Here is a 57,671-nt window from a genome sequence, read left to right as displayed (position 1 = left end):
TTTTACTGCATCCATCATTATATTCTCTGTAGCCATAAAAGGCAATTCTGACATCAAATGTTTTTCTATAACTTTTGGATATACTACCAATCCGTCCACCACATTTAAATATAAATCAAGTATACCGTCTATGCTCAAAAAGCCTTCAGGTATTGAAAGTCTCTTATTTGCGGAATCGTCAAGTGTCCTTTCAAACCACTGAGTGGATGCCACCATCATAGGATTCATAACATCACTCATTACATAATTTGCCAAAGATGCAATCCTCTCGCTTCGCATCGGATTTCTCTTATATGCCATAGCTGATGAACCTATCTGCGACTTTTCAAAAGGCTCTTCAATCTCTTTTAAATGCTGTAAAAGTCTGATATCATTTGAGAACTTATGTGCCGAAGCGGCAATACCTGCAAGCACATTTAATACCTTGATATCCACTTTTCTTGAGTATGTCTGCCCTGAAACAGGATAACACTCCTTAAATCCCATCTTATTTGCAATCATAGGATCTATTTTATTTATCTTCTCATCATCTCCGTCAAAAAGTTCCACAAAAGAGGCTTGAGTACCCGTAGTACCCTTACATCCCAAAAGTTTCAAATTCTCAAGAGTATAATTTACATCCTCATAATCAAGCAAAAGCTCATTTATCCAAAGTGTAACCCTCTTTCCTACCGTGGTAGGCTGTGCCGGTTGAAAATGAGTAAATGCCAAAGTAGGCAGATCCTTATATTTTAAAGCAAACTTTGAAAGCTCATTGATTACATTTACAAGCTTTTCTTTTACCAGCTCCAGGGCTTCTTTCATGATAATAATATCTGTATTATCGCCCACATAACAGCTGGTTGCCCCAAGATGGATAATTCCCTTTGCCTTTGGACATTGTACTCCGTAAGCATATACATGACTCATAACATCATGTCTTACTTCCTTTTCCCTTTCCTTTGCCACATCAAAGTTTATATCATCCTGAAATTTCTTTAATTCTTCTATCTGTTCATCAGTAATATTAAGGCCGAGCTCTTTCTCCGTCTCTGCAAGAGCAATCCAAAGTTTTCTCCAGGTTTTAAACTTCTTGTCCTGCGAAAAAATATACTGCATTTTCGCACTTGCATATCTTTCTGAAAGCGGACTAATATATCTATCTTTCAAGCCTTCCTCCTATTGTATACCAAGTCTTTTAAATACTTCGGCGTAGGCATCTTCCACTCCGCCCAAATCTCTTCTGAATCTGTCCTTATCCAGTTTTTCATGGGTTTGTTTATCCCATAATCTGCAGGTATCAGGTGATATCTCATCAGCAAGGATAATATCTCCCTTATATCTGCCGAATTCTATTTTAAAATCTATCAGGTCTATTCCAAGTCCGTCAAAATAATCAATCAGTGTTTCATTTACTTTGAAAGCGTATGAGGCAATCTTGTCAATCTCATCCTGAGTTGCAAGATCAAGCGCCAATGCATAATAACCGTTTATAAAAGGATCTCCAAGATCGTCATCCTTATAGGAGAATTCCAAAGTAGGAGTTTTTAGCTTGATTCCCTCTTCCATACCGAGCTTTTTGGCAAAGCTTCCTGCAGAGTAATTTCTCACTATTACCTCAAGCGGTACTATCTTTACAGCTTTTACAGCAGTCTCTCTGTCGTTAAGCTCTTCGATATAATGAGTAGGAACTCCCTTCTTTTCCAATAGTTTAAACAAATGATTTGTCATACGATTATTAATCGCACCTTTTCCCACTATTGTTCCTTTTTTCTCTCCGTTAAATGCTGTGGCATCATCTTTATAAGAAACTATGAGCACATCAGGGTCCGCAGTCTTAAATACTTTCTTGGCTTTTCCTTCATACAGTTGCTCCAACTTCTCCATTGTACACCTCCATTTGCTTTCAAAATCTACAATATCCCTCTGTCCACCGATAAAACAAAGCGGGCAGACACCACGGTTGTATTATATACCACTATAAAGGATGTGGCAATATATTAGAAAAAAAAGGATATCTCTATTCACCCGAGAGCAAATAGAAATATCCTATAAAATGGAGTATGCTATTTTATTTTAAGGAATAATCCCGACTTAATAAGTACCGGTCTGAGTGCAGCATAAAGTATTACTATCAATACGGTACTTACTATTGCATTTATAAGAGTTGTACCTGCCGCCCATGTAGCCATGATCTTTGCGGCATCCGCCTGAACTCCCAAAATATATACCTTATACAAATATCCCACTATAGGATCGAATATAACATTAAATCCAAGTCCGCAGATTGAAGATATTGCAGTCCACTTCATAATGTATTTTGTATCATGATTTTCTGTAATATGAGCAATTTTATGTGCCACAAAGCCTGCGATAAGTCCGATGCAAAGCTTTAATATAAATGTTTTAGGTGCTGAAGTTATATATACCGGATCTAAAATATCGGCTATGGTCATTCCAAGGCTTCCCGCTATACCGCCATATACTCCTCCAAGCAATATCGCCGCAATAACACAAAAAGCGTTTCCGATATGTAATGCCGTCATATCGCCTGATATTGTAGGAATCGGTATCTTTAAATATGTGAAGCTCACATAACATAATGCCGCCATAAGTGCTGTTGCTACAAGTTTAAAAACCGTACTGTCTTTTGTTCTTTCCATGATCTTTCCTCCATCATTTTGGGCTGATATCAGTATATAAAAATAGTGGTATGATTAAAATATCCAGTTTGAATAGTTTTAATCATACCACTTATAATGGTTTAATATATTTTATCCTTTTTTATTTTAATTATTATTCCAAATTCAGTTTGTATCTGAGTATGCGATAGCTTATTAAATAGGCAATTACAGCTATTATTATATTCTTTGCACTAATTAAAATCATTGTAATAACACTATATATACTTGGACCATGTATAAAAGGCCCGTATACAAATGCTGTTGTTATCACTTCTATTATTGCGTCAACAGCATTAAATACTCTGTTCATAACTATAAATATTATTACACTCATCAGGATTTTATTTGAATTAAACAGCTGTCCGATTGAAACTGCTAAAAATAAAAGCAATGTATTGGAAACTGTTTGTATAATTGCAAATAAACCGGCAAAGACAATTCCAAGTATAATTCCCATACCGTTTAACATTGTAAAATTACCCAGTACTACGCCTTTAAACCTTGATATATAAAGCATCAAATCTCCAAATCCGTCTTTTGCCAATATAAAACCGCAGAATATAATACCTCCCGATACGATAACCATCAGCGTTACAATTGTTTGTGCTATTGCCGCAGGTATTATCTTGCTCAAAATAATCTCATGTTTCTTTAAAGGCAATGTATTTGTAAAATATCCTATACCTGAATACATGGTTTTATAAAACCTGACTCCTATATATATATTCATACCTATTCCTGTAACAATCAGTACAACTGCGTATAAAAGAGCAGATATATTTGCCAAAAAAATCGATAATATACCTGCAGTCGAGTCATTAATTCCGAAAACCAACATCGGAAGTATTCCTATACAGAAAACTATTACCGTAATAATCGCAATCGCTATTGCTGTGAGTAAAAGTGCAGATTTCATTTGCTTAAATTCATATTTTATCAATTTACGAGACATTAAATACCTCCTTGAAATATTCGTCTATAGAACAACCTTTTTCATTTCTTATCTTTTCCGCCGCATCATATAGTACGATTTCTCCGTCTTTTATAAATACGACTTCATCAATTATCCTTTCCACCTCCGGAGTAAGAATTGTAGATATCAAAACAGTAGCATTCCTGTTATAGTTGCTTAAAATTATTTTCAATATATAATCCCTTGCATCATTGTCTACATCGAAAAACGGTTCGTCCAAAACGTAGAGCTTTGCATTTCTACTCATAATAAGTATAGCTTGCAACTTTCTTCTGTTTTCTTTTGACAAAGCTTTTATCTTGAATTTATCCGGAATCTTTAAATCATTAAACATTTCGTAGGCTTTGTCTTTGGAGAAATCCTCATAAAAATCGGCATGCATAGATATTGTATCTTTTATAGTCATATTTTCCTCGAGAAAAATTTTATCCGGAAAATATGCAACATAGGATTTTGTTATTTCATTCGGTTCAACTCCGTCAATACTCACTACGCCCTCTGTCTGATTTAATACGCCTGTAATTATCTTTATTAGGGTAGTTCTGCCTCCACCCTTCGGACCGAACAGTCCGACAATTTTTCCGGCCGGTATATTCAGGTTTATATTATTCAGTGCCTGTTTAATTCCATACTTTTTACTGACAGCCTTTAAACTAAGTAAATCAAGCATTTTTATCTTCCTCCATCTTCTGTATATTCTTAAGTATTTCCTCTTTTGAAAATCCCATATTAACCATATTTAAAAAATATTCCACTGTATATTCTCTTGCCAGTTCCTCTTTACTTTGCTTAATTATTTCTAAATTAGTTGTAACTTCACGGCCTGTATTTCTTATAGTATCTACCAGTCCCTCTCTCTCAAGCTCCGCATACGCCCTTTGGACAGTATTTGGATTTACATTCAATACATTTGAAAGCTCTCTTACGCTCAAAAGCTTATCTCCACATCCTATCTCACCTGAAAATATTTGCATTCTTATATAATCAATAATCTGCAAATACACGGCTCTGTCGGATTTCACCTTCCATTCCATATACTCCCCTTCCGTTTATTGTACTGTCTCTTTAATACACTATAAGAATAAACAAATTTTTAATATTTGTAAATGAACTTTTTATTAATAATGATTTACATTAATTCGTATCAAAAATCATAATAAAAAACAGACTTTCAAAATGAAAATCTGCTTTTATTATCTAATCTCTGCTCTCAACAACCAATAAGTCTCCGCTAAAAGCGGCTTCCAACTTATCATCTTTAATCTCATTACTTATATAAAGACTTGGCGTAGCTATATTGTCAATTATTCTGTTTTTTATGGGATACTTAACTCCCTCAAGTTTATCCATAAAGTTTTTTCCTTCAAGTGAAAAAAAGCTTATGTATTTTCCCCAAAGTTTCTCTCTTTCCAATTTGAAATGATTTGATATGACATATATTTTATTATATCTGTCATATATGGTTATATCCGCTCCAAGTTTTTTATACTTTTGTAGTATCAAAATATTGGCAAAAGCATGATCAAACCTCTTTCCGAGAGCCCCGAAAACTACTATGTTTCGGATACCGTCTTTTACAGCCCTGTCAACAGCAAGTTCGCTGTCTGAAAAATCCTTTATAGGGTCATGCTTTACTATCTCAACATTCAGGTTTTCATATTTTTTCAGCCTCTCCTCATCAGAGAGTGTATCAAAATCTCCGACCATTATATGGGGGGTTACATTTATTTTTTCAAGCTTTGTAATTGCCGCATCCACACTGATAATAACATCTTCTTTATTTTCGGCTATATAATTTTCCAATAATGATAAGTCAATATCTCCGCCGGTAACAATTATTGCATTCATTTACAATATCTATACCTCTCCAAGTGCATCATTTAAAGCTTTTATATTCTTTAAAATATCACCTTTAAACACTGAAGAACCTGCCACAAACTCATCAACTCCGGCATCTGAAAGAGCTTTTATATTATCTACACCTACTCCTCCGTCCACCTGTATCAAAAGTTTAGGATTTTTCTTTTCTCTCATTTTTGAGAGTTCTCTTATCTTATCCAAACTGTAGGGAATAAATTTTTGACCCCCGAATCCCGGATTTACACTCATTATAAGTACCATATCTACTTCGGAAACTATATTTTCAAGGAGTGAAACAGGGGTTGCGGGATTTATGGATATACCGCTTCTAAGCCCCAGTGACTTTATTTGTGATATAGTTCTGTCTATATGCTTGCAAGCCTCAAAATGTATAGTTATACCGTCGGCTCCGCTATTATAAAAATCTTCAATATATCTCTCTGGATTTTCTACCATCATATGTACATCAAAGAAAAAATCCACGGACTTTCTTAACGAACTTATAACAGGCATTCCGAATGAAATACTCGGTACAAACATTCCGTCCATTACATCAAGATGTAATACTTCTATATTTCCTTCTTTTAAAAGCTTCATCTGTGATGATAAATCAAAGAAATCGGCTGCAAGTAATGATGGTGCAATATTCTTTTTCAATACTTTCTCCTTTCAGAAAGCTCTTCATACATTTTTTTATAGCTTTGATATCTGGATTCACCTATCAGGTTTTCTTCTAAAGCCTGCTTTACGGCACAATCCGGTTCGTTTATATGCATACAACCTGCAAATCTGCATTTACCCTCATATTCTTCAAACTCATGGAAGTGAAACCTGAGCTCCTCCTTATCAAATGCAGGTGACTCCACACTTGTAAACCCCGGGGTATCAAATACAAAGGTATCACTGTCAATCATAAAAAGTTCGGAATGTCTGGTAGTATGTCTTCCTCTTTCTATTTTTTTGCTGACGGTATTTGTATCCATATTTGCTTTCGGTGCAAGTATATTTGTTATAGAGGACTTTCCCACTCCCGATGCTCCGGCAAGTACACTTACCTCTCCTTTAAGAGCCTCTTTTAAATCTTCAAGTCCGTTTTCTTCAAAGGTTGAAGCTATAATATTTTTAAATCCCGCATCAGTATATATTTTTGCATATTTTAAGGCTTTATCCATGTTAAGATCAGTCTTGTTCCAGCATATCTCCACCTTTATACCGGCATTTGACATATTTATCAGATATTTATCCAAATAGTAAAATGCAGGCGAAGGTGATTCCACCGCCAAAACAAGCACAACTTTATCTATATTGGCTACTGCAGGTCTTATCAGGGCATTTTTTCTTTTATGTATCTTCACAATATTCCCTTCAAAATCTTTTGTATCCGTGATTTCAAAGTCTACATTGTCACCTACCAAAGGCTTTACTCCTAATTTTCTGAAAATGCCCTTTGCCTTGCATTCAAAAATCTGACCTTTTCTTTCTCCTTCATCAAGGATTATACAATAATAAAAACCTGCAATACCCTTTATTATCTTTGCAAAATAAATTTTGCTCATATCTTCTTTACTCAACTCTAAAGAACTCCACTGTATATGATTTCATTACCTCACCACTGTCTACATTTACGATTTCCACCTGTCCCTGGTCTACACCGTTGGCTCCTACAATTGTTCTGAATCTTACCGGAAGTATGGTATCACCTGTAACGGTTCTTGCTTCCATCAATGTGGAATATACATCACTTCCGTTTACAGTCTGCTTAAGTCTTATCATAACCTTTACACTTGTAAATCCCGAACTCGGTCCTATAACATCCTGCAATGAGTAATTCGTATCTATTGATGCCACATATCTGTAGCTTGCGGCTGTGGTTGCAGGCGCAACCGTGGCCTTTGTAGTCTGTGCCTGCTCTGAACTCTCACTTTGTGATTCACTTGACTCGGCAACACCTGTACTTACAGCATAGTCGATACTTGTACCGCTGTCCACACTTGAACCTGCTGCTATCGACTGTCCTGCTATAATTCCGACCGCTATACTTTGGCTGTTTTGTTCAGCTCTTGTTCCAAGTACAAGTCCGTTGCTCTCAAGTAAAGCTTTTGCATCCGCTTCACTCATATTTATAATATTAGGCACAATAACCTTTGTCACCTTCTTACCGCTACTGACAATCAGAGTAATTCTGTCACCGTTTTTAGGCTTTGTCGGACTGTAGGATATTACCTTTCCCTTTTCAATAGTATCTGAATTCTCCTCTTTTGATTCTACTGAAAAACCGTTTTCCTTTAAAAGAGCTTCAGCCGCCTCCTTAGTCTTTCCTGCAATACCTAGCTTTGTTATATCCACCGTATCGGAACCGAGACTTATTACGACACTTACCTTTGAATACTTTGAAACCACCTCATCGGCCTTGGGATCCTGTGAAATAACATTTCCCTTTTCTACAGTATCCGAATATTCACTTGATTTTACCTGCATCTGAAGATTGTTGTCTGAAAGCTTCTTGTCGGCCATCTTCTCTGAAAGTCCCACTACATCAGGCATTACAGTCTGTGTGGAGTCAAGCATACTTTGAGAAGTATCACTCTTTTTACCTCCGAATACTCCGGTAAATCTTCCAACAAAGAATACTAAAAGTATAACTATAATTACAGCTACAATGACTCCGACAATGGACATGATTCTGTCCATCTTTTCATCTTCCTCATCATAATCATCGTCATCATTATCAACTTCATCATTGTCATATTCTTCATCTTCCATATCATCTATAGGCTCTACCTGATTTAAAACTGCAGTATCCTCAGACTTTATTACCTTTGTAGCTCCTGTAAGTGCATACGGCTCATCCGGATTTAGCAATACATTTTCCAAATCATCCAAAACTTCAGTGATATTTTGATATCTGTTTGCCGGATCCTTCTTTGTACACTTTAATATAACTCTTTCCAGATTTGCGGATATCTGATTATTATATATATGCGGAGGTGTTATAGCCTGCTCAAGATGTGCCAGAGCTATTGAAACAGTGGAATCTCCTGTAAACGGGACTCTTCCTGTAAACATCTCATACATTGTGATACCCAAAGAATAGATATCACTCCTTGCATCGCATCTTCCGCCTCTGGCCTGTTCCGGCGAAATATAATGCACGGAACCTATAGCATTCGCATTTAATGTCTGCTCCGATACCGCTCTTGCTATACCGAAATCCGCAACCTTTATTTTGCTTTCATCCGTTATAAGTATATTTTGAGGCTTTATATCTCTATGCACTATATGCTGTGCATGAGCAGGCTTAAGGGCCTTTGCCACCTGTATGGCAATACTTACACCCTCTGTAATATCCAGCTTACCCTTTATTTTTATATATTCTTTCAGAGTTATACCGTCTACAAGCTCCATAACTATAAAATGATACTTGCCCTCATCCACAACATCGTAGATATTAACAATATTCTCTCCTAAAAGTCCTGCAGCCGCCTGAGCTTCTCTTTTAAACTTTTCTACGAACTCGGCATCCGAGCAAAATTCTTCCTTTAAAACTTTTATTGCTACAGCTCTGCCAAGCTTTAAATCCTTGGCTCTGAATACATTTGACATGCCTCCCGAGCCTATTTTTTCTATAATTTCATATCTTCCTTGCAAAACAACTGATTCAAGATTCATAATACTACCCCTCATTTATATCTATAAGCAAAATTGATATATTGTCACTTCCGCCTGATAGATTTGCCTCCTCTACTAGTCTTTTTGCACTTGACTTTACACCGGCACTTGAAGATATTATATTGAAAATCTTCCTGTCATCCACCATATTTGTAAGTCCGTCCGAACACAATAATACATACTCATTGCCGGCAAGATCCACCTCAAAGCTGTCTATCAGTACCCTTTCTTCCGCACCTACAGCTCTGGTTATCTTACTCTTATTCTCTTTATATTCAGCACTCTCTCTCGTTATTTCACCTTTTGAAACAAGCATTTCCACAAGGGAATGATCCTTTGTTATCTGTGAAATACTGTTCTCATCAAGTACATAGCATCTGGAATCGCCTACATTGAATACATGCAAAGTATTATCTATAATGCTTGCCGCCACAACGGTTGTTCCCATTCCCGACAGATTGGGATTTTTACTCCCCTCCGCAAACAGATTTGCATTTGCATATTCTATGGCTCCTTGTATTGCCGTCACCGGCATTTTTATTGTATGTTCAATATATGTAAGCATATAGCCTATCAAAGACTTTGACGCATAGTCTCCGGCCTTTTCTCCTCCCATGCCGTCAGCCACAATATATAAATTCGGCAATACTCCTACCGGCGTATCACTTATATATACCGTATCCTGATTTACAAGTCTTTTTCTGCCTACATCGGTCAAAGCAACCGAATACATATTACACCTCCAATTTTTAAGAATTCGTTTCTGATTGAATAAATCTCCTTCTTAATTGTCCACAGGCACCGTCTATATCTCTACCCATCTCTCTTCTAACTGTTGCATTTACCCTATGTTTCTCCAGGAAATCCCTAAAAGCTTTTATCTTAAGCTTGTCGGACTGTTTAAAATCTCTCTCCTTTATAGGATTTACCGGAATCAGATTGATGTGAATATTTCTTCCGTTTACAAGTTTTACAAGATTCATCGCCTCTTTTATATTATCATTTACACCTGCCACAAGTGAATACTCATATGATACTCTTCTTCCGGTCTTTTTAAAATAATAATCACAGGCTGAAATAACATCTTTTAATGCATATTTATTCGCAACAGGCATTATAGTCTTTCTTATTTCATCATTCGGTGCATGTAGGGAAAGCGCCAAAGTAATACTCAGACCTTCATCTGCCAAAGCTCTTATTTTCGGTACAATACCGCAAGTTGATACGGTAATATTTCTCTGGCTTATATTAAGCCCCATTTCACTGCTTATAATTTTTACAAATTTTACTATATTATCGTAATTGTCCATAGGCTCTCCCGAACCCATTACAACAATATTTGATATTCTCTCTCCGAGAAGTTTTTGTATGCTGTATATCTGATCAAGCATTTCCGAAGCCGAAAGATTTCGTACAAGTCCGTCAAGAGTGGAAGCACAAAACTTACATCCCATTCTGCACCCCACCTGAGATGATATACATACCGAGTTTCCATGCTCATATTTCATTCTTACACTCTCTATGATATTTCCATCTTCAAGTGCAAAAAGATATTTTTGTGTACCGTCAAGTTTTGACTTAAATACCTCTACAGCCTTAAGATTTGTCAGGCTTGTACTTTCCTTCAGCTTTTCTCTGAATGCCTTTGACAGGTTTGTACATTCATCAAAGGAGGATATAAGTGATTTATGCATCCACTCAAACAATTGCTTTGCCCTAAACTCAGGCTCATTCATCTCCTTTACAAATGTCTTTAATTCATCTAAATCCATTGACTTAATATCAGTCATTATCTCTCCTAAATACTGCAATAAAAAATCCGTCGCAGTTGTCTCTTCCGGGTATCAGTTTCATATACCCGTTTTTCAGTTCGCTCTCTTCAAGCATTTTTATCGTTTCTTTGTCCATTCTCTCAGTAAGATCCACAGCTTTAAAATCAGTGTGATTTTTCAGAAACAAAAGCATATTGTCTTCATTTTCCGCTTTATTCAGTGTACAGGTGGAAAATATCAACTCACCGTTTTTCTTAACATACCTGGACACATTATCAAGTATCTCTTTTTGCAGATCTGAAAGTGATTTTAAGTCTTCCTCTTCAAGTCGATACTTTATATCAGGCTTTTTCCCTATAATACCTATTCCGCTGCATGGTAAATCAGCCAAAATCAAATCGGCATCACAAAATCTCTCATCAAAAATTCTTGCATCCGCAACAGCCGGAATAATATTTGAAAATCCCTGTACTTTTGCATTTTCTCTTATCAATTCAACCTTATTTTCACTTACATCACAGGAATATATCTTTGAGCTTTTATCAAGCTTATCTGCCAGTAAAAATGACTTTCCTCCCGGTGCGGCACATACATCCACACATTTTTTAATATCTCGGGCTCCAAGTACCTTTGATATCATAGATGATGATGTATCTGTGATATAGCATTTTCCGGACCTTATCGCTTCAATATCGTCCACTCTGTCAAATCCTGTAATATATAATATATCCGGATTAAGCCCGGATCTTTGGGTCTTAATATTCTTAGCTTCCAGCTCTTTTATTACATCTTCAACACTTGATTTTGAAGTATTTACTCTTACCGACAAATGCCCGTTCTTAAGAAAGTATTCCAAAGTTTCATTGAAATACTTACCGGTATTATCTCTTACTATATTTAAAATGAGTTCAGGCATTGAGTACCTGATACTTAAATCATCAAATTTCAGTTCTTCTTTTTCACTGCTTATTTTTCTGAGTATTCCGTTTACAAAGCCTGTAAGTCCCTGCAATCTTCTCATCTTTACAAGATTGACCGCCTCATTTATTACGGCTCTGTCAGGAACTCTGTCCATATAAAGCATTTGATATACAGACATTCTCAGTATTTCTCTGATTACAGGTTTTACACGCTTTCCGTTGTTGTATTTTTTTATAATATCATCCAGCTGCAGTCTGTACTCAACCACTCCATGGACCACTTTTGAAAAAAATCCTCTGTCAGCCTTTGATAAGTATGAATATTTTTCAAGAGCCATATCAATTACCTTATGACTGTACTCTTTTTCAACATCTATCAATAACAGAGCTTCCAAAGCTAAAGCCCTTATATTTGTTTTTTCCATTATCAGTTCCTTCTTCTGCTTCTACCGCCAAATAAAAGCATAAGTCTAAGCATTTGCAATACTCCTGCAGCCGCTGCCGCAACATATGTCATAGCCGCCGCAAAAAGCACCTTTCTTGCACTCTTATCTTCCTTATCAAGCAGAATTTCGTTGTTTTCAAGCTCAATTAAAGCCCTTCTTGAAGCATCAAACTCTACAGGCAGAGTAATAATCTGGAAAATTACTGCAAGTAAAAACATCGCTATACCTATCTGAATAAGTATATTTGATATATTTCCATATCCAAGTATAAAGCCTATACATATAAGAGGCCATGAAAGTCTGCTTCCAAAGTTTGCCACCGGTACAAATGCACTTCTTAAGTTTAAAGGTACATATCCGACATTATCCTGTATTGCATGTCCGCATTCATGTGCCGCAACTGCAATTGCCGCTACAGATGTCGATCCGTAAATCGCTTCGCTTAAACTTACAGTCTTATCTCTCGGATCATAGTGATCTGTAAGTCTGCCTGAAACCGGTCTTACGGAAACATCGTATATTCCGTTTGCTCTTAAGATTCTCTCGGCAACTTCTCTTCCTGTAAGTCTTGACTGTGATGCCACTCTTTCATATTTTGCAAATGTTGCCTTCATTCTCCATGAGGCAATAAGTGTTATAAGCATACCTATAATCACAAAAATATAGGTTATATCAAATCCGTAATACATAAGCTCCTCCTCTTATATCAGGTCTGTTATCCCAGCTTATATCCCTGCTCTATTTCTCTTCCCATCAGGAAGTCCTTAGCGGACATCCTTTTTTTACCTTCAAGCTGCAAAGATAAAACTTCCAGGATACTTTGATTACATATTATAAAAATCCTGCTGTTAAAGCTATATATTTTGCCGTAATTTTCACTTAAGTTTATATTTGGTAATTCAGATATATTCTCTGCCACCTCGGCTTCCCATATCTTAAGCACCTTGCCCTGATACCTTGTATATGCACTTGGCCACGGATTCATTCCTCTTATCAATCTCTCTATCTCAACTGCACTTTTATTAAAGTCTATCTCACCCATGCTCTTTGAGATCATCTTTGCATATTCGGTAGTCGCCTCTCCTTGAGGTGTAGGCACAATGCTGTCAAAATTTGCTATAGTATCCACTATAGCCTCGCCGCCAAGTACCGCCAGTTTGTCAAACAGTGAACCTCCGGTCTCCTTTTTGTCAATTTCTATTTCATACTGTTTTAAAATATCACCTGTATCCAGACCTTCATCCATCAACATGGTTGTAATACCTGTTTTTTCTTTTCCGTCTACAATTGACCACTGTATAGGAGCGGCGCCTCTGTATTCAGGCAAGAGTGAGGCATGAATATTTATACATCCGAATTTCGGTATATCAAGAACAGCCTTCGGTAAAATCTTTCCATATGCCACCACCACAAAAAAATCGGCATTCTCAGACTTAAGTCTATCAATAAGTGCTTCATCCTTCATCTTTGAAGGTGTAAGCACCGGAATATTAAGACTCAATGCCAATTCCTTTACAGGCGTAGGACTTAATTCTCCTCTGTTTCTTTTCTTATCTTCTCTTGTAAGCACAAGGCTTACCTCATGTCCTGCCTTTACAAGTGCTTTAAGCGGTTCAACCGAAAAGTCCGGTGTTCCCATAAAAACTATTTTCATTCTTCATCTTCCTCATCTTCGTACATTCTTTCAAGCTCTTCATTGTCTATAAGTTCGCCTTCTACAAGGTCCACATACAACTCACCCTCAAGATGTCCGCATTCATGACATATAGCTCTTGCAAGTAATCCTTCTCCTTCAAGAGTATATTCATTCATATCTATATCGAATGCTTTTACCACAACATGGTTGGGTCTTTTAACCACTCCGCTCTTTCCCGGAACACTAAGACACCCCTCATATCCTACCTGCTCACCGTCCTGTTCAAGTATAACGGGATTTATAAGTACATGTACATTTTCAGGCTCTGTCTCTATTACGACTATACGCTTTAAAACTCCTATCTGAGGTGCCGCAAGGCCTACACCGTTAGCCTCTCTCATAGTGTCTATCATATCATCTATCAAAACTTTTGTTCTGTCATTTACTTCTTTTACTTCTTTACATTTTTTGTTTAACACGCTGTCGCCCATTACTCGTATTGCTCTTATTGCCATTATCTATCTCCTCAATTAAAGTCATATATCGCACCGACATTTCTGTAAGTGCCAAGACTTTCTTCTATTTTTTTTTGTATATCTAAAAGTATATCATAATTAGCATTTTTTATGTATACCAGTTTTCTGTAATAGTCCTTGACCTTGCTTACGCTTGGATCTGTAGGTCCTATTATCATTGATTTTTTAAATGCGGCTTCCGACTTTATAACTTTTACAGTCTCACTTGCACATTTATTTAACTCTTCTTCCTTGATACTGCTAAACATTACCGTAAGCATATGACAGGCAGGCGGATATCCTCCAAGGCTTCTGTAAGCTATCTCATTGTCAAAATATCTTTTATAATCCTGTGCCGCTGCCGCCACAATTGCGTAGTTTTCAGGCTTGTAAGTCTGTATAACGGCCTCTCCGTCCTTTGCCCTTCCCGCTCTGCCTGCAGCCTGTGTCAAAAGTTCAAATGTCCTTTGTGCACTTGTATAATTGCTTACATAAAGCGAGGTATCCGCGGCCATTATTCCGACCAAGGTTACATTTGAAAAGTCATGACCTTTTACTATCATCTGAGTGCCTATCAAAATATCCGCATCACCGTTTGCAAAATCTCTTATCATATCATTGGCGCTGTTCTTTTTTGAAACACTGTCGGTATCCATTCTGAGTACCTTTGCATTCGGGAATTCCGCCCTTGTCATCGCTTCAAGCTTCTGTGTTCCGGTACCGAAATTTGCAATATACTTTGAACCGCAGCTTGGACAGGTTTTTGGCAGGTCTATTGAATATCCGCAGTAATGACATACCAGTTTGTTATTATTGTGCAATGTCATGGTAACATCACAGTGCTTACATTTTATAGCTTCACCGCAAGATCTGCATGATACAAAGCTTGAATAGCCTCTTCTGTTCATAAACAGCATAATCTGCTCATGCTTTTTTAATCTGTCCTCTATAAGAGTTCTAAGTTTTTCACTGAAAATACTTCTGTTGCCTCGCTTCAGCTCATCCCTCATATCAACGATGCTTACCTTCGGCAAAGATGTATTCTTAGCTCTCACTTTTAATTCCAAAAGCTTTATCTCTTTTTCCATTGCCCTGTTATATGTCTCCGGTGTTGGAGTCGCCGATGTCAAAACCAGGGATGCATTTGTGATTTCCGAAAGCTTTTGTGCCACATCTCTTACATTAAATGTAGGTACATTCTCATTTTTATAAGCCGAATCATGCTCCTCATCTATTACTATGAGTCCGAGTTTTTTTACCGGTGCAAATATTGCAGACCTTGGTCCTATTATTACATCCGCATCATTGTTTTTTATTCTTTCAAACTGATAGAATTTTTCATTCTTTGAAAGCTTGGAATTTATGATTGCAACTCTGTCGCCGAAATGCTCCGCCATCCTAAGTACTGTCTGATATGTCAATGATATCTCCGGTATAAGCACTATTGCCTTATATCCTTTTGATATTACATACTTTATCATATTTATAAAAACCAAAGTTTTTCCGCTACCGGTAATACCGTGTAAAAGATAGGTATTCCTGCTGCAAGTTTCAAAATCTGATTTAAAAGTATTTACAGCATCTTCCTGCTCGACATTTAAAGTATACTCCTTGGGCTTTATTACTTCATTAAAATCCTCTATTCCCAGAGAACGAAGTATTGGCAACAAGGGATTTGCCTTTCTTTTCTTGGAGCCTATTACAATATAGCCTTCCTCCTCCATTCTCTTTAATGTGGTTGAGTTTACTTTAAGTTCTTTATTTATAAAGCTTTGCGGCAGGCTCGTCCTTGATTTCAGCTCTTTTAAAACTCTTGCCTGTGCTGTTTTTCTTGAATTTATAAGTTCTTCTATTTTTATATCAAGACCGTCTGCATCAATACTTAAGAAAATCTCATTGCTGATTCTTTCCTCCGCCTCCGACTTTACAGGCATTACCGTTGCTATTGCCTTGTCAAAGCTTACACCATATCTGTGCTTTATCCATATGGCAAGACTTAAGAGATTTTCATCTGCACTGAGTTCTCTTTCAGGTATTGAAAGTATGGACTTTAATTTTGAAAGTTCTACATTTGTGCTTTCCCTTATATCTATCACATAGCCTTTTTTTATTGTTTTTCCGAATTCAATCAAAACAGGACAGCCCGGAATTATATTATCCCTTAAGTTTTCAGGGATAATATATGTAAATGGTCTGTCCACATTTGTATTTGCTATTATTATATCAGCGAATAAATCTTTCATAATTTTTTATTTTATCTACAACATCAAAAAGTCTCATACTGTTTGAGCCCTTTAAAAGACATACATCTCCCGCATCAAGATATCCGGAAATAAATTTCTCCAAACTCTCGTTGTCTTCAAAGCTCTTTGTATAAATATCTTTATTGATATCTTTTATAATTTCCTTTGCCAATTCTCCAACGGTAAATACAGCATCAAGCTTCAAATTCTCATTGATAAAATCACCGATTTCTCTGTGAAGTATTCTCTCATCAGTCCCCAATTCCTTCATATCCGCCAATATTGCAATTTTTCTTTGTGCATTAAAATCTTTAAGTATTGAAATAGAGGCTTTCATGGAATCAGGTGAGGCATTATAGGTATCATCTATAACAGTCAGCTCTTTTAATTTTATCAGCTCCTGTCTGTGAGAAAATCCCCTAAACTCCTCCAAATGTTTTGCCGCAGATTCTACCGAAAGATTGTAGTGATTAGCTACTGCAATTGCCGCCAAAGCATTTGAAATCTGATGCTCACCGAAAACATTCAAATGCACTCTTACCTTCTTCTCTCCTATATGAGCTGTGAACTCAGGCATTGCATTATTAAACACTATATCGGTTGCATAGTAATCACAGGAAGTATTTCCTTTTGCACTGAAATACTTATATACTATACCCTTTTCTTTTGGCGGATCAAAAAGCATATCATTATCGGCATTTAAAAATACCACACTGTCGCTCTTCATCCCGTCCATAATATGGAACTTCTCGGCTCTTATATTTTCTCTTGTATGCAAATTTTCAATATGTGCCGTACCTATATTGGTGACCAGAGCGCAGTCGCAGTTTACTATTTTTGCAATTCTTTCCATCTCGCCGAACTGACTCATTCCAAGCTCTATTACGCCTATCTCTTCGTCATTTATTCTGCTTAAGGTAATCGGAACACCCACCTGTGAATTGAAGTTATTAGGTGTCTTAAAGACTTTCAAATCTGAAAGGGCAAGTGCCACCATTTCTCTTGTTGTAGTCTTACCTACGCTTCCTGTAATACCTACCAAAGGCAATGTCAACTTATTTCTGATATACTTTCCAAGCTTTTGAAGTGCCTCGGTCGTATCATTTACAAGTACTATATTGAAATCGTCTTTAAGAAAAATATCTCTTTTTGAACTTATTGCCACTCTACAGCCCATGTCGTATACAGACTCCAAAAATTTATGGGCATCATTTTTCTCTCCGACTAACGGAACAAAAAGACTGTCTTTATCAGCCTGTCTGGAGTCGATGACTATATTTGAAAATACAGCATTTTCATTTCCCGAAATAATTTCTCCGCCTGTGGCAAATGCAAGTTCCTTTATTGTTGTGTCATTCATCTTTTTATCTTCTCCAAGCACTCATCCACCACTTCTCTGTCTAAGAAATGAGTTCTGACTCCGTTTATTTCCTGATAGTCCTCATGTCCTTTTCCGATTATAGCGATAAGATCTCCCTGCTTTGCATTCTCTATAGAATAATAAATAGCCTCTCTTCTGTCAGGGATTGTAATATAATCACCGCCTGTAGGCTTAAGTTTTGATATTATATCTGCGATTATATCCTCTGTTTTCTCATATCTGGAATTATCGGCAGTCACTATTGAAAAATCAGCCAGTTTTCCGCAGATTTCTCCCATTGAATATCTTCTGTCCTTTGATCTGTTTCCGCCGGAACCGAATACTATTACAAGTCTCTTAGGATTATAATGTCTCAAAGTATGTATAAGGCTTTCGGTACTGATTGCATTATGTGCATAGTCAATTACCACATTGAATTCATGTGAAGTATATGCCACTTCCATTCTTCCGTTCACTCTTGTATTCTTTAGTGCAGTCTTTAAATCATCAGCTTTTACTCCAAGTATAATGGCTGCAGCCAGCGCAGATATTGCATTATATACATTAAATTCTCCCGGAATTCCGATATAAATATCTGAGATGGTTTCATCTACATTATATTTTTCTCTGACAGTATTTGAACAGCTTATAGCTATCTTTGTTCCTAAAAAATCTTTATTTGATATATATTCAATATTTTTTGCTTCAAAATCTCCGCCTTTTCCGAATGTATACTTTTCGGCGGATTTAGACTGTTTTAAAACAAAATCCGAATGTTCGTCTTCTATATTTACAATTGTTTTATCACATTGTGTGAAGAAAAGTGATTTATACATCAAATACTCATCAAAATCTTTATGTTCATCAGGTCCTATATGATCATGTGAAATATTTGTAAATATTCCGGTGTCAAAGCGGATACCTTCTGTTCTTTTCATCTTTACCGCCTGTGAAGAAACTTCCATCACAACATATTCACAGCCTGCGTCAAGACACTCTTTAAAAGTTTTATGCAGCTCATATGACTCAGGTGTAGTATTTAATGTAGGTCTGTGTATATTTCCTATGGTAATTCCGTTTGTACCGATAAGTCCTACCTTGGCATTTTGCTCAAGAAGGTTCTTTAACATATGAGATGAAGTTGTCTTTCCCTTTGTACCTGTAATACCTATTATTTTCATTTTTTGTGCAGGATGTGAGAAAAATGCGGCTGAAAGTCTTGCAAGTGCCACTCTGGTATCTGCTACCTTTATAACACAAACATCATCTCTTTTTATATCTCTTTCTACCACTATCGCCTTTGCACCTTGCTTTACTATCTCATCAATCACATCATGAGTATCAAATCTTGCACCTTTTATACATACAAAGATACAGTCCTTCACTATTTTCTTTGTATTAAATACCAAATCAGAAAAATCATCCTGTAATTCTCCCGATATTATCTCTATATCAAGTCCCTTGGCGTTTTCAATCAGTTTCATCTTTTCTCCCTTTTACAGATGTTTACTTTAAGGTCTTTTAGAACAATCCTACTATATCTCCGTTATCATCTACATCTACCGCTTCTGCAGCAGGGACCTTTGGAAGTCCCGGCATGGTCATAATACTTCCTGTTATTGCAACTACAAAACCTGCTCCCGCATTTACATATACTTCTCTTACATTTATCTCAAAGTCCTCAGGTCTTCCAAGTTTCTTCGGATCGTCTGAAAGTGAATACTGATTCTTTGCCACACATATAGGAAATTTATCAAATCCAAGTGCTTTTGCCCTGTCAAGAGCCTTCTTTGCCGCAGGTGAATACACTACATTCTTTGCTCCGTATATTTTCGTTGCAATAGTATGAAGCTTATCTTCAAGACTCATATCATCAGGATAAAGCAAAGTGAAATGACTCTTTTTGTTTTCAAGTGTGTAAAGAATCTTTTCGGCAAGCTCTATGCCGCCCTTTCCTCCTTCTTCCCATACCTTTGAAACTGCAAACTCACAATTTCTGCTTTCACAAAACTCTCTGATAAAGCCCACTTCCGCCTCTGTATCACTGACAAAATTATTTAGAGTAACCACTACAGGTACTCCGAAGAGTTTGATATTTTCAATATGCTTTTCAAGATTTACTATGCCTTTTTTTAGGGCATCAAGATTTTCATTTGACAAATCTTCCTTGGCTACTCCTCCATTATATTTAAGAGCTCTTACTGTAGCTACTATTACCACACAATCAGGAGCAAGACCAGCCTTTCTGCATTTTATATCAAAGAACTTCTCCGCTCCGAGGTCCGCACCGAATCCTGCCTCTGTAAGCGCTATATCAGCCATTCCCATTGCAATCTTTGTAGCTCTTATTGAATTGCATCCATGTGCTATATTTGCAAAAGGACCGCCGTGAACAAGTGCAAGTGAATGATTCAAAGTCTGTACAATATTCGGCTTTATTGCATCTTTTAAGAGTGCGGCCATAGCTCCCACGGCTTTTAAATCTTTGGCAAATACCGGCTCCCCTTTAAAATTGTATGCAACAATAATGTTGGAAAGTCTTTCCTTCAAATCATTCATATCCTTTGACAAACATAGTATTGCCATTATCTCTGAAGCCACCGAGATTACAAAATGATCTTCTCTGACAACTCCGTCGGTCTTATTCCCAAGGCCTACAACTATATTTCTCAGCACTCTGTCATTCATATCTATACATCTTTTATGAATGATTGCTCCTGTATCTATTCCAAGTGTATTTCCCTGCTGAATATGATTGTCCAACATGGCGGCCAAAAGATTATTTGCAGAGGTTATAGCATGAAAATCACCCGTGAAGTGAAGATTTAACTCATCCATAGGCACTACCTGTGCATATCCGCCTCCGGCAGCTCCACCCTTTACACCGAAACATGGTCCCAGAGAAGGCTCTCTAAGCGCTATTACCGCACTCTTTCCCATCTCTTTAAATGCCTGTCCAAGACCCACAAGAGTTGTAGTCTTACCCTCTCCCGCAGGAGTAGGATTTATTGCCGTTACAAGTACAAGCTTACCTCTTTTTTTATCTTCATGAGCTTTTAAAAAATCCTCGCTAAGCTTTGCCTTGTATTTACCGTACATTTCCAGGTCATCAGCATCTATCCCGTATTCTTTTGCCACTTCGGCAATATTTTTCATTTCTATACTTCTTGCAATCTCGATATCGCTACGCATATATCCTCCTAAAGATAAGTTCCCGGATACTTATAAAATATCCAAGAACTCGTCCATATTCATCAATATTTCTCTTTTCTTTGTTCCGGCTTCACCACCTACAACCCCCGCACTTGCAAGCTGATCCATAATTCTTGCGGCTCTGTTAAAGCCTATTTTAAAGTTTCTTTGAAGATTACCTATAGAAGATTTATCCTTTTCTATTATATATCTTCCTGCGGCCTCAAACAGCTCATCTCTTTCAGAAATATCATTTCCGGCACTTGCCGCATTCTGTGTTTCTTCTATCTGTTTGATTGTATTCTCATCATATTTTGCCTGCATTCCCTGATTTTTTAAGAAATCAACTACTGCAGACACCTCTTCATCAGATACAAACGCACCTTGTACTCTCATAGGTGTTGCCGATCCATATGGTGCAAACAGCATATCACCCTTTCCAAGAAGCTTCTCAGCACCGTTGCTGTCAAGTATCGTTCTGGAATCCGTACCTGAAGATACCGCAAATGCAATTCTTGAAGGTATATTTGCCTTTATTATACCTGTGATAACATTTACACTAGGTCTTTGTGTAGCTATAACAAGGTGAATTCCACATGCTCGGGCAAGCTGTGCAAGTCTTACTATTGCATCTTCAACCTCATTGTTTGCAACCATCATAAGATCTGCCAACTCGTCTATAATTATAACTATCTTCGGCAATTTCTCAGGTAAGCCTTCAATATTGCCTCTTCTTCTCGCATCTTCTATTCTCTTATTATATGCTGTAAGATCTCTTACACCTGTAGCCGCAAACTTCTTATATCTTTCACCCATTTCAGCCACAGCCCAGTTAAGTGCCGAAGCCGCCTTCTTAGGCTCTGTTACAACAGGTATCAAAAGATGAGGTATTCCGTTGTATACTGAAAGCTCTACAACCTTCGGGTCTACCATGATAAGTTTTACATCTTCAGGTGAATACTTGTATATAATACTCATTATCAAAGTATTGATACATACCGATTTACCTGAACCTGTAGCACCTGCAATAAGTACATGAGGCATCTTTGCAATATCTGAAACTATTACTTTACCGGAAATATCCTTACCTACCGTAAAACCGATACTTTCATTTCCGTTTTTAAAAGCTCTGCTCTCGAAAAGATCTCTTAAGAATACCGTCTGCTTTTTCTTATTCGGTACTTCTATACCTATGGCGGATTTACCCGGTATAGGTGCCTCAATTCTTATATCACTTGCCGCCAAAGCGAGTTTAATATCATTTGCAAGTGAGAGTACTTTGGATACCTTTACCCCCTGCTCAGGCTTTAACTCATAAAGTGTTACAGAAGGCCCTACACTTATATCTTCCACCGTTACATTTACATCAAAGCTTGCCAATGTCTCCTGCAATGTAATTGCAGTATTTCTATATTCACTATCTGATATTGCCTCTCCCGCTTCAGTATTCTTATTCAGTAAAAATGTACCCGGATATATATAAGGTCTTTGAACTTTCTTGGCAATTTCATTTCTTATCTTACCCTGTGGCGAGTTTGCTCTTTGCTCCTCCATCTTCTTTTGCAATGCCGAGGTGTCTGAAACTATAACTTTTCCACCTGCAGTTACCAAGGTTCTCACACCGTCATTACTTACCAGAGTATTTTCATTTCTATTCTCGGTGCGAATCTCTTCTTTTTTTACATATTCATTATTTACAGGCTCATTTTGCTCCGCCCTGTTATATGTGTAAGCATTATTATAAGAATTATCACTGATAGGCTCATCATATATATCGTCATAAGCTTTTATAAACTCAATACTGCTTTCAGAGTTTTCTGTTTTTCCGTCTATACCGGATAAACTGTTTGCATCATCAATATATCTGAAGTCTTCATGTGTATCATCATCTGTGATTCTGATAGTGGACATCGGCTGCTCATAGATATCTATCTCATCTTTTCTTGCCAGTATCTCATTAGCTCTTCTCAATGTCTCTTCATCAATATCATTTTCAAATTTTGACTCTTCTTTTCCTCTGTTTATATTTCCATAGAAGGTATCAGGTCTTTTATTTACAATGATTGACGACTGTGTATTGGATTTTTTCGGCTCATAACTTGCCTCGTATTTACTGTTAATTGCAATGTCGTTTGAAGCACCTACATCCGAAGCGTTTTTTTCAAAGTTTTCATCATTTTTAGCATCAAAGATCCCTCCTATCGGCTCATGCATTTCTGCATTTGCAGTTGGGAGATCCACTACATGCTTCTTTTTCTTCTTTGAAAAATCTATGGCACCGAGATTAATATTTCCCCTATTCGGACGGTAATTATATCCTAAAAGTTCTTCAATATACCCTTCACTTTTATTTTCAAGGTCAAGTTCTTCAAACTCCTCCTCATACTCAGGATCTTCTTCATATTCGAATTCTTCAACAGCCTGCTGTTCTCTTCTTTGTTTTCTTTGCTCCATTACCCTTGCCATATCTGTCTTAGCTCTTGATATGGTCATCTGTCCCCCGGTTTTTATTATGGAAACAAATGATTTTCCGGTTAATATTACGATTGATATTATAAGTACGGCAATAAAGAAGATAATAGCACCGATTTTTCCAAGTACGGTTGATATAAGAAGTCCTAATCCTCCGCCGATAAATCCGCCGTACCATCCTTCAGTGTAAAATCTCATAAGTCCGAATTCTTTAAGATTTGGTATTCCGAAAAGTGATATAAGTGCATCAACAGCAAGCACGGCCATCAAAACACCCGCAAATTTAATTTTTGCAAGACTTGATCCGATATTTGACAGTAAAAATGCTCCACCTACAAATACAAACATAGGCACTGCAAATCCCAGTATGCCGAATACTCCTAACTGAAATATTCTAAGATATTTCCCCACTACTCCCATAAGCCCGAAATGACTTAAAAAAAGTACCAATGATATACAAACCAGCGCAATCATCAGAATTTCCGAATTAAGGAAATCCAGCTGCTCATTATTATCTATTTTTTTCTTAGCCCTGCTGCGGCTACTTGTTTTACCTGTTTTTTTTGTTGTTTGTTTTCGACCTGCCACTTCAATTCTCCACTTCCATAAAGTCTACTCTTAAGTATACATAATATGGAAATCATTTGCAATATTTTGCATTATTTATCTTCTATTACTATACCTATATCCATATTTACAAGTTCACCTATATGTTTTGAAGCTTCATTCGTAATAAGCCCTTTCTTTAAAAAGCCTATACTTACCGTAATATCCGAGTTCACACATATATCAGCCTCCCCCGTATCACCGTTCATTCCGGAGTTTATATCGGCACTTACCACACTTGCATTTGAATCATTTATTGCTTTTATAAGGGAATATACCGGTTCTTTTACCTCACCGCTAAAACCTGTACCGTATATACAGTCAAGAATATAATCATATGAATTAAATTTTTCAAGCAAAGCGGCATAGTCCATACTTTCATCCAGAACAGTGTACTTTATACCGTTTTGCTTACAAATATCGAAATAATACTGCCCGTCCTCCGAGAACTTATCCTTTATCAAGAGTATCTCCACATCTATTTCTTCCGTATTCAACAAATCCGCAACCACATATCCGTCACCTGCATTATTTCCGCTTCCGGCAACTACAAGTACCTTATCACCTATATTCCAGTTTCCGACATAGAATATTGCCTCTCCTGCCCTGTACATCAGCTCCTTACTGTCTATAAAATTTGCAATTGTATAGCTGTCGGCATCTCTCATCTCTTTTACAGACAGCACTTTTTTTTGCTCAAAAGAATCAAAGAACTTTTTTACAAGTTTTCTGTAATCTCTCTCCTTTATTTCCATTCCCTTGGCACCCATAAGTTCAAACTCCACACCCATTTCCACAACTCTTGTGTCAAGTGTTTCAAAACCGTTTTTTCTGTAAAAATCCAATCTTTTCTTTCTCTGTTTAAAATTATCGCTTTCTTCTTCAACCGGTTCTATCGCCAGCGAAAGCCTCGGATGCATCTTCTTGTACTCACGCAATATTTTACTTCCGTATCCGCTCTGCCTCAATGAATTTTCTATAGCAAAATAGAAAATATATGAAAGCTCATCCCCCACCAATGTATGTATAAACCCGAGCCATTTATCATCATCATAAATTGACAAAAACTCCACACCTCTGTCATTGCCGACCAACACCATGATATAAAAAGGTATTCTCTCTTCAAAAGGGAAGGCATCAAAGTAAAGTTGTTTTATTTCTTCCAAGTTTTTTGTATTCTCATCTATTATCTCAAATCTGATCATTATTCTCCTATCCGAAAACATGGCTTTTATTCGCTACCATATCTTTTCTTTATTACTCCACATACCGACATAATGAGTCGTAAATGTTTCATTTAAGAATTTTAATTCAATCTTTCGAAACTATTTTTCTTTTTTTTAGATATAAAATGCTATTTTGTTTGACATTTTTGATAAATAGGTATAAAATCGTTTCTTGTTAAACTTAAGGCTGATTACTCAGTCTATTTTGGGAGGTATTTAAAATGTTAAAATTAAAATTATTTTCAATCGCTGCAATAGCTATGCTTGCTTTCACTGCTTGCGGTTCAAGCTCACAAAAGGCTGATGCTTCATCTGCTGTAGAGTCAGCTGCAAACGAAGTTTCTTCAGCTATGGAATCAGCTGCATCAGAGGCTTCTTCAGGTGTTGAGGCAGGTGAGGCTGATGCTTCTTCTGCTATCGAGTCTGCAAACAGCGAGGCTTCTTCAGCTTTAGAGTCAGGTTTGTCAGAGGCTGCTTCAGCTTTGGAGTCTGCAGGTGTTGATGTTTCAAGCATTAATGACGCTGCAAACGAGATGGCTTCAAGCCTTGCTAATGATGCTGCAAATATTGCTTCATCTGCTGCAGAAGCTGCTACAAAGGGTAACTAATATAAGAATAAATCGAGTAAAAAAGTCAGGCTGCATTATGCAGCCGGCTTTTTTTATTTCTTCGATTTTAATGTGGCTGCACTTATCGCTTCTATTACTCCTGCTCTGAAGCTGTAATCTTCAAGTGCTTTTACACCTTCTATTGTAGTGCCTGCAGGTGAGCAAACCATATCCTTTAATACCGCCGGATGGATGCCTGTCTCAAGCAATTGTGTCGCACTTCCAAGTACCGTTTTTGCAGCCATCTTTATTGCCACATCTCTTTTTAAACCGTGAAGTACACCTGCATCGGCCAATGCCTCTATAAACATTGCAACATATGCCGGACCTCCGCCTGAAAGACCTGTAACAACAGGGAAAAGTCTCTCTTCTACCCATTCCACAAGTCCTATTGCCGAAAACATGTCTTCAACAGTTTTCTTTTCCTCATCAAGTGCATTGCTGTCACTGTCAAGAGCAAATACTCCTTCTCCAACTATGGCCGGAGTATTCGGCATTATTCTAAGTACTCTTTTATCACTTCCAATCCACGACTTTATAGTGCCACTCTCAAGTCCCGCCACTATTGATATAATCAATTTATCTTTCAGATTTTTTGCAATTTTTTCAAAAAGTGCTTTTGCATGTATCGGCTTTACAGCTACAAGTACGGCATCCGAATTTTTCACAAGATCCGACTCGTCATTGTATACATTAAAACCGTCTTCTTTTGCTTTTTCCATTGTCTTTTTATATGTATCAAAAGCACCTATATCTTTTATGTCCATCGCCTTTTTGGTAACAAAACCTTTGGCAATGGCTGAACCCATATTTCCGAAACCTATTACACCTAATTTCATTGTATCTCCTATTCCAATATCTTATCTTTAAACTTGGATACCTCTTCCAAATACTTTTTACCAAGTTCACTTATTGCTATATCTTTTCTCATAATATAGCCTATAGTCATCTTCTCATCAGAATCAAGCTTTATGGCCATATACTCGTCACCGTTTAACTCTTCACATATTATACCTGAGCAAAGTGTATATCCGTTTAAGCCTACCATAAGATTAAGCAATGTCGCTCTGTCATTTGCCTTTATAAGTTTATGGTATTCATAGGTTGAAAGTACCTCTTCAGCAAAATAAAAAGAGTTGTACTCTCCCTGTTCAAAAGAAAGGCATGGATAATCCATAAGTTCTTCCATTTTTATCTTACTCTTATTTGCCAAAGGATGATTTCTGTACAAATAAACATAAATACTGCACTCCATAAGCGGAGCAAAGACAAGATTTGATTCATTAAAAAGTTTTGTCAGAATATTTTTATTAAAATCATTCAAATAAAGTATTCCTATCTCACTTTTAAATGTCTTTACATCATTGATAACATCAAATGTCTTTGTCTCATGTACAGCAAATTCATATTCGTCCATACCGAATTGCTTTACCAGATTTACAAAAGCACTTACTGCAAAAGTATAGTGCTGCATTGATACACTGAATTTCTTTTTTAGCTTCGGACTTGAAATATATTTTGCCTCTATCAAATCAAACTGCTCAACTACCTGCCTTGCATATCCTACAAATTCACTGCCTTCCGGTGTAAGAAATATGCCTCTGTTATTCCTTGAAAAAAGTTTTATTCCTATTTCAGATTCCAATTCTGCAATTGCCGATGAAAGGCTTGGCTGTGTAATAAACAAATTTCCTGCGGCCTTATTTATTGAGCCGGCATTTGCTACTTCTATAGCATATTTTAATTGAGTTAAAGTCATACTATGCCTTCAATTCTTTACTTTCCAAAGTATTCTTTATAATTTCGCTTACCTTCTTTGCAAGTGATTTATGTGAGTCTGCAGTTAAATGCATAAAGTCGATATCATTCATAGTGACACATGAAGCCGAATCAAAAAATCCCACTCCAAGTTCCTTTGCTATAAGTTCATACTCTTTTGCAATTTCATAGGACTTATCGGAGCATATACCCATATTTTTGCTTACATCTGAAAGTTCACACTCCTTTAATATCGGTCCCGGTGCAATTACAAGTATATTCGGCTTATCCCTCCAAACTTCCGCCTCAAGAGCCTTCTTTACAAGTCTTCTCATTCCGAGAGCAATATTTGCGGCAGTCAAAGAAAATCTTTGCTTACAGTCATTTGTTCCAAGCATAATAACAAGCATATCAATAGGTGAATGAGTCTGTAAGCATGGCAAAAGATATGTAAGTCCTGACAGTCCCTCATTGAAAGGATCGTCAAGACAGGTGGTTCTTCCGCAAAGACCCTCTTCCAATATTCTATATTCATTGCCAAGAAGCTTAGCCGCTACCATAGGCCATCTGATTTCTTCATTAAATCTGCCCCCTGTAGCAGCATCATATCCCCAGGTATTTGAATCTCCAAAAATAACAACTCTCTTTTTCATATTTCTTCCTATCTGTTATCATAGTTTTCTTCTATTATACTAAAACTTCACAGTCTTTTTCAATACAGGTAATTTATCAAAATGAGCTGTACAAAACTTTGTACAGCTCGATTGTATTTAATCTATTTATTTCTTTTTCTTCTTATAATAAAGATATCCTGAAATTATTACGGCGACAGCCCCTATAAAGGAAAGTATAATAATATATTTATTTATACTCTCAGTCCTGATCAAAACAATTTCTCCCTGTGGACTGTCTACTTTAAAGCTCAGATAAGACCCGACTTTGGTTGTATCTGCTTTTATAATACCGTTTTCAGTCTTTATTCCTACGGCATTTGCCTTACCGTCCTCATTTAAAACTCTAAGCTCAATACCCTCATTAATATATTTTCCTTCAGGTATTATGCTGTATTTATATGCCTTAATCACATCTTTATCTGTTTCAGGTACGACGGTCTCTTCCACTTGAATACTTGTCCCTTCATAGAATAATGCACTTGCAAGTAAAACCGGCTTACCGTTTACATTTGTATTTGCCGAAATATTTTTATTCCATCTTTCCTCAACCAAATGTATATTTATATTTCTCTTTATATTGTTTACTTCCTTATTTTCCCAGTATGTATTATACCCTTCAACCTCTGGAGCCTTCGGAATATCGGCACCGCTGACATATGAGTTATAGGCTACATTTACAGTCTTTATAATATCATCTCCCACAAAGTAATTTACTCTGAGAGTTTTAAATCCCTCAGGAGTATTATTATCCTGTAAAAGTTCCTCATATGAGACAATACCTGCTTCGGAGTTTAGAGTTATATCATTTATCGCTCCGACGCCTTCATCAACATATCTGTTTGCACTTACATAGGAGTCTTTTAAAACATCTCCTGCAATACTTCCGAATCTTCCGGAATTACTGCTGACTACAGTACTCATGGCGGTATTTCCAATCAAATCTTTTGCAATTCCTGCAATTCCTCCTATATAATCGGTTCCTTTTACATCTCCAAGCATATAAGAATCTTTAATAAGGTTTTTGCTGTAACCTGCAATTCCTCCTATATAAGATCCGTTTTGTGAACTGACATCGGCAAAGTTTTTGTTTGCAATGACTGCCCCATAGTCGGCTTTTGCCACTATGCCTCCTGCGTAGTCATTCTTTACATTTATTTCACCTTCATTTGTATTTGACTGTATCAGAGCATATACATTATTTGAAAAATTAAGAGATATCTCTCCTCTTTTATCAACATCATCTTTAATGTCTGTTTCCGTGATAATGCCATCCTCCGGATCTATGCCTACTCTACCTACAATTCCGGCTGTATTTATATCACCGTTTATAATTGCCCTGTTTGCAGAGTTTTCCAGTCTGCCGTATACATATTCCTTAGGCGGGTTCACAGATACGTCAAAATAAATTTTTCCGTCATCAATTTTCTCTTTTAGTCTGTCTTCTCCGTTTTGAATAGTTCCTCTTATATTGTCAATTTCATTCCTTACTCCGTCAACACTGCCCTTTATATCCTGTCTGCTGCTTCTTAAGTCTTGTCTTGCTTTATTTATCTCGGCTTCAAGCTCATCTTTTTTTGTGCTTACAGTATCATAGGAATTATCAAGATTCTGTCTTAAGTCACTTTTCTCATCATCCAGATAGTCAAGTAACTCATTTGATTTTGAGTACAAATCGTCAATCTCATGAGTAATTGCCTGAAAGTCGTCTGCAATATTGTCGGCACTTTCTTTTTTATCTTCAATATCACTTTTCATTCTTTTAGATATCTCATTGATATTTTTTATAGCTGCAATAAGATTTTGAAGTTTGGTATTTCTGTCGTTGATGATATCCTTATAGCTTTCTCCATGCCTTAAATCTCCAACATTATCTCCTATATCTGAAATATCGGAGTTTATATTACCGGTTATACCCTTTATACCGTCATTTTTTTCTTTCAACCCGGCATCAAATTTATCCGCCTCTTCACTGTGGAAATTTTTTCTTTCTTTTATGCTGTCTTCAAGCTCATTTTTTTTAGAATCAATGCCGTCCACATTATTCTCCAATATAGTTGCATTCTTATCCACCTCGGCCTCAAAAGCATCCAATAGCTTTGACAATGTTTCCGTCTGTCTTTCAAGGCTGTCTATAGTATCACCTTCATATGAAATCTCTATATAAGGCTTTAATAATCCGGCTATACCTCCAATATCCTTTCTGCCGTAGACGGAAGCTTCATTTATACAATTATTTACAGCACCTGTCTGTAAGCCTACTATACCTCCTACTTTATATCCTATATGAGAGTATCCTACCTTTTCACTGTTTGTACAATCTCTTATAATTCCGCTTGATACTCCTGCAATTCCGCCTGTCATCTCCTGTTTAACATCATCTGTAACGGCATTTGAAACGGAAATGCTTGGTACACTTTTCATTTTATCATCATCAGGAAGTACACTTTCATTATCACCTGCAATTCTTCCAAGGTTTTGTGAGCCTATGATACTTCCCTTATTATATCCGCAGATACCTCCGACTATTTTTGTGCCTGTTATGGCAGCATGATTTTTTGAGTTGATTATAAATCCGCTTTCATCATTTACACCGGCTATACCTCCTACTCTTTTATAAGCCGTTACATATCCGGCAAAGCTCACATTCTCTATAACGCCTTTATTGGTTCCTACAACTCCTCCTACAACCGTCTTACCTCCGTCAGGGCTTATATTTCCTTCTACATGAAGATTCTTAATGCTTCCCTTTGTACCGAGTACACTTATAAGACCTGCACCGGTACTTTTTTCGCTTACATTAAGTCCCTTTATTGTATATCCGCTGCCGTCAAGAGTTCCGGAGAATATTGAAACAGGCTTAAAGTCCTTATCCGACAAGTCAATATCATTTGTTAAAACATAGGTCTTATTTAATGTGAAATTCTCAACTGTAGAACCCTTTGAAAGACTTATGAGTTCATCGGCGCTGCTTATATTTATAATATCCTGTGTATTTTGCACAGAGTTGATATCGACATTTGCAGTCGCATATACCGGTAAAACATTTCCGAATATTAAACTAAGACTCAGTAATAATGCTGTTTTCTTCTTCATCTTCTCTCTTATTCTCCTCCTCATTTATTTTTCTTGAAAACGATGTCTTGTCAATAATGAAATCAAAAGTATAAAGCAATATCGGCAACACCACCATTACCATTATCATTGAAATAACAACTCCCTTTCCAAGAGTTTTTCCGAGAGATGCAATGGTCGGATTTGATGTGATATTTCCTATTACAAATCCTGAAGCCGCCATAATACTTCCCGATGTAACTATCGTAGGGAAGGCTTCATTTAAAGTTCTTGATATTACATTCTTTCTGTCCGAAATCTCTTCTCTCAGAGCCAGATATCTGCTTGTGATAACAATTGCATAATCAATTGTCGCTCCCATCTGTATTGAACTTACTATCAAGTAACTTAAGAAGAACATATTTTCTCCTGTAATATATGGCAAACTGAAGTTGATCCATATACTTCCCTGTATGGTAAGTACCAATATAAAAGGCAATGCCGCATTTTGGAATGTAAAAAGTAATATAACACCAACCAAAAGTGCTGTTACAATACTGATTCTTAAATTATCCCCTCCAAATGATTTGCTGATATCATAGTCACTTGAACTGTCACCGACCACATATGCTTCATCATAATATTTTTTTGCTATTTCTCGCACATTATCAATACCGGTAAAGGTATCTTTACCTTCAAGAGGCTTATCCCATATAAGTATAATCCTTGAATACTTTTCACTTTCCAGCTGTTTTCTTGCATCGGTTATACTCTTATGTATATCTTCTATATCGCTGATAGTATCCTCATCTATATCAAGACCACCCTCTTCAATTTGCTCATATAAAAAATCCACCATATTGATTATAGGTATTTTATAGCTGTCAATACTTTTCATAAATGCACCATACTGCTCATTCTTTAATGCATAGAATCTGTATGCTGACTTTACAAGATCCACATCCACATCTGCAACCTCAGCCAGTTCCCTCGGATTTAAACTGTCTGTAAGTACATATTCGCCGTTATTACCTACTTCAATATTCGCAAGTCCTGTAACACTCTTTACTCCTTGAATATTTGAAACCTCTTTAAGCAGTGCGGCCTCTCGCAAGTAGTCCTCCTTCGGAATAACTATTGCCAAAATATTGTTTCTTCCAAACTGCTCCTCGATTTTTTCCTTCGCTTCAAGATATTCGGTTTTCTTATCCGACTCTATAGAATTTACATCAAATATATATCCGGTTTTACTTGAAAGTATAACTCCGCCAACTGTAATAACTATAAATAAAGGAAGTATAATTCTTTTTAACTTTAAAATTCCGCTTCCAAATGCTTCTATATTAGGTACAAAATTTTTATGCATTGATTTTTCAATCTGTTTTTCAAACATCATTATAAGTGCAGGCATAAATGCAAATACTGCCAGCATACTGAATATAATGGATTTAAGTAAAACTCTTCCAAGATCCATACCTATCTGAAACTGCATTGTCATAAGTGCCACCATACCTGCCATAGTGGTAAGAGAACTTGATGATATCTCGGGTATAGCCTTTGCAAGTGCTTTTATAAGAGCATGCTTCGGCTTATAATCCTTTCTTTCCTCCATAAATCTGTGGAAAAGTATTATTGCATAGTCAATAGCAAGCGCCAACTGCAATACTACTCCTACAGCCTTTGTCACAAATGAGATTCTTCCGAATATAAAATTTGTACCTATATTCAGTACTATCGCTATTCCGAATGTAAGCATGAAAATCAGTATTTCCATATATGTTTGTGAGGTGAACAATAACACTGCAATTATTATGATTATTACCAGGACAAATATAACCTTCATATCCTTGTTCAAAGCTTTAGCATCATCTTTATCAATAGTTGTATATACAACATTATCATAAGGAGAAACCGTATCCCTTACCTTAACTATTGCATCCTGAACTAATTTTGAGCTTTCAATATCGTCAAAGCTTATTGTATACAGAGCGGAAAAATTCTTATAATAATCTTCTATATCCTTATTTTCATAATCCTTATCAGATTTATCATAAAAGTCCACTTTTGAAACTCCCTTGATATCCTTAATTTCCTTTGATACTTCAAGGGCTCTGTCATAATCAACATTATAAATCATTACTTTTGCCGTTCCGAAAGTTGTAAAGTTCTCATCCATAATATCAAGTCCCTGCTTAGTTTCGGAGGTTTGCGGTAAATAATCCGATAATTTATCACTGACCTTTACCCATGATGAACTGAACACTCCGAATACCGCGGCAAGAATAAAAAATACCAGAAAAGCTTTTCTTTTATTAACTATAAATGAAGCAATCTTTTCAAACATCTTTCTCTCTCCTATTCTTTATACTTATGTATATTTTTAGACATATGACTATTATTTCGGTATTATAATACATTCGGAGTATTTTTTCAACACCTGTTTATTATTTTTTAAATAAAAAATTGGGATCCTTATCGAATCCCAACAAAAAATTATTCTTTATTTTTTCTTTTTATTTGTATAATATGTATCATCCATAGGTAATTTCGGTCTTAACTTACCGTCTCTCTTGTAGTACGCGTTCTGTACTGCAGGTGCGGTAGGAATTGTTGCAATCTCACCGATACCCTTTGAACCGTATGCCACTCCAAGAAGTTCTTTCTTCTCTACATATATCGCCTCAATCTCAGGTATATCTGTAGCTCTCATAAGTCCAAGTGTACCGAATTTTGACTTAGGTACACAATCCTGTAACTTAAAGTCCTCAGTAAGTGCATATCCGAGTGACATAAGCACTCCACCCTCTATCTGACCCTGGATGGAAATAGGGTTTACAACCTTTCCTGAGTCATGAGCAGCATAAACCTTCTTAACCTTACCTTCATCATCAAGTACAACAAGATGTGTAGCAAATCCGTATGCAACATGAGATTTAGGGAACGGTACATCTGCTCCGAGCTTATCTGTAGGCTCAAAGTACTCTGCATAGTAGTCTTTACCGTTGAGCTTATTTAAATCTCCGCCAACAGCATCAAGATCCTTCTTAAGTTCAAGTGAAACCCTTCTTATAGCCTCACCGCTTATAAGAGTCTGTCTTGATCCTGAAGTAGTACCTGAGTCAGGATCATGTTCAGAGTTACATCCCATATTTTTAAACTTGGACTTCGGCAAGTTCAAAGTTTCCGCCGCCATCTGTATAAATATTGTTGCACAACCCTGACCGATATCTGAAGCACCGCAGTATATCTCTATAACACCGTCATTAACAATAAGTTTTGCACGTCCTGTATCAGGAAGTCCTACACCTACACCGGCATTCTTCATAGCGCATGCCAAACCTACATTCGGATAGTTTGCTTCATAAGCATCTTTTACAGCTTCCAATGTCTCTTTAAGAGCTGTTGAACAGTCTGCAATCTGTCCGTTAGGCAATACCTTGCCCGGTTCGATAGCATTTCTGTATCTGATTTCCCAAGGTGATATTCCAACCTTTTCAGCAAGCAAATCTATAATGGACTCAAGTGCAAACTCGCTCTGGCAAACTCCGAATCCTCTGAACGCACCTGCAGGAGGGTTGTTTGTATAGTATCCGTATCCTCTAATATCATGATTCTGATAGCAATAAGGTCCTACCGCATGAGTACATGCACGCTCAAGTACAGGCCCGCAAAGAGATGCATATGCTCCTGTATCAAAATATATATCACAGTCAAGTCCTGTAAATATACCGTTTTCATCACATCCAAGAGTAAATGTACCATGCATAGCATGACGCTTCGGATGGAATGCAAGTGACTCGTCTCTGCCAAACTTAGCCTTTACGGTTCTTCCAAGCTTATATGCACAAAGTGCCGCTATATGCTGAACTGAAACGTCTTCTTTACCACCGAATCCGCCACCTACAAGCTTGTTCTCAACAACAACCTTCTCAGGATCCCAGCCGAACATTATAGCTACTTCTTTTCTTGTATCGAATACACTCTGATCGGTACTTAAAATCTTTACACCGTCCTTATACGGCATTGCTATTGCACACTCAGGCTCAAGGAATGCATGCTCTGTGAAAGGTGTATCAAATGTCTCTGTAACAGTATACTTTGAATTTGCAATCGCTTCCTTGGCATCACCTCTTTTAACATGTCTTGACTGACAAAGGTTACCGTTTGGATGTACTTTTCCCGCACCCTCGGCCATAGCCTCTGTTATATTTCTTACAGGCTCAAGCACCTCATATTCAACCTTAACAAGCGCCTTAGCCTTCTTTAATATTTCTTCACTCTCAGCAACTACGAGACAAATAGCATCACCCATACATCTTGTAACGTCACCCTTTGCGATCATTACATCCCAGTCCTGCTGAATATGTCCCACCTTATTGTTAGGTACATCCTCTGCTGTATATACCGCAACTACACCTTCAAGTGCCAAAGCCTCTGAGAAGTCGATATCAAGTACTCTTGCTCTAGGGTATTTTGTTCTTACTGCTGAAACATGAAGCATATCTTCAAGTTCCACATCATCAACATACTCACCGATACCGAGAACCTTATCTCTTACATCAATTCTGAAAGCATTTGAACCTACACCGTAGTCATCACCCTTTTCAAGCTCTTCATCAATCTTTCTATCGCCTCTAAGTATCTGAGCCGTAAGGTCAATACCCTCAATAATCTTCTTATATCCTGTACATCTACAGATATTTCCCTTTATCGCCTCTTTGATTTCGTCTTCTGTAGGATTAGGATTTCTGTCAATAAGAGCTTTACCTGACATTACCATACCCGGAATACAGAATCCGCACTGTACAGCACCTTTTGATCCGAATGCATATACAAATGCCTCTTTTTCAAAGTCGCTTAATCCCTCAACCGAAACAATGTTCATTCCCTGTGCTCTTTTTGTAGTCATAACACAGGCTCTGGTAGCTTTTCCGTCAATTATAATAGTACAAGTACCGCAAGCTCCCTGACTACATCCGTCTTTTATAGATTTGAGCTTTAAATCGTCACGTAAAAATCTTAAAAGTGACACTTCTTTTTCAGTTTCAACCAATTTACCGTTAACTGTAAAACTGTACATCAAAATTCCCTCCACGATGTATTTATATGCCATTAAATACGTTGCTGATTTTTCTTTTTAAAATCGCGGCATATATGATTGTTTGTAAATTTACTTCGGCTTTATAACATTTAATTTCAGATTTTTGAACTTAAGATATAAATGTTATTTTTACCAAAAAAATTTTTAGATATATCTTCCTTAAAGAAAATATCCCGTAATCTTATTCACATTTTTCAACAATGTATTGTCGACATTATAGCATAATTTTTAGAATAAATAAACTTTATTTTATTTATGTATTCGATAATAAGCACCATTTTGCCCTATTTCCTTAATGTTTGACTTGGTGAGATACCAAAATATTTTTTATATAGTCTACTGAAATAAAGCGGGTCACGATACCCCACATTTATAGCCGTTTCAGTAACTGATACCCCCGACAACAGCATATTTACAGCCTTTTTTAGGCGTAATCTTATAAGATAATCTATAGGTCTTATATGGTAAATCTTATTAAATGTATAAGAAAAATGAGCCTTGTTCATACCTGCAATATCGGCCAGATCTTCAAGGCACAAATTTTTATTATAGGATTTTTCCATAAATTCCACGGCATTTTCTATCTGTAATATCTCCTTATTTATCATAGAATATCCGAAAGAACTTAGAATAAGTTGTTGAGCAATAATACTGTTATGCACCTGATCGTCAAAACTTGTCCTCTCTACACCGGCTTTTAATTTCGACAACAATTCTTTTGAAATATCCTGCTTAAAATCAGATATTTTATATACCGAATTCATAATATCACTATAACCATGCCATGGAACTTCAGGATCGTAATATATATTTAAATGTATAAAAGGCTCATCGGAAATTACGTCAAAAGTTATTTTTCTGTTTTTTGCACCGTGAATAACCACATCCGGCGTGGCTGTAAAACTTTTATCATTAAAATCAATCCTTGCCCCACCTTCCAATGTATATATAAAAGCACTGTGAGTAGTGTCATAAGAAATGTGCTCTCCCTTAGTCTTTTCCTGTAGAGAAACTCCTGTAATCAGATATTTTCTGCTGCTGTATTCTCTTTGACAATCCAATAAAAACTCTTTTTCTTTCACAAACCCTCCTTTTATGGACTATATTTTTAATAATAGTCCATATCTTTATATTATTCTATATTCAAATTTTAAAAATATCAATTATAATATCATCGTTAGGTATCACTAACTATATCATATGAAAGGTTTTATAAATATATTTATGTCAAAAAGCAAAAATGACTTTAAGTTTATACTGCTGCTTACGGTGCTGTGTATATTTCTTCTGTTTTCAATGCTTACAGGTGTTTCTCTTGGTGCAGTCAGAATAAGTTTAAAAGATACTTTTAATATAATTTCAGGCAGTATATCAGGCAGTGAAAGTATAAGTGCTTTCTCAAAATCTACAGTTGCCATTGTATTGAATATGAGAGTTCCAAGAGTAATAATGGGGCTTTTTGTAGGAGCAGGATTGGCACTTTGCGGAACAATAATGCAAACCACCGTCAATAATCCCATTTCGGAGCCGTATATACTCGGAATATCCGCCGGCGCTACATTTGGAGCCACTTTATTTATTATACTTGGTCTGAAATCCTTGACCGGAACAGGTGCTTTTTTCGGCTCCGTCATTTCAACCGGTATAGTACTTTTTATAGCATCTCTAGGTAAAAAGATTACTACAACAAGTCTTATACTTTCAGGTGCCGTTGTAAATGCTCTATTCAGCGCATTTTCCAATTTTATCATTTCAATAGGCGCCAATTCAGACAGCATGATGACAATAAAGTTCTGGACTATGGGATCCCTTGCAAGCGCTTCATGGAAAGATATAGACCTACCTTTATTTATTATTCCTGTATCCCTTATATTCTTTATAACACAGTACAGGGTTTTAAATACAATGCTTATGGGTGATGAGGTTGCCGTCACTTTGGGAATAAATTTACATAGATACAGGTTTATATATATGATCTTTATATCTATGATAACAGGAATTTTAGTCTCAAAATGCGGAATAATAGGTTTTGTAGGTTTGATAACTCCTCATATATCAAGAATACTTGTAGGTACCGACCATAAAAAAATAATACCGCTTTCGGCAATTCTCGGCAGTCTTTTTATACTTTGGTCGGATATTCTTGCACGATGCCTTATCGATAAAGCCGAGTTGCCTATAGGAATATTCACATCCTTAGTAGGCGGTCCTTTCTTTATTTATATTGTTATACAAAATCAAAGAAAGGGGCAAAGATAATGGATTTAATTTGTAAAAATATATCATACTCCATAAAGGATAAGAAAATATTGAATAATGTCTCTATAGATGTTCACGGAAATAAATTCTATTCAATACTTGGACCTAACGGATGCGGTAAGACAACTCTTCTAAAAACCATATACAGAATTTTAAAACCTTCATCCGGTCAAATTTTATTGAACAATAAAGATATTGAGAATATTCGTTTAAAAGATTCGGCAAAAGAAATGGCAGTCGTTGCTCAGTTCAATGATATAAATTTTGATTGCAATGTCGGTGATATGGTGATGCTTGGCAGAACACCTCATATAGGATTTATGCAGACTGAAAAACAGATTGATTATGATACTGTAAAGGACGCATTGAAAAAAGTGGGCATGCTTGATAAATCCGATTGCTCCTACCTCTCCTTATCGGGAGGCGAAAAGCAACGTGTGGCACTTGCACGTGCCATTGCACAAAGACCGAGCCTCTTGCTTCTTGACGAACCTACAAACCATCTTGACATAAAATATAAAATCGAAATTTTACAAATAATAAAAGATTTGAATATAAATGTGCTTGCCGTACTCCATGATATTCAGCTTGCATGTAAATATTCCGATTACATATATCTTATGAAGGGAGGTGAGGTAAAATACGAAGGCAGTCCGCAATCAACTATAACCAAAGAATCTATGAAAGATGTATATGACATCGATTGTAAAATATCATGGGCTCATGATAATCAAGCCATGATAGAATATATTTAATTTGAAAGGAATAAAAAATGAAAAAATTATTTAATATTGCTCTTAGTACATGTGTTTCTCTTGCACTCGTAGGATGTGCAACAGCCTCAAACAATACTTCCCCAAGCTCTACTGTAGCCGAAACAAGCTCATCTGTAGCTGAAAGTACTTCACTTGCTGAAAGTTCAATCGCAGATGAAAAGAAGTCTTCTGAAACTGTTTACCCTGTAAGCATTACAACTTATGATGCAGACGGTAAAGAAATTACACAGGTATTTGAAAAAGCTCCTGAGCGAATAATAACCAACAATCTCTCATCTACAGAAATGCTGATCGACCTCGGATTACAGGATAAAATTGTAGGTATGTTAAATCCCGATAATGAAGTTACAGGTGATTATGCCGATGCCATTGCTGCTATACCTCATATCGGTGACAAAAAGAGTGTATCAAAAGAAGTTGTATTGTCCAATAATCCTGATATGATAATAGGAAGAAATATGATGTTCTCAGATAAATCTTTGGGAACAATTGCCGCATGGAATGAAAACTCTATACCTGTATACACTCAAAAAGCATCTGTTTCCAATATGAAGCAAAGTATTGAAAATGTTATTGAGGATATAAGAAATATAGGAATAATCTTCAATGTACAGGAAAAGGCAAATGCATATGCCGATGAACTTGAGAAAAAAATCAATGCAGTGTCATCTTCAGATAAAAACTCAGGTGAATTAAAAAATGCCCTCATCATGTGTGCATACAATGATTCAACCTTCGGTGCTTACAAGTCTGCACTACAGGAAAGTATACTGAATACATTGGGATATACAAATGTTGCAACAGGAACTTCAGATTTGACACTTGAAAATCTTGTCACAATGGCACCTGAAGTAATCATCTATGTCACAAGCGACAGAAATAAAGATTTGGATACAAATGCTGTGGAACTTATGAAAAATAATACTGTTTTAAGTGATGTACCTGCCATAGCAAATGACAAAATCATGACTATCTCATATGATGAGTTTATGGACTACGGTACTTCTTCCGTTAAAGCCCTGGAAGATATAAATACCTTCCTTAATAAATAAAATGTTTGAAACTGAAATAAGCTTACCAAAAAATTATGATAAAACAAAGAGTTATCCGCTTATACTTTTAAATGACGGTGAAATATTCCGTTTAAAAGCTTTAAAAGATAAAGCAATAATTATAGGGTTAAAAGCCGAAAACAGATTGGACGCTTTTACACCTAAGCCTGCCAAAAATATAAGACCCGGTATGCCTGATTTTGGCGGAAATGCAGATAAATATCACCATCTGATTTTTGAAACTTTTTTGCCTGAAATTTTGTCCGAGTACAATATAGATTATGAAAGAATTGTCTATGGCGGATATTCTCTTGGCGGACTTGCGGCAGTATATTCTCTTTCAACTATTGATATACCGGGTATGGTATTTTCACTTTGCGGTTCATTCTGGTATCCGGATTTTATAAAATACTGTGAAGATACCGATTTTAAAAACAAAAAAGCTTCTGTTTATTTGCTGAACGGAAAAAATGAGGGAGATAAACATAATAATATTTTAGAAAATGCACCAAAGATTGCTAAAGATTTACACAGTATAATTAAAGAAAAGATTATGGATGTTACCTCCGTATTTGATAATTACGGACACCATGAAAATCTTGAAATCAGGTATAGCAATCTGTGCATATGGCTAAGTGAAAAACTTAAAGTTTAATACCAAAAAACAGTAAACCGATTCGGCTTACTGTTTTTTTATTACTATACTCTTTTTATTTCAAATCTGAATGACTCATACTCTTCTTTAATTCTTGGAATCAGCACTCCGCCCTTCATCCAAACTTTACCTCTTCTTTTTTCACCTGCTATCTCATAATAAGCATCCTCTTCAAGGCCTCTCGGATAAATATAGATATTTGACTCATTCGCCTCTACAGCCTGTACCACCGCACTTAAAAGACCGAATGATTTATCCTTTGAAAGAACCTGCCAAGCAGTCACTCTTGATTTATCATATGGGCTTGTAATTCTGTAGTAATCGCCTTCATGTATAAGCTCATCATACTTAAGATAGTCCTTAACTTGAGACTTTACCTGTTCCTGCTCTTTTTCAGATACCTTGTTTAAATCAAGCTCGTATCCGAAAGTACCTCCCATGGCTACGGTAGCTCTGGTTTCAAAAGGCGTTTTCCTTGTAGTTTGATGATTAGGTGATGCCGATACATGTGCACCTGCACTTCCTATAGGGTATGCAAATGAACTTCCATACTGTATTTTCAATCTTTCAACAGCGTCGGTATCATCACTTAACCAAATTTGAGGATGGTAATAAAGCATACCGAGATCATATCTTCCGCCGCCGCCTGAACAGCCCTCAAACATAATATTCGGATACTTCCTTGTAAGTTCACCTAGTAAATCATAAAGGCCCAAAACATATCTGTAATGGAACTCTCCCATATTTTTAACAGGAAGTTTTGCTGAATATACTGCAGACAAACTTCTGTTCATATCCCATTTGATATACTCAATATTGGCATTGTCAAGAATCTTTACCATCATATCTTTAATATAATCTCTGACATCTTTTCTGGTAAAGTCAAGGATAAACTGTTCTCTACCCTTTACACCCTTTCTGTTAGGTACTCTGATCATAAAATCAGGATGCTCTCTATAAAGCTTTGTATCCTCATTTATCATCTCAGGCTCAAACCAGATACCGAATTTCATATCTATTGCATTGATGCGATCAACCAATTCCTTTAATGATGAACCAAGTTTCTCCTCATTGACATACCAGTCACCAAGACCTCTTACATCATCATATCTTTCTCCGAACCATCCGTCATCCATAACCAATAGCTCTATTCCAAGACTCTTCGCCTTTGATGCAATATCAAAAATTTTGTCGGCATTAAAGTCAAAATATGTAGCCTCCCAGTTATTTATAAGTATCGGTCTGTGCTTATGTACAAACTCTCCCTGCTGCAAATTTTGTCTTACAGCATCATGGAATGAATGTGTCATTTTCTCAAATCCTGCATTTGAATATGTAAATGCCACCTCAGGAAGTACAAGCTCTTCACCTGCATTTAATATATATTCAAACTGCTCAGGATGAAGACCTACGACAAGCCTTGTCTGATTTACCTGATCTATTTCCGCTTCAATTATAAATGAACCGCTATATACAAATGCAACCCCTACACATTCGCCGAAAGTTTCTGTAGCATCCTTTTTTGCAAGTATTGCAAAAGGATTTTGCTGATGACTTGAAGTACCTCTCTTGCTTTCAAGCACCATCTTTCCGTGCAAAAGCGGACTTCTCTCAAACTCTCTTTCCATAGCATGCTTTCCATGGAAATGTATAAGATCAAAATCACCGTCCACCATATCTATACATGCTGAAAGTGCCTTTCCTATTTTGAGTTCATTTGCAGATGTATTTACTATTCTAACCGCTCTTGTAATGATATCATATTTTTCAAGTACACCATACAAAAGCTCTACTCTTACTCCGCTTACCTTATCTATAAGATTTACTTTAAGACTCTCACCCTCTTCCTCATTCCAAAAAAATGCAGGAAGACCCGGCAAATCATATTTTCCTTTTTTGATTTCACATGAGTCATATTTTAATTCCACTACATTTGTACCGTCAGGATTTATTACCTGAATGCAGTCAACTCTGTAATCTCCGTTTCCGAAAGTAGGATATTCCTGCGGATATACATCCAGAGAGTAACTTCTATCCATTGTCTCATACGGATTTCCGCTAAACCCTCTGTCTATACTGCTTATGCGATAAGACATATCGTCACTGTCTTCTATTCTTTCACCATACCATGTGTGGAAGAGATAACCTAAATCATCAAACTTCATCTGATATGATGTATTCTTTGTTGAAAGAGTAATTAAATTACCGTTTAATTTAATAGACATAAAAACCTCTTAATATTATAATTTTCCGCCCGATGTCGCTATACCTTCTACAAACTGTTTTTGGAATATCAGATATAGAATTATCATAGGGATACAGGCAAGTAGTGAAGCTGCCATCAACTGCGGGTAGTTGTTTGTGTACTGCCCCTGCATTTTTGCAAGTGCTGCAGAAAGCGGCATAACATTCTTATTTACAATCATCGGCCACATCAAATCCTTGTATGCAAAAACAGCTGTGAAGATACCGAGTGCAATCATTCCTGAACGCACAAGCGGCATCATAATAAGCAAAAATGTCTGTCCGATATTGCATCCGTCTATTCTTGCAGCCTCTTCCAGATCTCTTGGAAGTGACATAAAAGTCTGTCTTAGAAGGAAAGTTCCAAAAGCTGATACAAGTCCCGGGAATATCAAGGCAAATATTGTATCAAGCATTCCAAGTTTACTTACCATAAGATACTGTGGAATAATAAATATCTGGCTTGGAACCATCATTTGGAAAAGTACAAGTCCGAAGCACATAGTTTTACCCGGAAAATCAAGTCTTGCCAATGCATATCCTGCTATAGTGGATGTCATTACCGCAAAAAACACTCTTCCCACTATCAGCAATAATGTGTTCAAATATAATTTCATAAAGTCCATATTGTTGATGACTTCTGTGAAATTTGAAGTTATCCATTTTGCAGGAAATATAGTAAACGGATTCACAGATGTAGACTCTGTTACCGTTTTAAAAGCTGTAAGTGCCATCCATGCAAAGGGTACGATCATAGTTATGGATACCATGATAAGTATCACATGAATTAAAAGCTTATTTAATTTCATATATCCTCCTAATTATAATGAACCCATTTTTTCTGTGCCAACATCTGCAATACGGTGATAATAATGATAATTAACAATAAAATTACCACAACTGCAGCTCCCATACCCTTATCCTGGTTTCTGAAAGCATACTGATAGAATAAGAATACTAAAGACTGAGTCTTAGGAAGTGCCGGATTATTTCTGTCCATTACCATGTATATAAGGTCAAATACCATAAATCCGCCTATTACTCTTGTAATACTTACAAAGAATATGGTAGGTGAAAGCAGCGGTATTGTAATATTAAAGAACTGATGTATTCCGCTTGCCCCGTCAAGGCTTGACGCCTCATAGTAGTCACTCGGTATTTCCTGTAATCCGGAAATAAAAAGTATCATATTATATCCGATTATTGACCATATACCTATTATGGCAATAGAATATACAGCCAGATTAGGATCTGCTATCCAGTTTACTTTCAAATGGAAAATATTATTTATAAGTCCGAACTCGGAATTGTAAAGCCATCTCCATACCATTGCCACTGCAGCAGGTGCAGCCACCATTGGAAGGAAGAAAACGGTACGATAAATACCTCTTCCCTTTATTTTTCCGTTTAAGAATACCGCCAGTACCAAAGCTATCGCTATTGAAAAAGGCACTTCAACTATTGCATATTTGAAGGTATTTATAATCGCCTGCCATATCTCAGTCCCTTGGAAAAGTTTTATATAATTTCCGAATCCTACAAATTTATTTCCCTTTCCAAAATCTCCTGTTTTGAAAAAGCTTTGATATATCGTTCTAAATGTAGGGTAAATATTGAGTACCAATAGTCCTAAGACTGTCGGAAACATAAACGCCCATCCCCATCTTAGCTCACTCTTTTGTCTTGGTGTCATCCTACTTTTATTCATATATTCTCCTTATAACAAAGAGCCGCTACAAATGTAGCGGCTCCGGGTAAATGCATCAATTATTCCTGTGACAACAGTTCATTCATATCGGATGCGGCCTTCTTACATGCCTCATCTATACTTACCTTATTGCTCCAAGCCTCTACAAGATTTGATGTGTTCTTGTTTTCCCAAACTACCGTTGCTCTTGAGTGTGGTCTGATTACAAGGTCACTGTCATTTAACATTGTTAAGTATGGCTCAAGGTTGAACTTGTCTGTATTGTTCTTCCACAAATCAGATACACCCTCATATGCTGCCATTGTTACACCAAGCTTTGCCTGCTTTTCCTGATTATCCTTTGTTGAGAACCACTCGATAAGCTTCCATGCAGCCTCAGGATTCTTTGTACCTGCATTAGCAGCCCATCCGAGACCGTTATAAAGGCTTACTCTCTTACCTGTAGTTGCATCCTTTGGAAGTACAGCTACATCACAATTTGCAACAAGATACTCGTTCTCCTTAAAAGGTGCAACCATCCATGAACCCTGTGGGAGCATAGCAATTTTACCTGACTGTAAAAGTACATCTGTACCTGTCTCAGACATTACGCTAGCTTCAGGCATAGCGTCTTTTCTAAGCTTATCAACAAACTCCATTGCCTTTAAAGTGTTAGGGTCATCCATTCCCGATTTTTTCTCATCATCTGAAATAACCTTGCCGCCCATTGAATATACTATATTGTACCATCCGTCCTGGTTGTTTGACGGATTCATAGCTGTACCGAACTGGCTTCCGTCAGGCTTTGTAAGCTTTACAGCAGCATCATAGTACTCATCCCATGTCCAGTTCTCATCAGGATATGCAAGTCCTGCCTCGTCAAACATTGTCTTGTTGTACCAAAGTGCTATTGTATCCACATCCTTTGGTATTGCATATGTCTTACCGTCATTTACATATAATTCCTTAATATCCTCAGGGAATTTATCCATCTCAAGCTTATCGCTTGCCTTGATTCTTTCTGTAAGATCCATAAGGATACCGTTTTCCATATATTTTTGTGACTCATTTGAGTGCATCCAGAATACATCCGGCATATCTCCGCCTGAAGCGCCTGCCTCAAGTAATGTCCAGTATGAGTCCCATGTGATTACCTGAAGATCTACCTGATATCCTGTTTCTGCAGTAAAATCATTGATGATTTCCTGTAATCCCGGCTTTTGTCCGTTATCCCATATAGCAACTGTTATCTTTCCGCCGTCACCGCCGCTTTGTGAGCTGTCTGCCGCTGCAGATGATTTATCGGCTCCACCTGATGATGATCCGCCACAAGCTGCCAAAGATAATACCATCATTGATGATAGTGCTAAACCAAGTAATTTTTTCTTAATCATTTTAAGTCCTCCCTTAAATTTCATGGTCTTATAATAATATAATTATTTTTGTCATGCATTTCAAAATGTTATATAAATTTGTCAATTTGTAATTGGTTTCAAGTTCTTTGTTTACTATTATCTGTTTAAAGCGCATTTATACGATGTTTTAACTTTTATACTATATTCAATGATTGTTATTTCGTAAACTAACTATAAAATTGAATGCACATACACAGATTTAATATTGCAATTAAAACTTCTACAAAATAAAATATATCCTGTGAATATATTTTCAATATGTATTTATATTAAAATGGAGAATTATGGAAGGTACAAATTTTAAACTGTTTAACGATCAGACATTCTCTGATTGCTTTATAAATTTTGCAGGTCATGAAGAATGCAGCCCCGGGCATAGATTCGGCCCTGCTATAAGACCCTGCTATATAATACATTTTATATTAAACGGTAAGGGTAAGTTTTTTTGTTTAGATGTGGAATATGATCTTGGCGAGAACCAAGCTTTTTTAATAGAGCCCAGCGCAATGACTTTTTACCAGGCTGATTTTGAAGATCCCTGGCATTATCTTTGGGTCGCATTTAAAGGTGATAAAGCTGTGGATATAATGAAACGTATAGGTATAAGTTCTGCTAACCCTGTTTTATCCGGTGACAGAGAAAAAATAATAGCTATTACAGAGGCGATACTTAATACGGATTCAAGCGGATTTAAAGAGGAATTAAAAAGACAGTCACTTTTATATGAGTTTTTAAGTGCTATATGTCCCGATACAATGTATTCGGAGTCTTTAAGTCAATCGACAGAGCTTAGGAATAATAATTATCTGGTAAGAGCCGTAGAATTTATTCAGAATAATTTCTACAATCAAATAGGTGTTACCGATGTTTCCTCTCATTTAGGTATAAGCAGAAATTATCTTTTTACACTTTTTAAAAATACCATGGGACATTCACCATCTGAATACCTGACGTATTGCAGACTTAACAGAGCCTGTCATATGCTTGACGACTCCGCTCTGTCTGTAGAAAATGTCGCATATTCATGCGGCTATGATTCCCTATCTGTTTTTTCAAAGGCCTTCAAACACAAATACGGTATGACGCCCTCGGCATACAGAAAATTAAAGTATGAAAATGATAAAATGTCGGATCTTGAGTTTAACAGATTTATAAAGAGAATGGATAAAGATACAAAATAAAAAACGGCCCGGACTTTTAAATCCGGGCTGTCTTTTTATCTATATTATTATCCTAACTGATTTAATCTGCCGATAAGCTCATTTACATCGATACCGTGTACCATAGCGGCCTCTGCAAGTGACTCCATCTGTGATGACGGGCATCCAAGGCAGTGCATACCGATATCCATAAGAACGCTTGCCGCAGCAGGATTCTCTGCAAGAACCTCACCGATAAGCATATCAGGATTGTACTTTCCGTCTGCTGCAGGCTTCTCAGTCTTTCCGAAGAAAAGCTCGATATCATCCTCAACTGTTCCGATACCTGCAATACCGAAGTTCTCAACCAATACCTTAGCTACATTTGGTGAAAGGAATCCCGGAAGTGTTGGTCCGAGGTGAATGTTCTTTACACCTAAGTATAACAGTGCAAGTAAAACGATAACGGCCTTCTGCTCATACCATGCAATATTGAACTCAAGAGGAAGATCATTGATATCTTCAAGTCCGAATACTTCCTTAAGTTTAAGTGCGATAACTGCCAAAGAGTAAGAGTCATTACACTGACCTGCATCAAGTACTCTCGGAATACCACCGATATCACCAAGGTCAAGCTTATTGTACTTGTACTTAGCACATCCTGCTGTAAGAATAACAGCATCCTTTGGAAGAGCCTTAGCAAAATCTGTGTAGTAATTTCTGGCCTTTGAACGTCCGTCACAACCTGCCATTACAACAAACTTTGAAATAGCACCTGACTTAACGGCATCAACCACCTTATCTGCAAGTGCAAGAACCTGTGCATGTGCAAAACCGCCTACGATATTTCCGCTCTCAATCTCTGTTGGAGGTGCACACTTCTTAGCCTGCTCGATGATCTCTGAGAAATCCTTCTCCTCACCGATATCACCTGCGATATGCTTACATCCCGGATAACCTGCTGAACCTGTTGTATAAAGTCTGTCAATATAGCTTGCCTTAGGCGGTACTATACAGTTTGTAGTCATAAGGATTGGTCCGTTAAAGCTCTCAAACTCTTCTTTCTGCTTCCACCATGCATTACCGTAGTTACCCTTAAGGTTTGGATACTTCTTAAGCTCAGGATAATACTGACCTGCAAGCATCTCTGAGTGAGTATAAACATCAACTCCTGTTCCCTGTGTCTGCTTTAAAAGCATCTCAAGATCTCTTAAGTCATGTCCTGAAACAAGGATACCCGGATTTGTACCTACACCGATATCAACTGTTGTGATCTCAGGATTACCGTAAGCTGTTGTGTTTGCCTTATCAAGTAAAGCCATTCCGTTTACACCGTACTTACCTGTCTCAAGTGTAAGTGCTACTAAATCATCTGCAGTTAAGCTGTCATCAAGTGTTGCAGCCAATGCTCTCTGTAAGAATGCATCTACCTCACCGTCATCCTGTAAAAGTGCATTTGCATGCTTTGAATATGCTGAAAGTCCCTTAAGACCGTATATAATAAGCTCTCTAAGGCTTCTGATATCCTCATTTTCTGTTGCAAGAACACCTACTGTAGCAGCCTTTGTAAGATACTCACTCTCATCATATGACTCCCAAAGAGCAGCCTCAGGAAGATTGTCCTTGTTTGAAAGTTCATTTAAAAGTTCCTTCTTAACATCAAGAGTCTTCTTGATTCTTGCAATAATAGCATCATTATCAAAGTTTGCATTTGTAATTGTGATGAAAAGGTTTAAAGTAATAAGGTGGTTTACTTCCTTGCTTATTTCTTTTCCTTCTGCACGAAGTCTTGTTGTAACTGCTGATATACCCTTACTTACATATATAAGCAAGTCCTGCATATTTGCAACTTCCGGCTTCTTACCGCAAACACCTACCTGAGTACAGCCTGTATTTCCTGCTGTCTCCTGACACTGATAACAAAACATTTTGTTTTCCATTTTTTACCTCCTCTTACTATGACTGTTTTACAGTCTATGAGCAATCTGTCTTTACAGATTTAAATTTATTTTCTCTTGCATCCTGTGCATGAGTGTATAATAGCAGAAATAAAATCCAAAAACTGTAACTTTGGTTACTGAGCAATGTTTTTTTTTAAAGACTTTTCAGTCCTTCCAGATTTTTTACTATAAGGTCTTTTCTCACAACCTTTATATAACCGTCTTCCTGCATTTTCATAAGCTCTCTTGAGAGTGAAGGTCTTGCGGCATTTAAAAAATCCGCAAACTCTTCTCTGCTCATCTTTAAAGTAACTCTGTCTCTGTCATTCATATTCTGCAATATAAATCTTGCAATCTTCTGCTTCAATGTTGAACATGACAGCACCTGTAATCTGTTATTTAAATAGTATGTCCTCTCCGCAAATATTGTGAGCAAATTTGAGAGCATTTTATTTTGAAGTGCTGAAGGCTTATCCCCAAGTCTTGTAAGATACTCTTTGGGTATCTCCAAAATCTTACTTGGCGAACTTGCACATGCATAATTTGCATACTCATCATGATTTAAAAACAAAAAAACCTCTCCGAAAAGCTCTCCGGGGTTTGAAAACATACCTAATATACTTCTTTTTCCGTTCACGGAGTCATTTCCTACAGATACACTACCCTCAACCAACATGGTAATGTATCTTGGTTTGTCTCCCTGATTGAAAATCATCTCACCTTTTCTGAAACCGAGGATATCGGCCTTTGCCTCTTTTAAGCAAAGATCTATCTCTTCTTCAGTCATTCCCCTAAAGAGTGGGGACTGTGTATAACTTCCTGACATATATCTCCTTCAAGCGTCATACCCGCACGCAACCTTTTTCTAGATTCTTGCATAATTCCGTCAATATAATTCAGTTGCACTAAAACTTCTTTTTCTTCTGCCGTAGTTTCTATTATCTTATCAATTCCACCGTTTTTGATAACGATTCTCTTATCCGCCATCAATGCCAACAGAGGATCATGAGTAGCCATAAGGACTATCTTATCCTGTGATATCAAAAGGTCTAAAGCCTTCTTTCTGTCTATTCCGGCATTTTCAATCTCATCAATCAAAACGATTGGTGAAGAACTTAGAACTGCCGTATCCGCAATCATAAGAGCTCTGGATTGACCTCCACTTAGAGCTGTAACTGCTGTCTCAGGTGCAAAACTTTCTCCGGCAAGTTTATTTGCTTCATGTAGGATCTTTTCAACTACAGTCTCGATGTTTTCGACCATTCTGCTTTCCGCATGCATGGTTATAAATTCACGGGCTGTAAGATCCATAACAAAGTTCATATTTTGTGACAATTGTGCAACCAATTTATTATTTGTAGAATATCGCCATTTCGGATCCGGCTTTTTACCATTTATATATATGGTTCTACCGGTAGGGGTATCATTTTGTGCTGCCCATTCAATGTCAGCCAACAATCTACTCTTTCCGGATCCTGTAGGTCCAACTATAGACACAATTTGTGAAGAGAAAATGTCAAATTTTTCACAATTTTCTCTTTCTCCACTTTTGTTATGACCTGGAAAAATAGTTAAACTTTCTATTTTTTCTTTATTATCACCAAGGAATTGTAGCATTTGCTTGATGAATGTGTCAAGCTGGATTTTTAATTCATCCTTATTTATTGCTGTTTCTTCAAGTTCTTCTTCGGTAAATCCATCCAAAAATTCAGAAAAAGTTGCATCCAAACTTTCAGTGATATCAAAGCCTGCGCTCTCAAAGAAATCTGTAGCAAAAGGATATTTTTCCAGTAACTCTTTTAATTTTATTTCACTCATTTATTTGCCTCCCATTGCATCTTCTTGGTATTACCTAATTGGTAATCTTCTCCTATTCTGGTTTCTCCCAGACAATAAGAGCACATTGCCGAAGGCATTGCAAACCTGAGCTTCATTCCCTGTACCGACTCAATATTTACTTCATTGTCATATATTAATGTAGACAACTCGAATGCTCCCTGACCGCTGAGTCCGTTTACATTCATTACCATGGCTCTCGGATTTACCGCACTTACTCTACCGCTGAATACTTCTCTCTCCGCCTGACTTACTATATCTCCCTTTGTTATGACTACGATATCCGCCGCCTTTAACATAGGTCCTATTTTTTTAGGTGTATTTATACCTGAGAGATTATCTATTACACATACACCTTTTATATCTGTAATATAAGGTGAACAGCGATTACAAAGTCCTGCCGACTCTGTAATAAGCAGATCCAGACCTTGTTCCCTTCCCCATTTCACAACATCTTCGATATTTGATGCAAAGAAATGATCGGGACAAAGTCCTCCCGAAAGTCCTTTCTTTACAGGAATGTTTGCCTTTTCATATATGATATCGTCATCGGTATATAAACAGTCAAACTTTACAACTCCCGCCTTTATACCTCTATCCTTCATTGCTTCAATAGTTTTTAAAATAACAGAGGTCTTTCCCGATGAAGGAGGACCTGAAAATATAACTAAATTCATATATTAATCTCTCCTTATTCTGTCTGACCGTAAAACCATTTTTCAGTATTTGAAAGGATTTCTCCGATATCGTTTGAATGAATAAACTCCCATCCTGCCCAAAGGAAGTTTTGATCTTCTGCAAGTTTATTATCATATTCAGGATTTGTCTGTGGGAATTTACCGTCTGCACCCAATATATCCGCCACTTCTTTTGATAACAGAAAATCTATTAAAGGCTCACTGTTTTCATAATTTTTCTTTCTTGTCAAAAGGAATACAGGACTTATTATAGCTCCGTCCTTCGGCCAAACCACTGTAAGGTTTGAATTTTCCTTTATGGTCTTTGAGAAGAAATAAGGCATAATACTTACTACAGGTGTATTGAAATCTTTTCTTCCTCCGGTCTTTACCATCTGTGCCGGATGCATAGACTTTAAAAGACCTCTTCCAAGCGCCTCAACGGCTTTTCTTCCGTAATTTGAATATATTCCAAGCATAATCGCATTAAACATATCCAAATCCGAAGTAGGAAGCGCTATGGAGTTTTCAAATTCAGGCTTAAACAGATCCTCCCATGAGGTTGGTAAACTTCTGTCTCCCAGTACATCCTTATTTACAATAAAAATTGCAGGAACAACGCCTATTATAGAATATTCTCCTTTCGGATCCTTTAAGGAAATCATTCCGTTATCTAGAGATTTATTTAATTTTCCCTGTCTATAATCTACAAAAACACCCTTATCTCTAAACTTGCCCATCAATTTCTTATCAAAAAACAAATTAAATCCTGCCGACATATATACATCCGACAAATCGTCTTCCGTCTTTGCATTCCTTATTTCTTCTTCAATAACTTCCATTCCCATACTTGCGGCATTCAGATTGTAGTTTATTTCATAGTCCTGACTTTCCACAAACTTTTCAAACTTTTCTATAAACTGCATTCTTACAGGACATGGCAATATTCCCTTTATAGAGGTCTTTGCATTTTCATCCTGATTTCTTACAATACCGTTATTATCAGACATTACAGTCTTTCTCTCAATGGCCTCTACGAGTTGCTTTTCAAATACCTCAACATTAATATTCTTACTCTTTAAAGCAGTTTCAAGACTGAGAAGTTTTCCCATTGATTTTCTCATCATATCATTCTTTAAATTCTCAAATCCTGCCCCTGCCAATACTTCTATAAGCTCCGGGTACTTTTCTGTAACATCATATACTTTATCTTTTATATCAAAGTATTTATTCATATAAACTCCTTTAACTGATTAAACAAAGCCGGATAAGTAAGTTCCGACTAATACTATAGGTAAATCATATTCTAGTTTGAGTACAGAAAAAAATCTGTAACCGATGTTAAAACAAACGAGTATTTATTTTGTTTATTGTATACAATATTCAGCTTGATAGTCTAAAAAGTTGTTTTAGGAAATATATATTTTACAACAAATATGCGTTATAATAAAGCTTATATCAATATTTTTTATTATTTGGGGAATAAAATGAATAGAGAAAAGATTCAGGCTTTTTTGGCATTATTTACTGCTACATTTTTCTGGGCTTCAGCCTATATTTTTGTAAAACAGCTTTTAGAAGATGTGTCACCTTATATGATATTGTCTTTAAGATTTTCTTTTGCAGCAATAATACTTGTATTTATTTATAATAAAAAGCTCTTGAAGATAAATTTTGAAATATTAAAAGCCGGTATAATAATGGGAATATTTCTTTTCGGAGAATTTTTTACATTTACAGTCGGCTTACAGTATACAACAACTTCACGCTCATCTTTACTTATTGCATCATATATTATACTCCTGCCCCTTGCATACCTTCTTATAATGAGAAAAAGACCCTCATTATCCGATATAATTGTTTCAGTCACCTGCATGATAGGCGTATTCTTTATTTTAGGTAATAATCTTGAAAGCTTTCATATCGGTGATATATATTGTATACTTTGTGCTGTTGACTATGCTTTGTATATTGTTATTTCATCTAAGTACTCAAAACTTTATGATTCCGGCATATTGAATGTATTGCCGGTTTCCACTACGGCTGTTCTTTCTATCCTGTCATTAGTTTTAATCGGAAATAACAGTTTTGCCTTAAATCTTTCAGACAGCTTTCAGTTAATATATCTTACCGTATTTTGTACAACCTTACCTTTCTTTTTAATACTATATGGTATGAAACATGTATCCGCCACAACAAGCGGAGTATTGCTCTCTCTTGAAAGTGTGATGGCTGCGGTTATGGGAATAATACTTTTACACGAGTCTTTTACTCCGAATCTAATTATAGGTGGAGCAATTGTAATATTTTCATTTATACTGTCCGAAGTTTTACCTAAGATTCTTAAGAATTGAATCGGATATATTTTATTAAAGCAAAAAGGGCCGATAATCAGCCCTTTTATCTTTTATACGCCCCAAACGGCAATATCTTTACATTCTTAGAATTTTCAAATAATACTTTTCTTATTTTTTGTTTTCTGATTCTGTTTCCTATAAATACAGCTTTTGAATCCTCAGAAGATTCTGTTAAAAGAAGTGCATATCTACCGCCTGCCACATCAAAAGTGATGTTTCCTGAATCTGTTGATATATTACCTTTAGCCCTGATAATATCACCATATTCTCCCCTTATGATATTTTCCATAAAACATACAAAGCTTCCTATACCTGATGCCTTTACTTCAGATAAAGAAAATGTATCAAGCATAGCCGATGTATCATCGGTCTTTTGTACAATCTTTTTACTTCCGTCCGGATAAGTGCAAAGAATCTCATCCCACCACTCCGTCCGGTACTCCGAATAATGTCTGTCTGTAACAACAGCTTCCGGATCTATACTTTTAACCTCGTTTATCAGTGAAGCTCTTTCTCTCTCTGAAAGGTTTTCAGTCTTTGAAAGTATTACCTGACCTGCACTGCATATCTGATCTTTGAATATATCCGGAAACTCATTACCGTAGCTTCTTATCCCCTCTATATCCAATATACATATCGGGGATAAGAGCCTTATTTTTTCATATTCTATCCTTTGCAGATTCTTGATTATATTTCCAAGCTTAGCCACACCTGTCGGCTCTACAACCAAATAGTCAGGAGAAATGGTATTTGCAATGGTTAAAACCGACTGTGCAAAATCCTGTTTTGTAGAACAGCATATGCAACCTTCCGTCAGTTCCCAGATATTTATAGTCGAATCTTGAAGCCTTTCACCGTCTACACCAAGATCTGAGTATTCATTTTCCAGAATAGCAAATTCCTTACCGGTCTTTTTTGAAAGAGCCTTTATAAATGTAGTTTTCCCGGCCCCTAAAAAACCGGATACAATCAAGATATCCATGGGATTAATCTTCTATCTTAACTACAGGTTTAATAAGATCATCCGGCTTATCCCTCATCAAGAACAAAGCTTCTTCGATATGATCAAATCCGTTAAACACATGGCTGCTAAGAGGTGCAAGGTCAAGCTTACCTGCAGCTACCAATGAACCGAGCTTCTCCATACGAAGTCTACCACCCGGCATAAGTCCTCCATTGATAAGTTTATGTCCCATTCCTACTCCCCACTCTGCACGTGGAATAGCAATGCTCTCACCTTCACCAAGGTAGTTTACATTTCCGATTCTTCCGCCCGGCTTAAGACATTTAACAGCCTCTGCAAATGTATCTACAGTACCGCCTGCAATGATAATCTTATCAACTCCCTTACCTCCGGTCATATCAAGAACCTGCTTATCGATAGGTCCTTCTCTGTATCCGATAAATTCTGTTGCGCCATAGAATTTAGCGGCATCACGGCAAACTTTTCTTGTTCCTACACCGATAATTCTTGAAGCACCACGAAGAGCTGCGCCTGCAACCGACATAAGACCTACAGGTCCGATTCCGATTACCAAAACCGAATCACCATACTGAACATCTGCAAGCTCTGCACCATGAAAACCTGTAGGAACCATATCTGAAAGCATACATGCATCTACAGTATTTATACTTGACGGAAGTAAAGCAAGGTTTCCGTCAGCATCGTTTACATGGAAATACTCTGAGAACACACCGTCTTTGAAGTTTGAGAACTTCCATCCTGCAAGCATTCCGCCTGAGTGCATAGAAAATCCTGCCTGAGCTTCAAGTGAATTCCAGTCAGGTGTAATTGCAGGTACCAAAACTCTGTCACCCGGTTTAAAATCTTTTACCAATTCACCTACTTCTACAACCTCTGCACAACCTTCATGTCCCAATATCATGTTATGACGCTCACCGATAGCACCTTCCCAAAGTGTATGTACGTCTGAAGTACATATAGCGAGTGCCAACGGTCTACATATAGCATCCATAGGACCGCATTTCGGTCTCTCCTTCTCAATCCATCCTGACTCGCCGATCTTCAGCATTGCATAACCCTTCATATCATTTCCTCCTGGTATAATTGTTTTGTCCTTAGGCATTTGGGATATGATACTTTTTAAACTATCTCCCGCTCCATTTATATGGACATATCCTTGTTAAAGAATTAACTATATTATATCAAAAGTATACAATAAAATCAATATATTTATATTATTATTTTTAGATTTCTATACTATTTTAGTATACATTACTTTGACATATTATTGACAGCATTTTATATAAGACAAGATCACAGATAAATTAAAAATAAACACAAAAAAAGCACAAATCCTTTATTATAAGGACTGTGCTAAATTTCAAACTGCCGCAGACCGGAATCGAACCGGTACGGGTATTTCTACCCACGGGATTTTAAGTCCCGGGCGTCTGCCTGTTCCGCCACTACGGCATAAAAGCGACCCGAATCGGACTCGAACCGACGACCTCCGCCGTGACAGGGCGGCGCTCTAACCAACTGAGCCATCGGGCCATAATATTAAGATATAAATATCTCAGCTCCCTGAGTAGGACTTGAACCTACGACACTGCGGTTAACAGCCGCATGCTCTACCGACTGAGCTATCAAGGAATATTGCCCTTAGAAAACTAAGGGCAGTGGAGCTTCAGGGACTCGAACCCGGGACCGATCGGTTATGAGCCGATTGCTCTAACCAACTGAGCTAAAGCTCCCAATAAAGGCTTTCGCCAATGACCCCAACGAGATTTGAACTCGTGTTACCGCCGTGAAAGGGCGATGTCTTAACCGCTTGACCATGGGGCCGAATACTGTGATATTCTACTCTGTGAAGAATAAATTGTCAAGTATTTTTTATAAAAGGGAATGCACCCTCAAAACTGCCT

Annotated in this window: 47 protein-coding genes and 5 tRNA genes (1 of these 52 running past the window's edge); 7 read left to right on the top strand and 45 right to left on the bottom strand. The window is 36.9% G+C overall.

The window, feature by feature from the left end:
• From purB to HMPREF1495_RS01785, 22 genes are all read right to left on the bottom strand, one after another.
• Positions 1-1,149: the 5' portion of an adenylosuccinate lyase gene (purB, locus tag HMPREF1495_RS01890; RefSeq protein WP_034211563.1), read on the bottom strand. The gene continues 282 nt to the left of window position 1, outside the view; the window shows 1,149 of its 1,431 coding nt (coding positions 1-1,149); it begins with the start codon at positions 1,147-1,149; its stop codon lies off the left edge, out of view.
• 9 nt (positions 1,150-1,158) lie between these two features.
• On the bottom strand, positions 1,159-1,866 hold the full coding sequence (gene purC, locus HMPREF1495_RS01885; RefSeq protein WP_007591028.1) for a phosphoribosylaminoimidazolesuccinocarboxamide synthase: 708 nt from the start codon (positions 1,864-1,866) through the stop codon (positions 1,159-1,161).
• A gap of 179 nt (positions 1,867-2,045) precedes the next feature.
• Complete coding sequence (locus tag HMPREF1495_RS01880) at positions 2,046-2,642, bottom strand: ECF transporter S component (protein ID WP_007591025.1); 597 nt, start codon at positions 2,640-2,642, stop codon at positions 2,046-2,048.
• A 133-nt stretch (positions 2,643-2,775) separates the two neighbouring features.
• On the bottom strand, positions 2,776-3,615 hold the full coding sequence (locus HMPREF1495_RS01875) for a hypothetical protein (protein WP_034211562.1): 840 nt from the start codon (positions 3,613-3,615) through the stop codon (positions 2,776-2,778).
• A complete protein-coding gene (locus tag HMPREF1495_RS01870; RefSeq protein ID WP_034211561.1) occupies positions 3,605-4,306 on the bottom strand; it encodes an ATP-binding cassette domain-containing protein in 702 nt (233 codons plus the stop codon). Before HMPREF1495_RS01870 ends, HMPREF1495_RS01875 begins: the two co-directional genes overlap by 11 nt.
• A complete protein-coding gene (locus tag HMPREF1495_RS01865) occupies positions 4,299-4,670 on the bottom strand; it encodes a GntR family transcriptional regulator (RefSeq protein WP_034211560.1) in 372 nt (123 codons plus the stop codon). The genes HMPREF1495_RS01870 and HMPREF1495_RS01865 overlap by 8 nt, the downstream gene beginning before the upstream one ends.
• Before the next feature lie 163 nt (positions 4,671-4,833).
• Positions 4,834-5,484: a thiamine diphosphokinase gene (locus tag HMPREF1495_RS01860; RefSeq protein ID WP_034211559.1), complete on the bottom strand. Its 651-nt coding sequence runs from the start codon at positions 5,482-5,484 to the stop codon at positions 4,834-4,836.
• A 9-nt stretch (positions 5,485-5,493) separates the two neighbouring features.
• The gene (gene rpe / locus HMPREF1495_RS01855; RefSeq protein WP_007591010.1) at positions 5,494-6,153 is read right to left on the bottom strand and encodes a ribulose-phosphate 3-epimerase; all 660 of its coding nucleotides are present in this window, start codon (positions 6,151-6,153) and stop codon (positions 5,494-5,496) included.
• Positions 6,150-7,052: a ribosome small subunit-dependent GTPase A gene (gene rsgA / locus HMPREF1495_RS01850; RefSeq protein WP_051402795.1), complete on the bottom strand. Its 903-nt coding sequence runs from the start codon at positions 7,050-7,052 to the stop codon at positions 6,150-6,152. Before rsgA ends, rpe begins: the two co-directional genes overlap by 4 nt.
• Positions 7,053-7,059: 7 nt before the next feature.
• Positions 7,060-9,165 (bottom strand): Stk1 family PASTA domain-containing Ser/Thr kinase, encoded by a 2,106-nt coding sequence (gene pknB / locus HMPREF1495_RS01845; RefSeq protein WP_034211557.1) that lies wholly within the window; start codon positions 9,163-9,165, stop codon positions 7,060-7,062.
• 4 nt (positions 9,166-9,169) lie between these two features.
• Positions 9,170-9,898: a Stp1/IreP family PP2C-type Ser/Thr phosphatase gene (locus tag HMPREF1495_RS01840; protein ID WP_007591006.1), complete on the bottom strand. Its 729-nt coding sequence runs from the start codon at positions 9,896-9,898 to the stop codon at positions 9,170-9,172.
• Positions 9,899-9,914: 16 nt separating this feature from the next.
• Positions 9,915-10,955, bottom strand: coding sequence for a 23S rRNA (adenine(2503)-C(2))-methyltransferase RlmN (gene rlmN / locus HMPREF1495_RS01835; RefSeq protein ID WP_034211556.1), 1,041 nt, complete (start codon positions 10,953-10,955; stop codon positions 9,915-9,917).
• Positions 10,948-12,282 carry a 16S rRNA (cytosine(967)-C(5))-methyltransferase RsmB gene (gene rsmB / locus HMPREF1495_RS01830; RefSeq protein ID WP_034211555.1) on the bottom strand — a complete coding sequence of 445 codons (1,335 nt, stop codon included), beginning with the start codon at positions 12,280-12,282 and terminating at the stop codon, positions 10,948-10,950. Before rsmB ends, rlmN begins: the two co-directional genes overlap by 8 nt.
• A gap of 2 nt (positions 12,283-12,284) precedes the next feature.
• Positions 12,285-12,992, bottom strand: coding sequence for a zinc metallopeptidase (locus tag HMPREF1495_RS01825; RefSeq protein ID WP_034211554.1), 708 nt, complete (start codon positions 12,990-12,992; stop codon positions 12,285-12,287).
• Between the two features lie 26 nt (positions 12,993-13,018).
• A complete protein-coding gene (fmt, locus tag HMPREF1495_RS01820) occupies positions 13,019-13,957 on the bottom strand; it encodes a methionyl-tRNA formyltransferase (RefSeq protein ID WP_034211553.1) in 939 nt (312 codons plus the stop codon).
• Positions 13,954-14,454: a peptide deformylase gene (def, locus tag HMPREF1495_RS01815; RefSeq protein ID WP_007590987.1), complete on the bottom strand. Its 501-nt coding sequence runs from the start codon at positions 14,452-14,454 to the stop codon at positions 13,954-13,956. Before def ends, fmt begins: the two co-directional genes overlap by 4 nt.
• 11 nt (positions 14,455-14,465) lie before the next feature.
• Entirely contained in the window at positions 14,466-16,697 is a 2,232-nt protein-coding gene (gene priA / locus HMPREF1495_RS01810; protein ID WP_034211552.1) for a replication restart helicase PriA, read from the bottom strand.
• Positions 16,678-18,057, bottom strand: a complete 1,380-nt coding sequence (locus HMPREF1495_RS01805) for a UDP-N-acetylmuramoyl-tripeptide--D-alanyl-D-alanine ligase (RefSeq protein WP_034211573.1) — start codon at positions 18,055-18,057, stop codon at positions 16,678-16,680. Before HMPREF1495_RS01805 ends, priA begins: the two co-directional genes overlap by 20 nt.
• The gene (locus HMPREF1495_RS01800) at positions 18,054-19,541 is read right to left on the bottom strand and encodes a UDP-N-acetylmuramoyl-L-alanyl-D-glutamate--2,6-diaminopimelate ligase (protein ID WP_034211550.1); all 1,488 of its coding nucleotides are present in this window, start codon (positions 19,539-19,541) and stop codon (positions 18,054-18,056) included. The genes HMPREF1495_RS01805 and HMPREF1495_RS01800 overlap by 4 nt, the downstream gene beginning before the upstream one ends.
• Positions 19,542-19,578: 37 nt before the next feature.
• Positions 19,579-21,249, bottom strand: a complete 1,671-nt coding sequence (locus tag HMPREF1495_RS01795) for a formate--tetrahydrofolate ligase (RefSeq protein ID WP_034211548.1) — start codon at positions 21,247-21,249, stop codon at positions 19,579-19,581.
• A 30-nt stretch (positions 21,250-21,279) separates the two neighbouring features.
• The gene (locus HMPREF1495_RS01790; protein ID WP_034211546.1) at positions 21,280-24,309 is read right to left on the bottom strand and encodes an FtsK/SpoIIIE family DNA translocase; all 3,030 of its coding nucleotides are present in this window, start codon (positions 24,307-24,309) and stop codon (positions 21,280-21,282) included.
• Between the two features lie 71 nt (positions 24,310-24,380).
• Positions 24,381-25,532: an NAD(P)H-hydrate epimerase gene (locus tag HMPREF1495_RS01785; RefSeq protein ID WP_034211544.1), complete on the bottom strand. Its 1,152-nt coding sequence runs from the start codon at positions 25,530-25,532 to the stop codon at positions 24,381-24,383.
• 242 nt (positions 25,533-25,774) lie between these two features.
• Between HMPREF1495_RS01785 and HMPREF1495_RS01780 the strand changes: the two genes are divergently transcribed.
• Entirely contained in the window at positions 25,775-26,161 is a 387-nt protein-coding gene (locus HMPREF1495_RS01780) for a hypothetical protein (protein ID WP_034211543.1), read from the top strand.
• A 53-nt stretch (positions 26,162-26,214) separates the two neighbouring features.
• On the opposite strand, the gene proC is transcribed toward HMPREF1495_RS01780, so the two are convergent.
• The 7 genes from proC to HMPREF1495_RS01745 all read right to left on the bottom strand — a co-directional run bounded on the left by proC (position 26,215) and on the right by HMPREF1495_RS01745 (position 37,827).
• Positions 26,215-27,000 carry a pyrroline-5-carboxylate reductase gene (gene proC, locus HMPREF1495_RS01775; RefSeq protein WP_034211541.1) on the bottom strand — a complete coding sequence of 262 codons (786 nt, stop codon included), beginning with the start codon at positions 26,998-27,000 and terminating at the stop codon, positions 26,215-26,217.
• An 8-nt stretch (positions 27,001-27,008) separates the two neighbouring features.
• On the bottom strand, positions 27,009-27,920 hold the full coding sequence (locus tag HMPREF1495_RS01770) for a LysR family transcriptional regulator (RefSeq protein WP_034211539.1): 912 nt from the start codon (positions 27,918-27,920) through the stop codon (positions 27,009-27,011).
• A 1-nt stretch (position 27,921) separates the two neighbouring features.
• Positions 27,922-28,572 carry an SGNH/GDSL hydrolase family protein gene (locus HMPREF1495_RS01765; RefSeq protein WP_034211537.1) on the bottom strand — a complete coding sequence of 217 codons (651 nt, stop codon included), beginning with the start codon at positions 28,570-28,572 and terminating at the stop codon, positions 27,922-27,924.
• A 126-nt stretch (positions 28,573-28,698) separates the two neighbouring features.
• Entirely contained in the window at positions 28,699-31,686 is a 2,988-nt protein-coding gene (locus tag HMPREF1495_RS01760; RefSeq protein ID WP_034211535.1) for a hypothetical protein, read from the bottom strand.
• Positions 31,652-33,988: an efflux RND transporter permease subunit gene (locus HMPREF1495_RS01755; protein ID WP_034211533.1), complete on the bottom strand. Its 2,337-nt coding sequence runs from the start codon at positions 33,986-33,988 to the stop codon at positions 31,652-31,654. The genes HMPREF1495_RS01760 and HMPREF1495_RS01755 overlap by 35 nt, the downstream gene beginning before the upstream one ends.
• Before the next feature lie 156 nt (positions 33,989-34,144).
• Positions 34,145-36,724, bottom strand: coding sequence for a selenium-dependent xanthine dehydrogenase (xdh, locus tag HMPREF1495_RS01750; protein ID WP_034211531.1), 2,580 nt, complete (start codon positions 36,722-36,724; stop codon positions 34,145-34,147).
• 305 nt (positions 36,725-37,029) lie between these two features.
• The gene (locus tag HMPREF1495_RS01745) at positions 37,030-37,827 is read right to left on the bottom strand and encodes an AraC family transcriptional regulator (protein WP_034211529.1); all 798 of its coding nucleotides are present in this window, start codon (positions 37,825-37,827) and stop codon (positions 37,030-37,032) included.
• A gap of 142 nt (positions 37,828-37,969) precedes the next feature.
• Here HMPREF1495_RS01745 and HMPREF1495_RS01740 point away from each other — a divergent pair, with 142 nt between their 5' ends.
• From HMPREF1495_RS01740 to HMPREF1495_RS01725, 4 genes are read left to right on the top strand one after another with little or no spacing between them, the layout of a single operon-like run.
• Positions 37,970-39,004 carry a FecCD family ABC transporter permease gene (locus HMPREF1495_RS01740; protein ID WP_034211571.1) on the top strand — a complete coding sequence of 345 codons (1,035 nt, stop codon included), beginning with the start codon at positions 37,970-37,972 and terminating at the stop codon, positions 39,002-39,004.
• Positions 39,004-39,759 (top strand): ABC transporter ATP-binding protein, encoded by a 756-nt coding sequence (locus HMPREF1495_RS01735; RefSeq protein WP_034211527.1) that lies wholly within the window; start codon positions 39,004-39,006, stop codon positions 39,757-39,759. Before HMPREF1495_RS01740 ends, HMPREF1495_RS01735 begins: the two co-directional genes overlap by 1 nt.
• A gap of 17 nt (positions 39,760-39,776) precedes the next feature.
• Positions 39,777-40,832, top strand: a complete 1,056-nt coding sequence (locus HMPREF1495_RS01730; RefSeq protein WP_034211526.1) for an ABC transporter substrate-binding protein — start codon at positions 39,777-39,779, stop codon at positions 40,830-40,832.
• Between the two features lies 1 nt (position 40,833).
• Positions 40,834-41,487 (top strand): alpha/beta hydrolase, encoded by a 654-nt coding sequence (locus HMPREF1495_RS01725; protein WP_034211525.1) that lies wholly within the window; start codon positions 40,834-40,836, stop codon positions 41,485-41,487.
• A gap of 44 nt (positions 41,488-41,531) precedes the next feature.
• Here HMPREF1495_RS01725 and HMPREF1495_RS01720 read toward each other — a convergent pair whose 3' ends face one another.
• The 4 genes from HMPREF1495_RS01720 to HMPREF1495_RS01705 are packed head-to-tail and all read right to left on the bottom strand — an operon-like array spanning position 41,532 to position 46,812.
• Positions 41,532-43,712, bottom strand: a complete 2,181-nt coding sequence (locus tag HMPREF1495_RS01720; RefSeq protein WP_034211524.1) for an alpha-galactosidase — start codon at positions 43,710-43,712, stop codon at positions 41,532-41,534.
• 15 nt (positions 43,713-43,727) lie between these two features.
• Positions 43,728-44,540, bottom strand: a complete 813-nt coding sequence (locus HMPREF1495_RS01715; protein WP_034211523.1) for a carbohydrate ABC transporter permease — start codon at positions 44,538-44,540, stop codon at positions 43,728-43,730.
• 8 nt (positions 44,541-44,548) lie between these two features.
• On the bottom strand, positions 44,549-45,439 hold the full coding sequence (locus tag HMPREF1495_RS01710; protein ID WP_034211522.1) for a carbohydrate ABC transporter permease: 891 nt from the start codon (positions 45,437-45,439) through the stop codon (positions 44,549-44,551).
• 59 nt (positions 45,440-45,498) lie between these two features.
• Positions 45,499-46,812 (bottom strand): ABC transporter substrate-binding protein, encoded by a 1,314-nt coding sequence (locus HMPREF1495_RS01705; protein ID WP_034211521.1) that lies wholly within the window; start codon positions 46,810-46,812, stop codon positions 45,499-45,501.
• A gap of 305 nt (positions 46,813-47,117) precedes the next feature.
• Between HMPREF1495_RS01705 and HMPREF1495_RS01700 the strand changes: the two genes are divergently transcribed.
• A complete protein-coding gene (locus tag HMPREF1495_RS01700; protein ID WP_034211518.1) occupies positions 47,118-48,014 on the top strand; it encodes an AraC family transcriptional regulator in 897 nt (298 codons plus the stop codon).
• A 47-nt stretch (positions 48,015-48,061) separates the two neighbouring features.
• On the opposite strand, the gene hcp is transcribed toward HMPREF1495_RS01700, so the two are convergent.
• The 5 genes from hcp to HMPREF1495_RS01675 all read right to left on the bottom strand — a co-directional run bounded on the left by hcp (position 48,062) and on the right by HMPREF1495_RS01675 (position 53,660).
• Positions 48,062-49,912 (bottom strand): hydroxylamine reductase, encoded by a 1,851-nt coding sequence (gene hcp / locus HMPREF1495_RS01695; RefSeq protein ID WP_034211517.1) that lies wholly within the window; start codon positions 49,910-49,912, stop codon positions 48,062-48,064.
• 154 nt (positions 49,913-50,066) lie between these two features.
• Positions 50,067-50,738, bottom strand: a complete 672-nt coding sequence (locus HMPREF1495_RS01690; RefSeq protein WP_034211516.1) for a Crp/Fnr family transcriptional regulator — start codon at positions 50,736-50,738, stop codon at positions 50,067-50,069.
• Positions 50,696-51,730: an ATP-binding cassette domain-containing protein gene (locus HMPREF1495_RS01685; RefSeq protein ID WP_034211515.1), complete on the bottom strand. Its 1,035-nt coding sequence runs from the start codon at positions 51,728-51,730 to the stop codon at positions 50,696-50,698. Before HMPREF1495_RS01685 ends, HMPREF1495_RS01690 begins: the two co-directional genes overlap by 43 nt.
• Entirely contained in the window at positions 51,727-52,425 is a 699-nt protein-coding gene (locus HMPREF1495_RS01680; protein WP_007590952.1) for a GTP-binding protein, read from the bottom strand. The genes HMPREF1495_RS01685 and HMPREF1495_RS01680 overlap by 4 nt, the downstream gene beginning before the upstream one ends.
• Before the next feature lie 14 nt (positions 52,426-52,439).
• On the bottom strand, positions 52,440-53,660 hold the full coding sequence (locus HMPREF1495_RS01675; protein ID WP_034211514.1) for an ABC transporter substrate-binding protein: 1,221 nt from the start codon (positions 53,658-53,660) through the stop codon (positions 52,440-52,442).
• Between the two features lie 252 nt (positions 53,661-53,912).
• On the opposite strand from HMPREF1495_RS01675, the gene HMPREF1495_RS01670 reads away from it, so the two are divergent.
• Positions 53,913-54,779 carry a DMT family transporter gene (locus HMPREF1495_RS01670; RefSeq protein WP_034211512.1) on the top strand — a complete coding sequence of 289 codons (867 nt, stop codon included), beginning with the start codon at positions 53,913-53,915 and terminating at the stop codon, positions 54,777-54,779.
• Positions 54,780-54,825: 46 nt separating this feature from the next.
• Here the strand turns inward: HMPREF1495_RS01670 and HMPREF1495_RS01665 are convergent, their stop codons facing one another.
• The 7 genes from HMPREF1495_RS01665 to HMPREF1495_RS01635 form a co-directional block, all read right to left on the bottom strand.
• Positions 54,826-55,764: a GTP-binding protein gene (locus HMPREF1495_RS01665; RefSeq protein ID WP_034211510.1), complete on the bottom strand. Its 939-nt coding sequence runs from the start codon at positions 55,762-55,764 to the stop codon at positions 54,826-54,828.
• A gap of 4 nt (positions 55,765-55,768) precedes the next feature.
• A complete protein-coding gene (locus tag HMPREF1495_RS01660; protein WP_034211508.1) occupies positions 55,769-56,830 on the bottom strand; it encodes an NAD(P)-dependent alcohol dehydrogenase in 1,062 nt (353 codons plus the stop codon).
• A 303-nt stretch (positions 56,831-57,133) separates the two neighbouring features.
• A tRNA-Leu gene (locus tag HMPREF1495_RS01655) sits at positions 57,134-57,219 on the bottom strand.
• A 7-nt stretch (positions 57,220-57,226) separates the two neighbouring features.
• A tRNA-Asp gene (locus HMPREF1495_RS01650) sits at positions 57,227-57,300 on the bottom strand.
• A 26-nt stretch (positions 57,301-57,326) separates the two neighbouring features.
• Positions 57,327-57,399: transfer RNA gene (locus HMPREF1495_RS01645), tRNA-Asn, on the bottom strand.
• A 27-nt stretch (positions 57,400-57,426) separates the two neighbouring features.
• A tRNA-Ile gene (locus HMPREF1495_RS01640) sits at positions 57,427-57,500 on the bottom strand.
• A 19-nt stretch (positions 57,501-57,519) separates the two neighbouring features.
• A tRNA-Glu gene (locus HMPREF1495_RS01635) sits at positions 57,520-57,591 on the bottom strand.
• Positions 57,592-57,671 lie beyond the last annotated feature (80 nt).

The sequence above is a fragment of the Lachnoanaerobaculum sp. MSX33 genome, assembly GCF_000512995.1.
Classification (GTDB): Bacteria; Bacillota; Clostridia; order Lachnospirales; family Lachnospiraceae; genus Lachnoanaerobaculum.
Note: the sequence above shows the minus strand (reverse complement) of the source record. Positions and strands in the feature narration are given on the sequence as shown.

What these genes read in the sequence shown, in the direction of transcription:
- HMPREF1495_RS01705 (WP_034211521.1), bottom strand. Translation starts at nt 46,812, where the DNA reads ATGATTAAGAAAAAATTACTTGGTTTAGCACTATCATCAATGATGGTA.
- HMPREF1495_RS01740 (WP_034211571.1), top strand. Translation starts at nt 37,970, where the DNA reads ATGTCAAAAAGCAAAAATGACTTTAAGTTTATACTGCTGCTTACGGTG.
- HMPREF1495_RS01785 (WP_034211544.1), bottom strand. Translation starts at nt 25,532, where the DNA reads ATGATCAGATTTGAGATAATAGATGAGAATACAAAAAACTTGGAAGAA.
- HMPREF1495_RS01665 (WP_034211510.1), bottom strand. Translation starts at nt 55,764, where the DNA reads ATGGATATCTTGATTGTATCCGGTTTTTTAGGGGCCGGGAAAACTACA.
- HMPREF1495_RS01755 (WP_034211533.1), bottom strand. Translation starts at nt 33,988, where the DNA reads ATGTTTGAAAAGATTGCTTCATTTATAGTTAATAAAAGAAAAGCTTTT.
- HMPREF1495_RS01765 (WP_034211537.1), bottom strand. Translation starts at nt 28,572, where the DNA reads ATGAAAAAGAGAGTTGTTATTTTTGGAGATTCAAATACCTGGGGATAT.
- proC (WP_034211541.1), bottom strand. Translation starts at nt 27,000, where the DNA reads ATGAAATTAGGTGTAATAGGTTTCGGAAATATGGGTTCAGCCATTGCC.
- HMPREF1495_RS01660 (WP_034211508.1), bottom strand. Translation starts at nt 56,830, where the DNA reads ATGAAGGGTTATGCAATGCTGAAGATCGGCGAGTCAGGATGGATTGAG.
- fmt (WP_034211553.1), bottom strand. Translation starts at nt 13,957, where the DNA reads ATGAAAATAGTTTTTATGGGAACACCGGACTTTTCGGTTGAACCGCTT.
- HMPREF1495_RS01730 (WP_034211526.1), top strand. Translation starts at nt 39,777, where the DNA reads ATGAAAAAATTATTTAATATTGCTCTTAGTACATGTGTTTCTCTTGCA.
- HMPREF1495_RS01735 (WP_034211527.1), top strand. Translation starts at nt 39,004, where the DNA reads ATGGATTTAATTTGTAAAAATATATCATACTCCATAAAGGATAAGAAA.
- HMPREF1495_RS01870 (WP_034211561.1), bottom strand. Translation starts at nt 4,306, where the DNA reads ATGCTTGATTTACTTAGTTTAAAGGCTGTCAGTAAAAAGTATGGAATT.
- hcp (WP_034211517.1), bottom strand. Translation starts at nt 49,912, where the DNA reads ATGGAAAACAAAATGTTTTGTTATCAGTGTCAGGAGACAGCAGGAAAT.
- HMPREF1495_RS01685 (WP_034211515.1), bottom strand. Translation starts at nt 51,730, where the DNA reads ATGAGTGAAATAAAATTAAAAGAGTTACTGGAAAAATATCCTTTTGCT.
- HMPREF1495_RS01795 (WP_034211548.1), bottom strand. Translation starts at nt 21,249, where the DNA reads ATGCGTAGCGATATCGAGATTGCAAGAAGTATAGAAATGAAAAATATT.
- HMPREF1495_RS01675 (WP_034211514.1), bottom strand. Translation starts at nt 53,660, where the DNA reads ATGAATAAATACTTTGATATAAAAGATAAAGTATATGATGTTACAGAA.
- xdh (WP_034211531.1), bottom strand. Translation starts at nt 36,724, where the DNA reads ATGTACAGTTTTACAGTTAACGGTAAATTGGTTGAAACTGAAAAAGAA.
- def (WP_007590987.1), bottom strand. Translation starts at nt 14,454, where the DNA reads ATGGCAATAAGAGCAATACGAGTAATGGGCGACAGCGTGTTAAACAAA.
- HMPREF1495_RS01670 (WP_034211512.1), top strand. Translation starts at nt 53,913, where the DNA reads ATGAATAGAGAAAAGATTCAGGCTTTTTTGGCATTATTTACTGCTACA.
- rsgA (WP_051402795.1), bottom strand. Translation starts at nt 7,052, where the DNA reads ATGAGCAAAATTTATTTTGCAAAGATAATAAAGGGTATTGCAGGTTTT.
- HMPREF1495_RS01700 (WP_034211518.1), top strand. Translation starts at nt 47,118, where the DNA reads ATGGAAGGTACAAATTTTAAACTGTTTAACGATCAGACATTCTCTGAT.
- HMPREF1495_RS01710 (WP_034211522.1), bottom strand. Translation starts at nt 45,439, where the DNA reads ATGAATAAAAGTAGGATGACACCAAGACAAAAGAGTGAGCTAAGATGG.
- HMPREF1495_RS01720 (WP_034211524.1), bottom strand. Translation starts at nt 43,712, where the DNA reads ATGTCTATTAAATTAAACGGTAATTTAATTACTCTTTCAACAAAGAAT.
- HMPREF1495_RS01865 (WP_034211560.1), bottom strand. Translation starts at nt 4,670, where the DNA reads ATGGAATGGAAGGTGAAATCCGACAGAGCCGTGTATTTGCAGATTATT.
- HMPREF1495_RS01875 (WP_034211562.1), bottom strand. Translation starts at nt 3,615, where the DNA reads ATGTCTCGTAAATTGATAAAATATGAATTTAAGCAAATGAAATCTGCA.
- HMPREF1495_RS01825 (WP_034211554.1), bottom strand. Translation starts at nt 12,992, where the DNA reads ATGTATTACGGATTTGATATAACCTATATTTTTGTGATTATAGGTATG.
- HMPREF1495_RS01715 (WP_034211523.1), bottom strand. Translation starts at nt 44,540, where the DNA reads ATGAAATTAAATAAGCTTTTAATTCATGTGATACTTATCATGGTATCC.
- rsmB (WP_034211555.1), bottom strand. Translation starts at nt 12,282, where the DNA reads ATGGAAAAAACAAATATAAGGGCTTTAGCTTTGGAAGCTCTGTTATTG.
- HMPREF1495_RS01690 (WP_034211516.1), bottom strand. Translation starts at nt 50,738, where the DNA reads ATGTCAGGAAGTTATACACAGTCCCCACTCTTTAGGGGAATGACTGAA.
- HMPREF1495_RS01805 (WP_034211573.1), bottom strand. Translation starts at nt 18,057, where the DNA reads ATGAATGACACAACAATAAAGGAACTTGCATTTGCCACAGGCGGAGAA.
- HMPREF1495_RS01725 (WP_034211525.1), top strand. Translation starts at nt 40,834, where the DNA reads ATGTTTGAAACTGAAATAAGCTTACCAAAAAATTATGATAAAACAAAG.
- priA (WP_034211552.1), bottom strand. Translation starts at nt 16,697, where the DNA reads ATGAAAGATTTATTCGCTGATATAATAATAGCAAATACAAATGTGGAC.
- HMPREF1495_RS01770 (WP_034211539.1), bottom strand. Translation starts at nt 27,920, where the DNA reads ATGACTTTAACTCAATTAAAATATGCTATAGAAGTAGCAAATGCCGGC.
- HMPREF1495_RS01680 (WP_007590952.1), bottom strand. Translation starts at nt 52,425, where the DNA reads ATGAATTTAGTTATATTTTCAGGTCCTCCTTCATCGGGAAAGACCTCT.
- rlmN (WP_034211556.1), bottom strand. Translation starts at nt 10,955, where the DNA reads ATGACTGATATTAAGTCAATGGATTTAGATGAATTAAAGACATTTGTA.
- purC (WP_007591028.1), bottom strand. Translation starts at nt 1,866, where the DNA reads ATGGAGAAGTTGGAGCAACTGTATGAAGGAAAAGCCAAGAAAGTATTT.
- pknB (WP_034211557.1), bottom strand. Translation starts at nt 9,165, where the DNA reads ATGAATCTTGAATCAGTTGTTTTGCAAGGAAGATATGAAATTATAGAA.
- HMPREF1495_RS01840 (WP_007591006.1), bottom strand. Translation starts at nt 9,898, where the DNA reads ATGTATTCGGTTGCTTTGACCGATGTAGGCAGAAAAAGACTTGTAAAT.
- HMPREF1495_RS01880 (WP_007591025.1), bottom strand. Translation starts at nt 2,642, where the DNA reads ATGGAAAGAACAAAAGACAGTACGGTTTTTAAACTTGTAGCAACAGCA.
- HMPREF1495_RS01780 (WP_034211543.1), top strand. Translation starts at nt 25,775, where the DNA reads ATGTTAAAATTAAAATTATTTTCAATCGCTGCAATAGCTATGCTTGCT.
- HMPREF1495_RS01760 (WP_034211535.1), bottom strand. Translation starts at nt 31,686, where the DNA reads ATGAAGAAGAAAACAGCATTATTACTGAGTCTTAGTTTAATATTCGGA.
- HMPREF1495_RS01860 (WP_034211559.1), bottom strand. Translation starts at nt 5,484, where the DNA reads ATGAATGCAATAATTGTTACCGGCGGAGATATTGACTTATCATTATTG.
- HMPREF1495_RS01800 (WP_034211550.1), bottom strand. Translation starts at nt 19,541, where the DNA reads ATGAAACTGATTGAAAACGCCAAGGGACTTGATATAGAGATAATATCG.